The following is a 48,435-nucleotide window of genomic DNA, read 5'->3' on the forward strand; positions in this document are numbered from 1 at the left end:
GCGCATGGCCTACGGCTATCGGGACAGCGACTTCTTTTTCATGAAAATCAAAGCCGCCTTCCCCGGTAATCCGTGAAGAACCAAAAAAAAGGCCGGTGAGGACCGGCCTAAAAGTGACAAGCATCTGGGGGCCTAAACGGCGCGATTAGGCTTTCAGCTCGTCCATAACACTGAGGACTGCTTTCTGGGCGATGTCGATGATCTGATCGACTTCCTTCTCACTGGTAACCAGCGGCGGGGCAAAACCAAGAATGTCACCGTGCGGCATTGCGCGAGCAATGAGGTTGCGGTCCCGGGCCGCCTTGGACACGCGAGCACCGATTTTCAGCGCTGGATCGAAACGCTTCTTGGTAGCCGGGTCTGCAACGAACTCGATGGCGGCCATCAGACCCACACCGCGCACTTCGCCCACGATCGGCAGGCCAGCGAAGGTTTCTTGCATCGACTTCTGGAAGTAGTCACCAACTCGACTAACGTGGCCGGGGATGTCTTCCTGCTCGACGATATCGAGAACCGCATTGGCAGCTGCGACTCCGATGGGATGGCCCGAGTAGGTGTAGCCGTGGGAGAACGCCCCGACGCGATCCGCACCTTCTTCCATGACCTTGTAGACCTTCTCACCGACGATGGACGCGGAGAGTGGCGCATAAGCCGAGGTAAGGCCCTTGGCGACGGTAATCAGATCTGGCTCGATACCGTACTTCTCGCAACCGAACATGGAGCCCGTACGACCGAAGCCGGTGATGACCTCGTCGGCAATCAGCAGGATGTCGTACTTTTTCAGCACCGGCTGGATCGCAGCCCAGTAACCGGCCGGCGGCGGGGTAATGCCGCCGGTGCCCAGGACGGGTTCGGCGATGAAGGCGCCGATAGTGTCCGGACCTTCGCGCAGGATCAGTTCTTCCAGCTCCTGGGCACGCCGAGCGGAGAACTGCTCTTCGGTCTCTCCAGGCTCGGCACCCCAGTAGTGATGCGGAACACCGGTACGCAGAATGCCCGACACCGGAAGGTCCATGTAGTCGTGGTAGAAGCTCATGCCGGTCATGGAGCCGGACACAACGGAGCAGCCGTGGTAGCCACGATCACGGGCAATGATCTTCTTCTTCTTCGGCAGGCCACGCAGGTTGTTGTAGTACCAGACGATCTTGGCCTGAGTCTCGTTGGCGTCCGAACCGGACAGACCATAGAAGACCTTGCTCATCTTGCCGGGCGCCATGCGCACAAGGCGGTCGGACAGTCGAGCCAGTTCCTCAGTCGTGTGAGCGGCATAAGAGTGGTAGTAGGCAAGCTTGTGGGCCTGGCGAGATATCGCTTCGGCGACTTCAGTACGGCCATACCCCACGTTCATGCAGTACAGGCCGGCAAAGCCGTCGATGTACTCACGACCGGTGGCGTCGGTGATGCAGATACCTTTACCGGTTTCCACGATGGTCGGGTCGCCGAGCTTGCCGCTGGCGAAGTCCTTCAAGTGGGTGAAGGGGTGCAATACCGCGCCGCGGTCTTGAGCTGCGATCAGATCTTGAGTGTGCTTGTCCATGATGGGTCTCCTGAGATTAAAGGCCACCGGCGCAGACGTATTTGAGTTCCATGTATTCAGCCAAACCGTGCTTGGAGCCTTCCCGGCCGAGGCCGGATTGTTTCCAGCCGCCGAAGGGAATCGGCGCACCGGTGAATTTCGGGGTATTCAGCGCCACCATGCCGTACTCGAGGCGATCGGACATGCGCGCGGCACGGCGCAGATCGTTGGTGTACACGTAGGCGGCGAGGCCGAACTCCGTGTTGTTAGCGCGACGAATCACTTCCTCCTCGGTATCGAACGGCAACACGGCAGCAACCGGACCAAAGGTTTCCTCAAAGGCGATGTCCATTGCGTCGGTCACGTCGGCAAGCACTGTCGGGGTGACGAAGCTGCTGCCCAGGGCGCAGTCCATACCACCGGTCACGACACGCGCACCGAGAGAGATCGCGTTGCCGATGTGATCGCGGCATTTGTTGGCAACGGTCACACGAGTCATCGGGCCGATATCGACGTTTTCGGTCAGCCCATGGCCTACCTGTAGCTCGGCAGTAGCCTTGGCAAAAGCCGCGACAAAGGGTTCGTACAGCGAACGATGAACATAGATGCGGTTCGCTGCCAGGCAGTCCTGGCCCGAGGTTGCGAACTTGGCACCGATACAGCCCGCCACCGCCTCTTCTAGGGAAGCGTCATCGAAGACGATGAAGGGAGCATGGCCACCGAGCTCCAGGGACACCTTCTTCACCGTGTCGGCAGACTGGCGCAGCAGAATGCGGCCGACTTCGGTCGAGCCGGTGAAGCTGAAGGCACGAACTTCGGGACGCTGCAGCAGCCGCGCCGACAGCTTGGCAGCATCGCCGGTCACCACTTGGAACACGCCGGCGGGAATGCCGGCTTCGTCGGCCAGCCTGGCAAGGGCAAGAGCAGACAGCGGAGTTTCCGGAGCAGGCTTGACCACCATGGTGCAGCCCGCCGCCAGTGCAGCTCCTGCCTTGCGAGTGATCATTGCACTGGGGAAGTTCCAAGGAGTGATCGCGGCGGTCACACCAATCGGCTGCAGCTTGGTCATCAGCTGGCTGCCCGCCAGATGGCTGGGAATCGATTCGCCATAACTGCGCTCTGCTTCAGCAGCGAACCAGTCCAGGAAATTGGCACCATAAGCGATTTCGCCGAGGGACTCCTTGAAAGGTTTGCCTTGCTCGGCGGTCATAATGATCGCCAGGTCGTAGGAGTGCTCTCGCGTCAACGCTGCCCAACGACGCAACAGCGCGCCACGCTGAACCGGCGGCACATCACGCCAGGACTCGAAGGCCTGAGCGGCGGCGTCGACAGCCTTGTCGATCCAGGCTTCTTCACAATGGGCGACCTGGGCGATGACCTCATCGGTAGCGGGATCAGTCACCGCCAAACAGGCTTCGCCTTCAATCCACTGCCCATTTACATAGGCACGCTTTTCCAGGAGGTCAGAGCGGCGCAGCTTCTCGAGAGCTGCTCTAGCAAGGTTCTTCATTTTTGTTGGCCTCGGCGTCAAGGTGACGTGTTTCTATGGAGGCCATTCTAGGAATCAGCACGCGCCGCCATCCGGCGTTGTATTGGCGTTTTGGTCTGTATTCCTGAGATGTTTTCAGGATTACGCAGTGATCCTGCGCGCAGCGCTGACATAGCATGGAAGATCGTCAGCAGCGATTCGAAAGCGCTTGTGGAAATGCTTATCGACCAGAGGAGCATTGCTTGGGTTTGCGGTGCGCCTTGCATGCACAAGGTCAATCAACCAGTCTGGCTATACGGTATGCGAGTCACGCGTTAGGTAAGCGAATTCGCTTCCTGATGGGCTAGGTAGTTCTGCTCGACGCTGTGTTACGTTGGTTTTTGGGTTAATGGCTTCTCTTCGATGAGCCGACCTCTGCGCTGCACAGTAGCCTCCTGTTTTTTGTAAGCACCTAAAATTCATATTTGGCACCTTAGTAGAGTAATAGACGTGGATCTGGACCGAATTGATGCGAAGCTGCTGGATGAAATGCAGCGAAATAACCGTACCTCTAGCGAAGAACTGGGTGAGCGGGTAGGGCTTTCCAGTACCGGTGTGCAGCGTAGATTGAAGCGGCTCAGGTCGGAAGGTGTAATTCAGGCGGATGTGTCTGTAATCAATCCTAAGGCGGTTGGTCGGGATGTAATGATGCTCGTGCTGGTTTCACTGGAACGCGAGCGCGCCGACATTATCGATAAGTTCAAGCAGTCAATCCGAAGCACCCCAGAAATCATGAGTGGATACTATGTTACGGGTGACGCTGACTTTGTTCTACTCATAACAGCAAAGAGCATTGAGGACTATGAGCAGTTTACTAGGCAGTTCTTCTACAATAATTCAAATATCAAATGGTTTAAAACCATGGTGGTCATGGATCGCGTGAAGGCAGGGTTCACTATACCGATTCCTGGCGCAGTGGAAGTTAAGTAGTTTTCCCGCTTCGTCTCCATCTCAGGTGTCACAGACTTTATGCTGATATAGTCTGAAAACGCAGGTTTTCAGCTTGGTGCTCCCTATTGAGCGCTTGCAGCTGCGCATAGCGCGCCTGAAGGTCCGTAAGCTGGATGTCCAGGTCATCCGCCCGCTACCGGTGCGCCGGGCCGTACCAATAGTCGCTAAAGGGCATAGATCCCGTTCTCTGTACTGAATCGAATGGCTGTTCAGTTCTGAACGCCAACCTAGTAGCCGCGATAGCTGTCTGACGGTGTCGATAGCCAGAAACAAAAAACCCGGCTCGGTGGCCGGGGTGTGGGATGTCTGTGCCCGCTCCATAGGCAGCGGGTCACCATGTCCCCTCTAACACGTCAGCTTCGGGTCGATCTCTGCCTGTCGTGTATCTAGCGCGCGTTGTCAAATCGGATGCAAGTGGTGGTCAGTACCAATGCAATTGGCTGGTCAGATGAATGCAATGGCGCAGACACACCGATCCCGATAGAGGCGGTGCAAACGCACTACTCATTTTTGACCATGGAATCGGATGAAATTTGTTGGTGCATCAGTACGGTAAAGCTCCTGTAGTCGAAGGAGCACATCTGAATGCATACCGGAACACCGATCCAAATGCTCAGCCTTGCCGAGGTCTGCGCCCTCTTGTGCAAATCTCGCAGCGGCCTTTACAAGGTCATGGCCAGAGACCCCACGTTCCCCCGCCCCGTCAAGGATGGCGACGCGCGCTCCGCTCGGGTTTTGTTTGCTGCAACCGAATTTGCTGCGTGGCAACAATCCAAACTGGATAGTCGCAACCCCCACACCTCGAACCTCGTAACTCCGCCGCCAGGAGAACTGTAATGGCTCTCGACATCGCGGCAGCATTTGAAAACAAGCCGGACGAGTTGGACTTTATCTGGCCTGGCTTTTTGGCTGGAACAGTTGGTGCACTGGTAGCGCCCGGCGCAACGGGCAAAAGCTATTTAGCGCTTCAAGCAGCGATGGCCGTCTCGTGCTGCGTGGCTGGAGGTGACCTTGTACAACTCCAACCAGCCCAGACCGGCAGGGTGGTCTATCTGGCGTGCGAAGATCCAATCCCAATCCTGGTTCAACGTATCCACGCCATCGGCCAATACCTCTCCCCCATCGCCCGAATAGCAGTCGCCGAAAATCTAAAAATTGAGCCGATCATGGGTCAGCGTCTGAACATCATGGATGGCCAGCAGCTGGACCACGTGCTGAAGTTCTGCGCGGGCTCCCGACTAATCGTGTTGGACACACTCAGTCGGATTCACCGACTCGACGAAAACAGCAACAGCGATATGGCGCATTTGATCGCGACTCTGGAACACGTAGCGGCGACGACCGGCGCATCTGTTCTGTTTCTTCATCACGTAAGCAAAGGCAGCGCGCGCGAGGGTCAGATCGACCAGCAGCAAGCGGCGCGAGGCGCTTCCGCCCTAATCGACAATGTACGGTGGTGCGGCTATGTCACCAAGATGGCCGAGGATGAGGCCAAGCGTCTTTCAGACCTAGGCTACGACCGTGAGCCCATTACTGGCGACCGGCGCAGCCGTTTCGTGCGATTCGGCGTGAGCAAACAGAACTACGGCATAACCCTCCCGGACAGATGGTTCGAGCGCCGCGAGGGAGGTGTACTGGTGCCGGCGGAGTTGCTGGAGACGAGCGACCGCAGCTCGAAAAAATGGCGTAAGCGCGATGAAATTTGAGCTCACCCACGCCCGCCACGATGCGCTGCATTGCCTGGCCCCTGGACTCTTTCGCAGCCTTAAGCGAGGTGATCGGAAACGCGGCAAGCTCGATGTGGTCTATGACTATGGTGAAAGCACTCGCATCGAGTTCAGCGGCCCAGAGCCGCTAGGCGCTGACGATCTACGCATACTTCAGGGCCTCGTGGCGATGGCAGGCCTATCGGGGTCGGTGCTATCGCCAGAACCAAAGAGCGCCCCCGGACAGCAGCTCCGACAATCACTCGAACCAAGGTGGGAGGCCCTCGGGCACGACGCTATGGTGGTGAGAGGCAGCTATCGGGCGCTTAACCGCGAGGTTGGATACGGCAATATCGACGACACAAAGCAGATTCGTGAGTGTATTGAGCGGCTTTGGAAAGTGTCGATCATCGTGCAATCCGACGGTAAGCGGCAGGGCTTCCGCTTGCTCGCCGACTACGCCTCAGACGAGACCGTCGGCAAGCTATTCGTGGCACTAAACCCGCTGATTGCCCGCACGGTCATTGGCGGCCAGCACGTTCGAATCGACATGAACGAAGTGCGAGCATTGCAAACCGACCCCGCCCGACTAATACACCAGCGACTTTGCGGCTGGATCGATCCTGGACGGGCTAGGCAGGTCGGCCTCGACAAAATTTGCAGCTACGCGTGGCCGGACGACGCTACCAATGCCAACACCATCAAGACACGACAGCAGACAGCCCGGCGGGCATTGAGTGAACTCGAAGCACTCGGCTGGGGAGTCGAGGAGTATGCCGGGCGCAAGTTCAAGATATCCCGGCCACCCCCACGATAACTCCACCCAATGCCCACGATAACTTCACCCATTCCCCCCGGTAACTCCACCAACCAAGATCCGCGAAACACATGCAGGACGCGGCCTTCAGCCCCACTCGTAAATTCGATCCATGATCTTTCTAGATCATCCACATGCGCAGCACGTCGCGCCTGTTGCGCGACGGCCTGCGGTGAGTTGCAAAGGCTCGCACCAGACGCTTGATCCTTGCGCCAGAAAGTGAGTCTCGCTGGGGAAACCGCCATATGCAGGAAAAAAATACCCCCCGGACGAACGCGCCGACGCCTCTTTAAAGCCCTGGCTTGCAATGACTCACGGCTAACAACTTCGCAAGGACAAGAAAATGATTGAAATAGTATGAACTCCGATGTCTTCAACTCTTTAGCAACCCAGTTTTCATTGCACAATAAATAGCTTCAGCACGCGATGAAACATTTAATTTCCTTCGAATGCGAGAAAAATGAAAATTAATATTTGCCTCCGAACAACCCAAAATCTTCGATATCTCCCACGACGTCTTTCCTTGAGCCCCCCAGTGCAGAATCTCCAACTCTCGCTTTGTAAGGTGTATACGAGCGTCACATAAGCAGCACTCAAAAAATTTTAAAGCACCTCCCAATGCAAAATCACGCAGCATAGAAGCTGAGGAGAATGACTCCACCAAGTTTGATCGAGCCTTATCTAAAGAAAGGCAAAGCACTCCTACTTCTCCCCCGGCGCCATGCAGTGGAAGAACTATCCCCACTCTAAACCCACAACTTTTACCAGTTCAAAAAACTCGCGATCGTAACGAAGATATTCATTACGCCCCCACGAAGACATGGGAACACTCGAATCACATACCAACTCAATCAATGCATCTACGCACTTATCCTTATCCCCATTCAATCTTGACCACTCATCTTCGAAATTCACATAGATCTTATTTTTTCCCACACTCGACCTTGCAGACTTTATCTTAAATATAAATCTCAAAAATCCTAATTCTACGGATATCCGATTCATCCTGATAAGCCATTCAGATTCACTTTCCGAGTCGGAAAGCTTTTTAAAGTCATCCATTGACAACACAGGAACCTCCACTAAAGACGAAAACCGTTAGACGGCAAACTATCTACTGTCGAGTACTCAACACCTTAACACCCCTAGCAAAAACAACCTGAAGCGCCTATCAGAAGCTTCCTACTTAACCAAAAAAAATCACCTACAACGCTCAATGACAACAACTATCAAATCTAATAGTTATCGCCACCGAAGGGCAAAAAAGAGTTGAACACCCCCAAAAAAGAAAATAAAAAATACCCGTCGACCAAAATCGACATAACCAATAACTGAGGAAACAAAAATGATCAAAGCAACTTATGAAAGCAAGCAACTGGCCAATTGGACCGCCATCTCCACGCCTACCAAAGGCTAAGTAGTGGAATCTAGGAGGCCTTGCGCCTCCTAGATTCTCAAACACACCAAGAACGCACAATCATGAACATAAACCCAAACATCTTCATTTATTTCGATAATCAGAATATCGTTCTTTGGGACTACCTTAACCACAGGCAATTCCATATAGATAGGGCACATCTGGAAAAAATAATTGAGTATCTCACCACACAAATCGACTCGGATGACTCGATACAAACCAACAACCTCATCCAGAACGATGTAATTTCAAAAGAGCCATACATCAAAAACAAATGGTCGTGGGACGTTCTCGCCAGAATATTCCATACGGGGACAAGCAATTTAGAATTCGATATCACGCCAAAAAACAGAAAAGAATGGGCAGATGTATACCTCGAAAGTTGCAAGCTGACCTTATCAAAGCCCTCCCCAAAGCTTAGATTCGAAGAGGAAGACCTTTGCAATCCAATTCGCATCCCTTACCCATCGCAGAATAGCAGCGAACTACATGAAGTTTTCACTTCACGAAAAACTGTCAGAGAGTTTGAAGACAGAGCGCTGGAAAATTTTAAACTGGGAACAATCTTGTATTACGGACTTGGCTATCTCCGCGAGCGAGAGGTCTCCTTAGAAGAACACATACCGTCAAATATGCGATACAGAAGAAGTAGCCCGTCTGGAGGTGGACTAAACAGCATAGAAGGATACTTGTATATCGGAAATGTGGTCGGCATAGAGCCTGGAATCTATTACTACAACCCTCTCAAACATACACTACACAAACTGGATACTGCCCCTCCCAGCCTAGGAGACTTAATGTCAGGCCAACACTTCATAGACAACATTGCATTTGGAGTATTCCTAACATGTAGATTTGATCGCATGTGGTGGAAGTACTTTCACTCGAGAGCATACAGGGTTGCGCTGATGGAGGCGGGGCACATCTCCCAGTCCTTGCAATTGCTCGCCGCAAACGAGGGCCTCCAAACTTGGGTTTCTGGTGCATTTGCTGACGATCTTGTTTCCAAGGCAATAGATTTAAGAAATGAATTTGAAAATCCACTCCTTTTCGTAGGGGCTGGATATAGCCAAGGAAATACGTTTAGCAAAGAACTCGAAGAGCTACTAAACAACCATCAGGACAAAAAAAATGGACTTAACGAGCAAAACTGACACTCTTCAGATTGATAAATCAATTTCAGAGTCGCTTCTAAACTGGGATAAGGCCTCATCGGTACGAACCAAGCAAAACACTTACGACCTGAGCCGCCCCGAAACCTATCTCAACGAAGAAAAATTCTGGTTTATTCCAAATGCGCTCCCTTGCATCCATGACCCAGAATTCAAACTATTAGGAGAAAACGCAGCAAACACACTGCTGGCGCGATATTTAGTATTCTTCTTAGATTACACTTCCGCCCTTGAAACAGAGATTGTTAATAGATCAATTAAAACTATTAGCACCGACTCATTGAAACTCAACCTAAATTGCGACATCAAATTGACGGCACTGAGACTATATGCAGATGAAGCATACCACGCCGTAATATCCACTGATGTAGCCAATCAAGTCAGCAGCATCCATGGAATCCAGTCCAGAGCCGCCGCAAACGACAAAATACGTAAAGCGATAACTCCAACTAAAGACGTCTCTGAAAATCACAAAGAACTTGCATGGTTTCTAATTGGATTCGTATCTGAGACAGTAATCACAAAAGAATATTTGGAGTTTACAAAGAAAACAATTTATCAACCTGTATTCCAAATGATGCGCGATCACTTGGAAGACGAATTCAAGCATGTATCTTTCTTTTCTAGAATGTTCTCATTAGTCTGGAGCAAGGCTGACGAAGCAGATAGAAAATTCATACGGAACTTCACACCAAAAATCATAAAAGAGTTTTTCAAACCACATGACACCTGGCTTCACAAGAACCTCATAGATCTTGGAGTCAGCACCACTACAGCATCTCGGATTTCAGACGATCTCAACAGCGAGAGAACGCATATTGCTAGGGTAAAAGCAGGATGTACAACAACAATTCTTGCGATGCGAAAGGCTGGTTTTTTTAACGACCCTAGAAATTCCTTACACTTCATCAAGGAGGAAGTGATCGATGGATAACTCTAATCACCTCCCCTTGGCATACAGCTTCCAAAAATCAGTATCAGTGATTTTCCTTATCAGCATAGTTTTGCTTAGCGCATTCCCATTAGACGTAATACTTCCATCCTTCCCGTCGATATCGAAAAATTTCAATATCGCACCAGAAAAGGTCATAACTACCATTACGGCTTTTGCAGTAGGCTTCTCGTTATCTCAAATTTTCGCCGGACCTTTCTCTGACATCTACGGAAGAAGAATTGTACTTATTATAGGATTAGTAACCTCTTCAGCCTCCAGCATAGCTTGCACGCTCACTGAAAACTTCCACTTACTATTAATTTCAAGATTTATCCAGGGAATAGGCTGCGGCAGTTTCGTGCTTGCACAAGCTATAGTTCAAGACATATTTTCAGATTCAGAACGGCTAACCATAAGAACTTTACTGGTAACTGCAAGCGGGATTTTCATCTCTATCTCCCCCTTGGCCGGCATATTCATACAGGAGCATTTAGACTGGAAATGGAGCTTCTACATATTCTCGTGGATTGCAATTTCAGTTTCCGCCTGCTCCGCATTTATCCAAATGAAGGCAGAACCAAGAAAGATTCTTTACAACCCTGTAAAACATTTCGCCGCAGCCTATATAAGGATATTTTCAAACACAAAATTTACATTCTCCTGGTTAATTTCAGCACTTGCATTTTCCTGCCACTTTAGCTTCATAGCCCTCTCCCCAATAATTTTCAATGAAGTACTAACTGAAAACCCTATAAATTTTGGCTTCATACTCCTACTTTACGGACTCTCTTATTTAATCGCCGGAATTCTAGCCACGCGTATATTCAAAAGATCTTCCTTAGAAAGGCAGATTACATGTGGAATAACCTTGATTTCCCTTTCCGGGATAACAATGGCAATTTCCCATATCGCATTTCCGGCCATATCAATCACACTTCTCTGCATGATCACGTGCACCATAGGGACGACATTTGTCAGACCTGCAGCTGCATCTCGCGCAATGAACATTTTTCACGACCTTTCTGGAACCGCATCAGCCGCTGGGAGCACGTTAATGTTCATAACCGCTGGCCTGATAAGCTTCCTTGTCTCTCAGTCAAATTTTGACAAGGAATTCGCGCTGTCGACAGCAATCATTTTCGCCGCAATCTTTAGCACCTTGCTAAATATAAAAGCAAAGGAATAGAAATGATTTTGGAAATAGAGAGAATGACATCGTCAGTTTTTTCAACGTACAAAGATATCGCAATAAAAATGCACGCTATTGAGCAGTCAGAAGTGCAAGACCAGCCAATAGACTCATCAGAGGCCAGTGCAATGTCGACTTTCAATAGATTGTTGCCAGATGGAGAAAACACGAAAGACCACTTTCTCTACTCAATAAGAGCCCACACGACCAAATCAATCGCTGGTTATATATGGATACATCACCAAGAGACGACGATTGGCATGGAAGCCTATTTATACGACCTGTTAATACTAGATAAATACAGGAGAATGGGAATCGGAAAGAAATCCCTTGACCATATATTAGAGAGTCTCAAGCTTGCAGGATTTCGCAGGGTAGTACTTCATGCCTTCTCAAGAAACCAAGCTGCCATAAACCTCTATAGAAACCTTGGATTTAGGGAGTCCAGTATCTACATGGCTAAGAATCTAAAATAAACGCTAAATTATCGCGTACTCCTGAACTTCTATCTCAAAGGCGGCAGCGCCATGCGCAGGATGTCGATCCATGCGCCCAGCACCAGCGCGCCTCCGCCTATGGAGAGCAATCGCGTGGTAAGCGGGGTGCCGGTTTCGAAGCCGCTGCTGAGCAGTATCAGGCCCAGCAGTGAAGCCATGAGTCCCAGAAAAGGGGACATATTTATTTTCGTTACTCTGAACCCACCTCGCTCGCCGTTCTCTATACGCACAAGGCTAACTTGTATAAAAATGAATTCTTCCGTTCTCCTTATCACCTCACCAAATTCTTTACCACGACACCAACAAGACTTAAAGCACCCCACCACGCAAGAAAACTCATAAAAAAGCTAATTGAATATATTTTACCAGCCATCACTGGAATCAAAATATTGGGAAGAACACATATCGGAAGCAAGACCAGTTCAGGCCAAAACTCAAAACCAAGTATCGTAATAATCGCCGCGTAGACTGCTACAACCCCCATCACCAACCCATACACAAGAGTGACCGCCGCACAAATGTAGTGAGGTCTAACTTTATTTGGAGAGTGAAGAGAAAAATAAAAATGATAAACCAATGCAATGAACATTGCAGAAAAATAGAAAATTAGTGTAAAAATTTCCTCACCAAACGGCGAGCTACCAATATTTTGAATACCTCGTTTTATCTCTGAGTTATCAACCAAACTCAACAAAGCAAAGGCCAGCGCCGAATTGCCCAAAAATAACCAAAGCTATCCCTGAGCAAGTCAACTTCGCAGGACGCCACATCAATTACACCAGCCGGCCTATATAGCATTTTCACTGACACACTAAGGGCATTGAAGTAGCTTCCACAAACAACTTTCGCCATATCAGCAAGCATGCATATACCTCCTCAGCTTGCGTTTCAATTGCAGCCCACTTGTTTAGCAAAAGAGACCAGCACGGCCCTGGCGCTGCCAGGGACTACATCCGTGCTAGCCAACGCTCGTCGGATTGAGCACTTACAGCTTGAACGGGAACTAGCCGCGACTGCATACCATTTAGCAGCCTAGCCAGACCGCCCGGTAAACATGGTGCCGAAGAGGTACGCTGGTACTTCATTCTTTGTAACACCAATGAGTCAAACGGCCGCCCAGAGACATCAGGATCGACACTACGACGGCGTCGAAAATGTGTCGAAACCACAGACCAGCAATGCTCGCTAGTTACCAGATTGGAAAATTCGAAAGACCTGGATTGACCAGCTTTGACTAATAAAGGTCAGCAATGAATAGCATTTGAAAAGGAGTCGACTCCGTTCGCCCGCTCCAACTTCCTCAGATCAAGGCCCGCTCACTGGGATTTTTTCATTTCTGGGCTGCTGAAGCTGAACAGAAACCCCGCATCTACCTCTTATGCGCACGTCTCTGGCACTGCCGATTTCGGTACGGTCTCCAGACGAGGAATAGAGGACAGAAAGAATCTGTCCCCTCCTATCCCCTTTCGCTACACGACTCACTCCCCCGCAGAACGTTGAACGCCTTGTGCGAGCTCCGCTACGGGGATATGGCAGCGAATGAAGCCAGCCTCCGTCATCTGGGGGATTGGGCGACGCTCCGCGCAGATCGTGCCTACCTGCCGTGGACAGCGGCCCGCCCGCGGACAACCTTTGCCCGGAATGGGCTGTGAGTTGGGCATCGCCGCGGGTCGTGGGACGTAGTGATCCTTGCGCAGCCCCGGGGTCGCGCGCAGGAGCACAACCGATAAGCAAATTCCGCAGCTGGGTGCTGTCGCAGTATGTAATGATTCACTTCCGGAAAACCTGGACGCGCTGGCTCACCGCCGAAACGGTAGGAGCGCGCTTGCTCGCGAATAGACTGGCAGCAATGCTTCGCGAGCAAGCTCGCTCCTACAGACACACCGGCTATATCCTGCTGGCTCGACGCGGTTTTCCGATCTGCTCCGCAGGGTGCGGCAGGGGCTGGGAGGGGAGTTGTAGGTGCTGCTCTGGCGGGGCAAGGCGCCGCTGCCCTTGAAGGAGGGCTCGCGCCATTTACTTCCTTGAACGCGTTTCTATTCCGCTTTCCGCTGGGTGAGCAGGAGGGGGAGCTCCCCACGGGCGGCACTGATCTCGATCAGGATCTGATCGACCGTAACTTCCAGGACATCCCGCCCTATCAAGGACTGCATTGTGATCCCAGTAATGGCCATGCTTTCGCCGGAGGCAGGCCAATGTACTGTCAACGCCACGATGCCATCGGCGCCAATCTTGCAATTGATGACATGGCCGGGCAGCGATGCCTCCAGCCGCTTTTGCAATCGTTGTTCAAGCTTGGCTCTCATTGCTCTCCCCAGGGTCCTACGCACGATCTGAACAGAAGGTGTGGATGGGGTATAGCTCATGGAAAGGCAGCCAAGGGGGCCTGTGATCGACCGTTCGGCGGGAAGCGTCAAGGCCCTTGGGTAGGCTACGCAAAAAGGCCCTCTAGACCGCGCTCTGGACCTCCTGCCCCCAAGGAACACGCCGCCAAACGGCTCATTCAGCGTGCAACGAAATGAGGCAGGACCTCCCTGTCCCTCCACGTCGTATCGACGAAGTGCTACCACTCGACTATTGCGATTCACCCGCCAGGATGGCACTCGCCAGTTCCAGGTCACTGCGCTCGCTCAGGCTCGGATTCGCGCTGCGAATCCGTTGCAGCTCGGCCTCGAGATAGGGGCCGCGAATTGCACCATCGCTGGCGATGAAGCTGCTGGCATCGTCCTGCACCGGGCCTACGAGCTTATCGTCGCCGCCACTGGTGATGTAGCTGGAGGCGGTGGTAGCGCCGGTGGAGATCAGATTACGCAGCAGGTCGTCGTGATCGTCGTGATCGTCGTGGTCGTGTTTGGCCACGGCAGAGGCAAATGGAACAGCGATCAGTGCGAGGGCGGCAGCGGTGTTGCGGAAACGCATGGTGACTCCTTGGGTGTGTGCGTTCCCCTCAGATTGCGGCTGATGAAACGAGTTCCTGACTGCGCTGCAGAAGTCGCCACTTTAGAGAGTGCCGCCGTCTATCCGGTCGCCGGTTCGCCATGAAAAACCATTGATCCAGGTTAGGGGAATTGAAGTCTTCGCATGGAAAGATGCGTGCTACTCCCGCCGCTGCCATGTACCGGACGTCGGGCCACTACGAGGTGATCTGGGAAGCAAGCGGAGCTGTACTAGACTGCACCACCACTGTGCACACGTGGAGTTGCAGTCAGGGCTCCGGTTGTTCACAAACACGGATTTCATCTCACTGCATCGTGTTATTCGCAGGCCACGGAGGGCCGACATTTCGAAGGAAGAGAGCGTACCTATGTCGCACAGAAAACGTCTGATCGCCGCCGCACTGAGCGCAACCGGCGTCCTGACTGGCGCCCAGGCCGACGAATCGGCCATCCAGGCACATTGCCTGGAAAAGTGGAGCGGTGATGCCATGCGCAGTTATTGCGTAGAAGAGCAACGCCTCTCAGCCGCGGCCGTCGCCGGTTACAGCGGCTCGATTCGTAGCCAATGTGAATCGGAATGGGGCAGCGATTTCCATATGGTCCTCTTCTGCATCAGGGAAACGCAGCCGCTGCGACAAGCCGCCTCCCTGGAGCAGTCCACGAACAACGCAGCGAACTGAACTCCAAGAGAAAAGCCCCGCAAGCGGGGCTTTTCGTATTGGGCAGGACCTGGGTCCGCTAGCTACCGCCACTTCATTCCAGCAACCCGCCCGCGCCGTACAACTCAGGCCGACGATCCTCGTGCAGGTGATTGTGCTGGCTGATGCGTTTGTTGCGTGCTTCATCCAGATTCAGGGTGGCGATGAGAATCTGCTCCCCGCCCTCCTCCGCCGGCCCCGCCAATGGGTAGCCGTCCGGATCGACGATCACCGAGCCCTGCACCCAGTTCACCCCGCGCTCGCTGCCGTGGCGATCACAGGCAGCGATGAACAGGCGATTGACCGCCGCGTTCGCTTGCACACGCACCACTTCGGCCGGGCGCTCGATGGGTGGGCGCGGACCGTCCGGCCAATTGACCGGCGCGCACAGCAGGTCCGCGCCGGCCAATGCCGGCAGGCGCACCCACTCGGGGAACTCCAGGTCGTAGCAGATCATCACGCCGATCCGCCCGAAGGCGGTTTCCACCACCGGCGGTGGTTCGTTGCCGGTGGTGAAGATGGCGTTCTCGGCGTCCCACAGATGCGCCTTGCGGTACAGGGCACGCAGCCCCGTGGCGTCAACCAGCGCGGCACTGTTGGCAACGCGCTGGTCATCCAGTCGCTCACAGAAGCCGCCGACGATGACGATATCCAGCTCCCGAGCCAGCGCTTGCCAAAGCTGCAACGTCGGGCCATCCACGGCTTCAGCCGAAGCCTGCGCCTCGGCCAGGTCATGGAAGACGTAACCACTCTGCACCAGCTCCGGCAGCACCACGACTCGTGCGCCCTGCAGCGCAGCCGCGCGGATGGCCCGCTCGACAATGCGGTGGTTGTGGGCGAGGTCACCGATCTTCGGCGCCAGCTGGCAGCAGGCGACCTTGAGGTTTCGGGATGCGTTCACTGGGCAGTACTCCCTGTTGTCAGGTTCGTGGTTCCTGGCTTGCGCCGGCCCGGGTCATTTCGAGGATGTCGCGTTCGCTGATGGCGTCGATGATGCGACGTTCGCTTTCCAGGTCGAGCGAGCGACTGAGGATGAAGTAGGTCAGGCCGGATACCACCAGGCCCACCAGCCAGGCGATATCGACGCCGTCCAGCAGGCGCGCCATGGGTCCGACGAAGACCTCCTGGCCAGCCGCGGCATCGAAGATGAAGAAGAACGGGACCATGCAGACGAAGCCCACCACATAGGCGACGATGCCGCGCATTTGCCACGCCCCGTAGATGCCCTTCGGCGTGAAGAAATGGGGGATCGCATAGCGGCCTTTGCGCACGCAGAAGTAGTCCACCAGGTTCACCGCGGTCCAGGGCACGAGGAAGTAGAGCATCAGCACCAGGAAGGTGTTGAGGATGGAAATGCCGTTGCCACGGATCGACATCACACAGGCGAGCAGCACCAGGGTGATGACGAGGATCGACAGCACCCGCGCGCGCGGCGTCGGGTTGATGCGGCGAACCGAATCGATGCCGGTCAGCAGGGTGAGCATGGCGCTGTAAGTATTGAGCGCGATCACCGGCAGGAAGCCGACGACCGAAACCAGCACCAGCACATGACCCAGCCCCGGCAGCACGTCAGTGCCCACGCGATCCAGCGCCACCAGCGCATCGGACACTTGCAGCAGCTGCGCCAGCCAGGCACCGAGGCCGATCATCCAGGCACCGGAAAGCGACGCACCGAGGAACACCGCCGCGATCAGTTTCGTCCGACTGGTGTTCTTCGGCAGGTAGCGCGAATAGTCGGATACATAGGGCGCGTAGGAGATGTTGTAGCTGGCGGCGATGGCGAACTGGGTGACGAACGCTACCCAGCTGAAGCCCAGGCTGGCCGGCTCGGCGACCTCAGTCTGCCCGGCACCGAACATGAGTGCGACGGTCACCAGCGCGTAGAGCGGCAGGGTCAGCATCAACGCCCATTTGAAGGCCTTGTGCATCAGGTCATGGCCGTAGATCGACAGCAGCGCGCCGGTGGCGATCACCGCGCAGGCCACGGGAAGCGGCTCCAGCCCGAAGACGTTCTTCAGGCCATCGATGATCAGCGAGACGTTCACCACGTTGAAGCCGACGAACACGAACAGGGTCGCCATCAACGCGAGCACCACGCCGCGATAACCGAACTGCGCGCGGGACTGGATCATCTGCGGCAGGCCCATCTCCGGCCCCTGTGAACCATGGAAGGCCATGAACAAGGTGCCGAACATGATGCCCAGCGCACCGGCCAGGGTTGTCCACAGGGCGGACAGCTCAAGGCTCGGCCCGACGAAGCCGATGGAGATGGTGAAGAAATGGAAGTTGCCAAGGAACCAGAACGGCCCCTGGCTGCTGAGCCGGGCGTGGCGCTCGGACTCGGGGATGTAGTCGATCGAGTGGCCTTCGATGGCCAATCCGCCGCTGGCGTCAGCCGCGTGAACGGGCTGGGTGGACCCTGACATGGGATGCTCCTTCGCTCCTGGTCGAGCGAACTGTTGTTCTTGTGATGATGCAGTCGGCGGCCACGCAAGGCGCCAGCCATACATCGAGTTCATCTATGTTGGGTGAGATGGCGCCGCCCAAACCCTGTGGCGAACGTCCTCGGCGGCGCCCTATGATGACGCCTGGCGATCTGGCTGTTCCCGGCATCCTGGTGGGGATGGAGCCATCGCTGAAGCAGCAATCTAGGTGCCCTGCCGAACTCGTAAAATAGCGCGGGCCAACTGTTTACATAGATCGCCTTCTATGTAATGCACCCACGGAGGTCCCATGCTGGGCAACGTATCCGAACTGGATATCCGCCTGATCCGAGTGTTCCTGGCCGTTGTCGAGGCTGGCGGTATTTCCGCGGCACAGACTGCGTTGAACACCTCGCAGCCCACCATCAGCGCGCAGCTCGCATCACTGGAAACCCGCCTCGGCTTCCGCCTCTGCCAACGCGGCCGGGCCGGATTCGCCCTGACGGCGAAGGGCAGCCAGTTCGTCGACGCGGCGCGGCGCCTGCTGGCCGCAGCCGAGGGCTTTCGCCTGGAAGTGCAGCACATCAACCGCACCCTCTCCGGCACGCTGAACATCGGCCTGCTGGGGCAGATCGACCCCACGGCCAACAAGAAGATCGCCCTGGCCATCGCACGCCTACGCGCACGCAACCAGGGGCTGTACTTCCAGTTCACCGAACTGTCTTCGTCGTTCCTCGAAGAGAAGCTCATCAACGGCCACCTGGACCTGGCCATCGGCTATTTCTGGCGGCGCCTCGACAACCTCGACTACCTGGCCCTGTTCCGCGAAACCCAGGCAGCCTATTGCAGCGCGTCCCACCCCCTCTATCTCCACGCGGGTGCGCTACAGGATGCGGACGTGGCCGAGCACGAATGGGTCTGGCCCAGCCACCCGCTTCCGGAAATGCCGGCGCCTACCTCCATCGAACGCATGACCGCCCTCACCGACAGCATGGATGGCGCTGCACTGCTGATCCTTTCCGGCCAGCACCTGGGCTTCCTGCCCGAGCATTACGCGGCTCGCCATGTCGAACTGGACCAGCTCCGCGCCCTCAACCCGGAGCAGTTCCGCTATGAAGTGCAGTTCCATGCGGCGGTGCGCCATTCCACCCGGCAGAGCGAACTGGTGAGCACCTTTCTCGCGGAATTGGTGGACGCCTTCGAGCTGACCTGATGAACCTACGCCGCACTCAGAAGCCGTATTTCGCCTTCAACGCCTGTATCGCCACCTGCTCCCGCTGGAGAAAGGCATCGAAACGCTGGATGAGCTCCGGGTGGCGGATGCTGGAGAGGTGGTAGTAGCTGTCGCTGAGTGGCAGCAATAACGGCTCGATCACCAGGCCGCCCTCCCGCCCCAGCCGCTTGAGGTGAAAGTTCGCCACTTGCTGCGCCATGTTGGCGGCGTCGATGTAGCCGGCCATGGCCATGTGGATAAGTCCCTCGGGATTGGGCGCTTCCTTGATGACCACCCGCCCCGCAGCGATATCGTCCCGAAACTTCCACGGCGTAAAACCACGAACGAAACCGAGCCGACGGAAGCTCGCCCGCGTCTGGCCCTTGCGCTTCGGCAGCACCAGCATGACGTCCTGAAACTGCAGCACCGGTTGCGAGTAGGTGATTCCGGCCGGCTTGTGCGCCACTTCCCAGCGCGGATTGTCGGGGAAGACCAGGTCGAGTCGCCCGGTCCGGTAGGCGTGGAACAGTCGCCGCACCGGCAGCGCCACATAGGTGAAGCGCAGGTTCTCCCGGGCGGCGAAGAGGTCCAGCAGGTCGCGGGCATAGCCGCGGTACTCGTTGCCTGGCGGCACCGCGGAATAGATGGGGTAGTAGTCCACCTGCTCGACCCCGATGCGGTACTCAGCCGGTTGGCTGGCGTGGCCCAATAGCGGCCACACGCCAGCAATCAGCAGCGCGACGAACCACAACGCTCGGCAACGACTTGATACCTGCGTACTCGGCATGGATGGACAAGGGGCCTGACGAAAAATGCCGCTCAGTTTAGGCCGGCAGGAACCCGGGAGTCTCCCCCTTTTCAGTCCTTCATCGGCACCCAGATTTCCACTCAGCCGGTTCCGGCCATGGGATCGAAATCGGCACTGTAGAACTCGAACTCCGGCGCGTCGGCAGCCTGCAGTCCGGACTGCGGCAACCAGCGCTGGAAGATCGCCGCAAGGGTCTCGTGGATGCTGGAAATGTGCCCCTGATGACGGAACACCACATAGCGCCGCGCCGGAAGCCGCTGGTGGATGAAGCCCGCTGGCAGGTCGTCGGTGCGGCTGACCCGGACACCAGCCATGTACTCGAAACCACCCTCTTCGTCCGGGCTGTGGCACAGGCCATAGGTTTCGCATCCCTGCTGGCCGGCTATCTGGCCGATGTAGGGCACGAAGCGCTGCCAGAGTGCGGCGATGCCTTGTGACTTGTCGGCGGTGAAGCGCTCCCCGAGTCCGGCGATCAACAGTTCATCGCCCTGTTCGAAACGCGGTTCGGAAAGTGGATAAGTGCTGGTGGGGCGCATACGCATGGCCTCTCTCAATTCGATGCCGTCCAGATGGCCGCGCGCCCGCAGGGATTCCGGCGTCAGGCCGAAATGCTCGCGAAACGCACGAGTGAATGCCTCGTGGGAGCCATAGCCGGACTCCAGGGCCAGACCGAGGATGTCCCCTTCCCCGTCAGCCAGCCTGCGCGCCGCCCGGCTCAGCCGTCGTACCCGTGCGTAGCGCATCACCGGCCAACCGGTGGCAACGACGAACGCACGCGCCAGGCAGAAACGGGATACGCCACAGGCGTCGGCGATGGTCTGCAGATCGAAGTGGCCGTCCACATCGGTTTCGATCATCCAGAGGGCCTTGCCGATGGGGTCGTCCATGTTCGCTCCTTTCGAGACGCCAGCGAGTGTGCCGAGTTGAAGATGATGGCACTTGATCGTTCTTGCGCGGCAATTTCCTTCGCCGACAGCCGGAGGGGAATTGCGCAACCAATCCTCGCCGCCGCTGTCCATAATGGCGCGCTCCGTCAGCGCTTCCGGGAGGTTCCTTGCTCGCTGTATCCCTTCGCAGTTTCCTGCGTCAGACCATCCTCGCCCTGCCCTTCGTTTCCACCGCCGCCCTCGCCTGCCCCAGCGGGCAATCGCAGGTGTGTGTGGTGACCTGCTTCTGCGCGCCGGGCAACCAGGGAGACATGGCGCCTTTGCTGGAAGGCGTCAACCAGATGGCCGCTGCCAGCCTGCAACAGTGGATCGTGGAATCGCGCAACAACATGCCCGCCACCCTGCTGCATCCCATTCCACTGCACATCCGTGCACAGCTTGAGCCCTACTACGACCTGCAGGTGCTGGACACGGCGCGCTACAAGGTGGGGGTCGACACCGAGGCGAACGCCGCCAACACCCTGATGCAGAACCCTGATGTGGAGGCCGTGACGCTGGTAGACGTGATCGTCTTCCGCAATGAGGACGACGCAGAGAACAACGTCGCCCTCTGGGCCCACGAACTGCATCACGTGAAGCAGTACCTGGAATGGGGCGTGGCGGACTTCGCCAAGCGCTACACCCGTGACTACAACTCGGTGGAAGCGCCGGCTTACAAGATCCAGGGCGAAGTGGCGCGGGCGTTGAAGCCGACGGTGGCCAGCAGCGGCAGGAAACTCTGAACCGACCATCTGCCCAAAATCTTCCAGACGATTTGGAACCGGGCGCTTAGATGTCAGCTCGCCCCTCGCCTCCCCCTGGCGAGGATCAATCCAGATCGGAGGCCTGATGCCGCTCCGGGCACTGCTCCTCCGGCTCTCCCCAGGTGCGATTGACCCGCCGGCCGCGCTTCACTGCGGGCCGCTCGGCGATTTCCTCGGCCCAGCGCAGGACGTGGATGTACTCATGGGCAGAGAGGAATTCCGCTGCCGAATACAGGTTCCCCCGCGCTAGCTGGCCATACCACGGCCATACCGCCATATCGGCGATGGTGTAGGCATCACCCGCCAGGTAGCTGTGCTCGGCGAGCCGACGATCCAGGACATCCAACTGGCGCTTGGTCTCCATGGTGAACCGATCGATCGGGTATTCGAGCTTCTCCGGCGCGTAGGCATAGAAATGCCCGAAACCTCCGCCCAGATAGGGCGCCGACCCCATCTGCCAGAACAGCCAGTTCAGGGTTTCGGTACGGCCTGCCAGGTCCGTGGGCAGGAAGCGGCCGAACCTCTCCGCCAGGTACAGCAGGATCGAGCCCGACTCGAAGACACGGATCGGCACTTCCTGGCTGTAATCCACCAGGGCGGGAATCTTCGAGTTGGGATTGATCCCGACGAAGCCTGTGGAGAACTGCTCACCCTCCGTGATGCGGATGAGCCAGGCGTCGTACTCGGCATCGGCATGCCCCAGGGCCAGCAGCTCTTCCAGCAGGACCGTCACCTTCACGCCATTGGGCGTGCCCAGCGAATAGAGCTGCAACGGATGCTTGCCCACCGGCAGCACGCGTTCATGGGTTGGTCCCGCGACCGGCCGATTGATGTTGGCGAACTCGCCCCCGGACGGCGCAAGGTGCTGCCACACCCTGGGCGGAACATAGTGTGCGTCGGACATGTAAACCCCCTGATGCAGGACTGGTGGTCTTGAAAGGAATGCGGAGCATTGTAGGGCGACAGCAGCTTCCGGGGGTGGCCAGCAGGCGAAGGTGCGGCCATGCTCACTCGAGTTCCCGATCAGGCCCGATTGATGCCAGCGCCAGACGAGCCCCACCTTGCCCCACGCAGGGGATCACATGCTTCCTCCGTAGCCCTACGGATGGCCGCCATCGGCACGGACCAGGCATGATGCCCCGCGTGAACCCCCTGACCCATCTCCGCACATTCCTGATTTGGCTGGTGCTGTTCTGCCCGATTGCCGCGTGGATTGGCTGGCAGGACTATGCCGACCGCCATGAGCGCTTCTTCCAGGACACCAGCATCGCCCAGCGCATGCTTAGCCAGAAGACGGTGCAGCACGAAGCCGTGCTGGCCACCCTGGCGGCGTTGTCGCATCCGCCAATTCCCGAACGCCTGCTCCCCAGCCTGCAACCCTCCATGCCGCAACTGCTGGGCCTGGGTTTTCTGCGTGACGGAAACTGGGCGGCCAGCCTCGCCGCCCCGCCGAACTTCGCCGCTGCGGTCGAGCAGGCCCGCCAGTTGAAGCGCCCCGTCACGCTGCCGCTGGACGAGGCCCGCTACTGGCTGGTGGCGCCATCGAGCTGGAGCCTGTTGCTGGACGCGCGCCAACTCATCCCGGCCAGCGACTTTCCCCCTTCGCTGGCAATGCTGACGCTGGATGTGGGCGCCGGCCCGCTCACCCTGCTGGCACGCCAATCCGGCGCCGATTCACTGGGCTGGTTGATCGACCTGCAAAAACCCCTCGGCGCAGTCAGCCAACCCTTTCCCCTGCACAGCTGGCGCCGACTGACGCCCGCCGACTGGCCCTGGCTGGAATGGCTGGCCTGGGCGGTCGCCAGTGGCCTCCTGGTGGCCGGTTTCGCGGCCTGGCAGCGGTCGCGCGCCAATGCCAGGCGGCAACAGGAGGAAGCGCGTCTGGCCGCGATGACACGGCTGAGCACCTTGGGCGAGATGGCGGCGGGTATCGCCCACGAACTGAACCAGCCGCTGACCGCCATCCTTGCCCAGGTGCGGGCCGCCGAGCGCCTGCTGGATGACGAAGACGAACGTCCAGCAGTCCGCCAGGCCCTGCTCGCCAGCGCCGGGCAGGCACGTCGTGCGGCCGACATCATTCAGCGCATGCGCGAGCTGGTTCAGCCCAGTTCGCCTTCCCCGAGCACAGCGGTCGATCCGGACGAGCTGGCGGCTTCTCTGCTGTTCCTGCGCGAACAGGAGCTGGCGCGCCGCGGTATCCGCCTGACCTGGCGCAACACCTCGCCGGGTGCCCGCCCCAAAGGCGACCGGGTGGCCCTGGAGCAGATCCTGCACAACCTGGTGCAGAACGCCGCCGACGCACCGGGCACCCGCAACATCGTCCTCTGCGGCTGCGTTGAAGACGGCGGCTATGCATTCAGTGTCAGCGACGATGGTCCGGGTATTCCCGCCGATTCGCTGCCGCGCCTGTTCGAGCCCTTCTACACCACGCGGCCGCAAGGCATGGGGCTGGGCCTGACGCTGTGCGAAACCCTCGCCGGCGCCATGGACGGCCACATCAGTGTCCGCAACCTCGATCCACGGGGCGCCGGCTTCACGCTACGCATGCCCCTCGCTGGAGCCGATGCATGAGCCTTCCTGCACACTCGCCGCTGGTGTACCTGGTTGACGATGACGATGCCGTACGCGACGCCCTGGCGCTGTTGCTACGCAGCGTCGGCCTGCGCAGCGAAGGCTTCGGCGATCCCCAGGCCTTTCTCGACACGCTGTCGCCGCAGGCCATCGGCTGCGTGGTGCTGGATATCCGCATGCCGGGCATCGGCGGGCTGGACGTGTTGGCACGACTGGCAGAGGCCTCCGACCTGCCGGTGGTGATGCTCACCGGCCACGCCAACGTCGACCTCTGCCGCCGCGCCTTCAAGGGCGGTGCCATGGAATTCCTGCAGAAGCCGGCGGACGACGATGTTTTCCTCGATGCGGTGCAGGCCGCCGTGCGCACCCACATCGCCAGCCGCGAGCGCCAGGCCGTGACCCAGGCCGCGGTGGACCGACTGGCGCGCCTCTCAGGTCGCGAGCGTGATGTGCTGGAACGCATCGTCCAGGGCCTGAGCAACAAGGAGATCGCGCGCGAGTTCGAGCTGTCGCCGCGCACCGTGGAAACCTACCGGGCCAACGTCTTCACCAAGCTCGAAGCCGATTCCCTGGCGCAACTCATCCGCCAGTTCGCCAGCCTGCTCGACTCGCCGCCGCCGTAGGGCGAGCGATATGGCGGCGGCGAGCGCGATTCAAACAAGCGACTTGCGTCCCTTCCTCACCCCGCAGCAGAAACCGCTGCGCTGCGTGCCTTGCGGGTCATCAGGGTGAACCCGCTGATGGCCGCCACGGCGAACACGGCTTGCACGCCGACCATCGGCCAGGAGCTGCCATCCTGCAGCGCGCCCAGCAGCAGGCCACTCAAGGTCGCGCCGAGCATCTGGGAGAATCCCATCAAGCCGGCGGCCAGGCCAGCACGGTGGGCGTTGGGCATGACCACCCCGGCCACCGAAGCCGGAATCAGCATCCCGCCGCCCAGGGTCACCAGAACCTGTGGCAACGACAGGCCGAGCACCGACAGGCCCAGCGTGGCGTGTACCAGCAAGGTGGTCAGCGCACCGGCAGCCACCAGGCTTACGCCGATACCGACGATGCGTTGCGGCCCTAGTTGCATGATCTTGCGCTGGGTGAACAACGCGCCGGCGATCAGACCGGAAATCGTGGCGCCGAAGGCCAAGCCATATTCCGCAGCGCTCAGGCCCAGCAGGCCGATATAGACAGCCGATGAGCCGGCCACCACCGCGAACATTGCCCCGTAAGTGCCGGCCAGGGTGAACGCCAGAGCCCGGCTGGAACGCTGCTTGAGCAGGTCGAAGTAGTCGCGCGCCAGGGTCGCCGGGTGGCCGGCCTTGGGATCGAGGCTGGGGTTGGATTCCCGGTAGAAGACCAACACCGCCAGCAGCGCCACGCTGCCGATGGTCAGGGAAGCCAGGATGGGCGCGTGCCAGCCGCCCCACTGGGTGAGAAGCCCGCCCACCATGGGCGCCAGGGCGATGGCGCTGAGCATGCCGATCACCGTCAGCGCCAGGGCGGGAGCGGCCTGGGCCTTCCACACATCGCGCACGATGGCCCGCGCCAGCACCAGCGCCGCACAGGCGCCGAGCCCCTGGACCACGCGCCCGAGAATGAAGTCGGTCATGCTGTCGGCGAGGAACATCCAGGCGGTGGCGGCCAGGTAAAGGCTGAGCCCGCCGATCAGCACCGGGCGGCGGCCGACCCGGTCGGACAGCGGCCCCAGCAGCAATTGCCCGAGCCCGAACGCCGCAACGAAGGCGGACAGCGCCGCGAGGCTCGCGCCGTGGCCGGCACCCAGTCCCTGCTCCAGGGCACCGAGGGCGGGAATGATCAGTTGGGTGGAGATTTCGCCCATGGCGGTCAGCACCATGAGGATGGCCAGCAGCAGGCGCGACGGGTTCATGACAGGTCTCCTGCTGCTTCGGCTTCCAGCGCCAGCACCATCAGCTGCCACTCCAGGGCCTGCCAGTCGTCGTGGCTGACGGCGGACGGCGCAACGCAGGCCAGGCCGTTCTCTGCTGCTTGTTGTTCATTGCACATCGCATGCACCTCCGTTGGTCGCTTCGCCCTTGGGCTGACGAATTAGATGACGAGTGACATATATACACGAAATTAGATTATGCCTATCATATTTTCGACCTGCGGTGCTTCGCCCTGATGCCGCCCAATCCGAGGATCGCTCCATGAATCGCCCGCACCTTGCCCTACTCGCCCTGATCCCCGCTGCCCTGCTGGCGCTGAGCGGTTGCAACAGCCAGGCCGATACCTCGGTCAGCGCGCCCCAGCCACGGGCGGTTCTGGCGGCGGACGTACAAGCGGCCGCCCAGCAGAATGCGCTTTATACCGGCGTGGTAGCGGCCCGCACCGCCAGCGACCTGGGCTTTCGCGTCGGCGGCAAGGTGATTGCCCGCAAGGTGGACCCGGGCACCCGCGTGAAGCGCGGCGACGTACTGCTGGTGCTGGACAACACCGATTTCGAACTGGCCCTGCGCACCGCCCGTAACCGCGTCACCGCCGCCGAAGCGGAGCTGCGCCAGGCCCGCGACGACGAAGCCCGCTATCGCCGCCTGGCCGGCACCGGCGCGGTCTCCCGTCAGCTGTACGACCAGGCCGCCACGCGCCTGCGGGTTGCCCAGGCCGAACAGGCCGCCGCCACGTCCGAAGCGGCCCAGGTGGAGAATCGCCGCACCTACTCGACCTTGCAGGCCGACGGCGACGGCGTGATCACCGATGTGCGGGTGGATCGTGGACAGGTCGTCGCCGAGGGGCAAATCGTCGCCAGCCTCGCCCATGACGGTGCGCGGGAGGCGGTGATCGATATCCCGGAAACCCAGCGTTCCCTCGCCAATCACACAGCCCGCGCCTATCCCTACGGCGCCTCGGGCGACGCGGTGCCGGCCACCCTGCGCGAACTCTCCGCCGCGGCGGATACCACCACCCGCACCTTCCGCGCCCGCTACACCCTGGGCGGCGACTCCTCCGCCCTGGCCATCGGTTCCACCGTCACCCTGCAACTGGACGGCGCCGACCACCAGCAACTGGTTCGCGTGCCGCTGGGCGCCCTGCACGACAAGGGCCAGGGCACCGGCGTCTGGGTCATCAAGGCGGACGGCAAGGTGGAACTGCGCCCGGTGCGCGTGGTGCGCCTGGAACAGGAAGAAGCGGTACTGGAAGGCGGCATCCAGCCGGGTGAACGCATCGTCGCCCTCGGCGCCCACCTGCTGAACGCCGGTGACAGCGTGCGCGAACTGCCGGCGCCGTCGCTGGCCCTGGAGAACTGAGATGAGCCGCTTCAACCTTTCCGCATTCGCGGTACGCAATCGGGCGGTGACCCTCTTCCTGATCATCGCGACGCTGGTCGCCGGCGCCATCGCCTTCAACAAGCTCGGCCGCGCCGAAGACCCGTCCTTCACGGTCAAGACCATGACCATCACCGCCGCCTGGCCGGGCGCTACCGCGCGGGAGATGCAGGAACAGGTGGCGGACCGCCTGGAGAAGCGCCTGCAGGAACTGGACTTCTACGACCGGGTGGAAACCATCGCCCAGCCCGGCTTCGTCTCGATGAAGCTGCAGTACCAGGACTCCACCCGGCCGGGCGACATCCAGCAGCTCTTCTACCAGACCCGCAAGAAGCTCTCCGACGAAGCCAAACGCTTGCCGCAAGGCGTGGTCGGCCCCTTCTTCAACGATGAATACTCCGACGTCTACTTCGCCCTTTACGCGCTGGAGGCCGACCAACTGCCGCACCGCCAGTTGGTGCAGATGGCTGAGGACCTGCGCCAGAGCCTGCTCAACCTGCCTGGGGTGAAGAAGGTCAACATCCTCGGCGAACAGGCCCAGCGCATCTTCGTCGAGTTCTCCTACCAGCGCCTGGCCACCCTCGGCCTGAAACCCGAACAGATCTTCGAAGCCCTGGGCAAGCAGAACGGCGTGGCGCCGGCCGGCTTCGTCGAAACCAGCGGACCGCGCGCGTACATCCGCCTGGACGGTGCCTTCGACAGCCTGAAGCTGATCGAGAACGTGCCGATCAACGCCAATGGCAAGCTGCTGCGCATCGCCGACGTGGCCACGGTCAAGCGCGGCTACGAGGACCCGCCGAGCTACCGCATCCGCCACCAGGGCGAACCGGCGCTGATGCTTGGCGTGATCATGGAGCCGCATTTCAACGGCCTTGAACTGGACAAGTCCCTGCAGGCCGAAGAGGACCGCATCCACGCCGGCCTGCCTCTGGGCGTGACGTTCGACAAGGTCTCCGACCAGGCCGAGAAAATCCGCATCGCGGTGAACGAGTTCATGCTCAAGTTCTTCGTCGCCCTCGGCGTGGTGATGCTGATCAGCCTGCTGGCCCTGGGTTTCCGCGTCGGCCTGGTTGTGGCCGCCGCCGTGCCGCTAACCCTGTCCATCGTCTTCGTGATCATGCTGATGACCGGGCGCGAGTTCGACCGCATCACCCTCGGCGCCCTGATCCTTTCCCTCGGCCTGCTGGTGGACGACGCCATCATCGCCATCGAGATGATGGTGGTGAAGCTGGAGGAAGGCCTCGACCGCGTGCAGGCCGCCACCTTCGCCTGGACCTCCACCGCCGCACCCATGCTTACCGGCACGCTGGTGACTGTCATCGGCTTCCTGCCGGTGGGCTTCGCCAAGTCCGGCGCGGGGGAGTACGCCGGCAACATCTTCTGGATCGTCGGCTTCGCCCTGCTCGCCTCCTGGGTGGTGGCGGTATTCTTCACCCCCTACCTGGGAGTGAAGCTGCTGCCGAAGATCCAACCCGTCGCCGGTGGCCATGAAGCGCTCTACGCCACCCGTCTCTACCAGCGGCTGCGCGCCCTGGTCACCTGGTGCGTGAACCACCGCAAGACAGTCACTGCTCTGGTGGTAGCGGCCTTCATCGCCAGTGGCCTCGGCATGGGCATCGTGAAGAAGCAGTTCTTCCCCAACTCCGACCGTTCGGAACTGCTGGTGGAGGTCTACATGCCGCCGGGCAGCGCCTTCAAGGCCACCGAATCCGTGGTCACCCAGGTGGAAAAAGCGCTGCTGGAAGAGCCCCAGACCAAACTGGTCGACGCCTACGTGGGCGGCGGTGCACCGCGCTTCTTCCTGTCCCTGAACCCCGAGCTGCCGGACCCGGCCTTCGCCAAGATCATCGTGCAGACCGCCGACTCCAAGGCCCGCGATGCCCTCAAGGAACGCATGCAAGCGCGCATCGCCGCCGGCGAATTCCCCTCCGCTCGGGTGCGCGTCACCCAGCTGGTGTTCGGCCCGCCGGTACCGTTCCCGGTGGTGTTCCGCGTGTCCGGTCCCAATCTCGACCTGCTGCGGCAGATCAGCGAAGAGGTTCGTGCCGTCGTCGCCGCCAACGCCATGACCCGCGACACCTTCGTCGACTGGGGCGAGCGCAGCAGCTCCTATCGTCTGGTACTGGACCAGGACCGCCTGCGCCTGCTCGGCTTCACCCCCAATGAAGTGAAGAGCCAGCTCAACGCCCTGCTCACCGGCAACCCGGTGACCGAAGTGCGCGAGGGCACCCGCACCGTGGCGGTGACCGTGCGCGCGCAGAACTCTCAGCGGGAAAACCTCGGTGGCATCGAGGGCCTGACCATTACCAATGCCGCCGGCGTGTCGGTGCCGCTGGAGCAGGTGGGCCGCTTCCAGCCGCTGATGGAAGACCCCATCCTCAAGCGCCGCGACCGCGAACTGACCTTCGAAGTACGCGCCGACATCATCAAGGGCACCCAGCCGCCGGATGTGGAAAAGGCCGTGTACGCCGACCTGCAACCGCTGATCGCCAAGCTGCCGGCAGGCTACAAGGTGACCATCGGCGGCCCGGTGGAAGAAAGCGCCAAGGCCAACAAGGCGCTGGCCGTGCTGTTCCCGGTGATGATCCTGCTGACGCTGGTGGTGATCATGTTCCAGGTGCGCTCCTTCAGCCGGATGTTCATGGTCTTCGCCACCGCGCCCCTGGGCCTGATCGGCGCCATGCCGGCGCTGCTGCTGTTCAACCAGCCCTTCGGCTTCAATGCCATCCTGGCGCTGATCGGCATCGGCGGCATCCTGATGCGCAACACGCTGATTTTTACCGACCAGATCGATCAGGAACTGGCCCACGGCCGCCCTCTGCGCGAGGCCATCATCGAAGCCACCGTCCGCCGCGCCCGCCCGGTGCTGCTCACCGCCCTCGCCGCTGCGCTGGCCTTCATCCCGCTGACCTTCTCGGTGTTCTGGTCATCCCTGGCTTATGTGCTGATTGGCGGCGTGCTGGTGGGTACCGTGCTGACCCTGCTGTTCCTGCCAGCGCTGTGTGCATTGGTGTTGCGGCCTGTAGGGGCGAATTCATTCGCCAAGGGCAACGCAGTTGCCTCCTGGCACTCCCCAGAGCAGACCTTCGGCCTGCTTAGAGAATGAATTCGCCCCCACAAAAAAAACAGTGCCTCATTGGCCGAGCGAGGCGCTGGAAGTGACTCCCCTGTAGGGGCGAGTTCATTCGCCAAGGGCATCGCAGTTGCCCCCTGACACTCCCCAGGACAGACCTTCGGTCTGCTTGGCGAATTCATTCGCCCCTACAAAAAAGGCAGTGCCTCAATGGTCGAGCGCGGCGCTGGAGGTGATTCGCCCCCCCACAACACAAACGGTGCGCACAGCGCACCCTACGGCGGAGCGATTCGGATCGTAGGGTGCGCCGCGCGCACCAATAGCCAAGCGCGCCGCTGGAGTTGACTCCCCTGTAGGGGCGAATTCATTCGCCAAGGGCAACGCAGTTGCCCCTGACACTCAACAGCGCAGACCTTCGGTCTGCTTGGCGAATGAATTCACCCCTACAAGAGCTGCATCACTCCGCGCAGCAGCTATGCACCACCTTGGCCGGCTCATCCTCATAGCGGTCGTGGTAGGTCATCCAATCCATGATTTCCTGCTCGTCGCGGCCCTTGGGCAGCAGGTCGAGGAAGTTGTAGGCGCCCACCAGCAGGTCCAGGCCACGGGCATAGGTGGAATAGGTGTGGAAGATTTCCCCCGCTTCGTTGCGATAAAACACGCTGAGGCCCGGCATGTCCTCGCCTGGGTCCTTGCTGGTGCCGTAGTTGTAGCGCGCGGTGCCGGCGGCGATGTCTTCGGGCCTGGCGGCCACGCCGAAGTCCTGGTTGAAACTGCCGCCATGGGACGACACCCACTTGAACTTCCAGCCCATGCGCTTGCGGAAGGCCTGGAACTCCTGCAAGGGTGCCCGTGAAGCGCAGAGCAGGGTCACGTCGTGGTGCTTCAGGTGCTGGTTCGCCCCATCGATATGGTCAGCGAGGAAAGAGCAGCCCGGGCAGCCTTCCTTCCAACCGGGACCGAACATGAAGTGGTAGACCACCAACGTGCTGCGCCCGTCGAACAGGTCGGCCAGGGTTTCCCAGCCGTCCGGTCCCTCGAAGGCGTAGACCTGGTCGATACGGACCCAGGGCAGCGCCCGGCGCTCGGCACTGAGCTTGTCGCGCTCGCGGGTGAAGGCCTTTTCCTTGCGCAACAGCTCCTCGCGGGCGTGCAGCCATTCTTCGCGGGAAACCACAGGGTGTTTGTCGATTTTCATGTCGCACTCTCCTGAAGCAGACGGAAATGAGGGACTCGCCCCTGGTAGTCGTCTGATTTCAGGACCGTTCGACAATCACCTGTGTATTTCTCGACAGGCGGCAGTGCTTCAGAGGGAACGCCCGCGCCGCTCCTCCAGGCGCTGGATGGTCATGCTCGGGGTTTCGTCGAACAGCTTGCGGTACTCGCTGGCGAAGCGGCCGAGATGGTTGAAGCCCCAGCCCATGGCGATCACCGAGATATTCCGGGCACTGCGGTCTTCGAGCAGCTCCTGGCGCACGGCGGTCAGGCGGTGCTTCTTCAGGTAGGCCATGGGCGATTGGCCGAAATATCGCTTGAAGCCCTCGAACAGCTTGAAGCGCGAGACGCCGGCGGCCCGCTCGATGTCTTCCAGGCAGATTTCCTCGCGGGCATGGACAAGGATGAAGTCCCGCGCCCGCACCAGGTAATGGGGCAGCTTGATCTCCAGCCGTCCGCGCAGTTCTTCCGAATAATTGTTCGGCTGCGCCAGGATCAGCCCCTTGATTAGCGCGCTTTCCAGGTCGCGGGTGAAGAAGAGCTGGCCGTAGAGGTCACGGCTGCGCTCCAGCTCGTCGATCAGGTGCCGCGCCATGCGCCACCAGGACGCCGCGGCGCCCTCCACCGCGTTCATCTCCGCCTGGAAGCTCAACGGTGTGTCCACGCTGCGCTGCAGAAGGTCCTCCAAGGTCTGCTGCATGGCGGCGCGGGGAATGGCCACCTGCAACTTGTGGCAGTCACCGGCGATGGTGAGTTCCTGGAACTCGTGGGGCGACACGATCACCCCCCAGTCGCGATCCGAACGCAGGAGATGCCCGGACTTGAGCAGCTCCTGCTCACCGGCCAGCGGCAGGCTGAGGCTGTAGCAATTGAGGTTCATCTCGTCGCCGACGCCAATGGTGACGTCGGTGCCGTATTCGACGTAGCCCATCGTCGTCGACATCGAGGGCAGCACGTTGCCGCTGTGATGGAACTGGATCCGCTCGGGCTTTGCAGCCTTCAGGTGGTGAGGGCCGCAGATGTTCGACATCCAGGAGCGAGCCCCGGCGAGGTCGTAGCGGTCGGCGGAAATGTCTCGGAATTGATGGTTCTTCGTACTCATCACGCGGCACCCAAAACGGCTTCTGGAGATGCGCGCTCTGCGGCGCGTCAACATGGACAAGGCAAGCTCCGTGCCACGCCCCTGCGGTCCGTCGCGATTCGAAACAAAAGGATAGCATTGTCTAAGTTCGCGGATACCCGCCTCTGTCTGGAGGGCCCGTCAGGCCTGTTCCAGAGCGATTCGCCGCCCCAGTACGGAGCACCCCGCCACGCCATGGCGCAGCGTGGCAAAAACGCTTCGGATACCCCCTGGCAGGGTCCTGCCCCCGCCTCGCGAGCGAACCGATGCCCCTTTGGAATCACGGGTGTTACCGCCATTGACCGGACACCGCACCGAAGACGCCGAAGCTGAAGCCTGCGGACAGTCTTCGCCAACTTTCCGGATAGCGCGCCAGACACCCTTCTGCTAGCCGCGCGAAAAAGCGTTACCCCGCATCGCAGACCGTTACTGCGGCCTCGGACGGCACGGCGAGGGCGAATTTCAATCCTCTCCGGCATCGGTTGGCCATCCGCTTTTTCGGCGAAGACTATCCGCTTATTCAGGCTGCCCGAAAAACCGTTGAAAGCCCCGTCAACCGGGACGTTCAAACACTCGGCAAGCCGCCAAAATTTTCGGCGTTTCTTCGCCAACCAAGCGGATAGACCAGTCGGGCCGTGGCTCCTTCTAATGACCTCCACTGTTTCGCCCGATGTGGAAGGTGCCACCCATGAATACTTCGAATAAGAACATTGCGCAGTGGAGAGAGTACGTCAGCGGCTGCCTGGACTTCCGTCCGGAAGAAGGCGTGTACCGCATTGCCCGCGACATGTTCACCGAGCCGGAACTGTTCGACCTGGAGATGGAGCTGATCTTCGAGAAGAACTGGATCTACGCCTGCCACGAGAGCGAGATCCCCAATGCCCACGACTTCATGACCCTGCGCGCTGGCCGCCAGCCGATGATCATCACCCGTGACGGCAACGGCCAGCTGAACGCGCTGATCAACGCCTGCCAGCATCGCGGCGCCACCCTCACCCGCGTCGGCAAGGGCAACCAGTCCACCTTCACCTGCCCCTTCCACGCCTGGTGCTACAAGAGCGACGGCCGCCTGGTGAAGGTCAAGGCGCCAGGCGAGTACCCGGAAGGCTTCGACAAGGCCACCCGTGGCCTGAAGAAGGCACGCATCGAAAGCTACAAGGGCTTCGTCTTCATCAGCCTCGACGTTGCGGGCACCGACAGCCTCGAAGACTTCCTCGGCGACGCCAAGGTGTTCTTCGACATGATGGTCGCCCAGTCGCCCACCGGTGAGCTGGAAGTCCTGCCGGGCAAGTCCACCTACACCTTCGACGGCAACTGGAAACTGCAGAACGAGAACGGCCTGGACGGCTATCACGTCAGCACCGTGCACTACAACTACGTGGCCACCGTGCAGCACCGCCAGCAGGTCAACGCCAGCAAGGGCAGTGCCAGCAGCACCCTGGACTACAGCAAGCTGGGGGCCGGCGACGCCGAGACCGATGACGGCTGGTTCTCCTTCAACAACGGCCACAGCGTGCTGTTCAGCGACATGCCCAACCCCACCGTGCGCCCCGGCTACGCCACCGTGATGCCGCGCCTGGTCGAGGAGTTCGGTCAGGGCAAGGCGGAGTGGATGATGCACCGCCTGCGCAACCTGAACATTTACCCCAGCCTGTTCTTCATGGACCAGATCAGCTCGCAGCTACGCATCGTGCGTCCGCTGGCCTGGAACAAGACCGAGATCATCAGCCAGTGCATCGGCGTGAAAGGCGAATCCGACGCCGACCGCGAGAGCCGCATCCGCCAGTTCGAGGACTTCTTCAACGTTTCCGGCCTGGGCACTCCCGATGACCTGGTGGAATTCCGCGAACAGCAACGTGGCTTCCAGGGCCGCCTCGAGCGCTGGAGCGACATCTCCCGCGGCTACGGCAAGTGGGTCACCGGCGCTACGCCGAACAGCCAGACCCTGGGCATCGCCCCGGTGATGACTGGCACCGAGTTCACCCATGAAGGCCTGTACGTGAGCCAGCACACCAACTGGCAGCGTTTCCTGCTCAAGGGCCTGGACCAGAAAGCCCTGAAACTGCAGGAGGTGCAGGCATGAACCCGCAGCTGCAATACCAGATCGAACAGTTCCTCTACGCCAAGTCTGCCCTGTGCGACGCCCAGGACTGGGACGCCTACCTGGAGCTGTTCGACGAACAGTGCGAGTACCACCTGCCGCAGTGGGAATCCGAGCACCAGTACACCACTGACCCGAAACGCGGCATGTCGCTGATCTACTACAGCAACCGCTCGGGCCTGGAAGACCGGGTGTACCGCATCCGCACCGGCAAGGCTGCCTCGACCATCCCGATGCCGCGCACCCTGCACCAGATCAGCAACGTGCGCATCGCCGAGCGTGACGACGGCCAGCTGGACGTGAAGGCCAACTGGCACACCCTCTACTTCCGCCTGGGCCAGAGCGAGCAGTTCTTCGGCCATGCGACCTACCGCCTCAAGCCCAGCGGCGAGAGCTGGAAGATCACCCGCAAGCACATGGTCCTGCTCAACGACACCATCAACTCGGTGCTCGACTTCTACCACCTCTGATTGCCCGGATGTACGCGCCATGAACCACAAGGTCGCCTTCAGTTTTGCCGATGGCAAAACCCTGTTCTTCCCCGTGCAGGGCAACGAGATCCTCCTCGATGCCGCCCTGCGCAACGGCATCAACATTCCGCTGGACTGCCGCGAGGGCGTCTGCGGCACCTGCATGGGCCGCTGCGAGTCCGGCCGCTACTCCATGGACTACGTGGACGAGGAGGCCTTGTCGGCCAAGGACCTGGAACAGCGCAAGATGCTCACCTGCCAGACCCGCGTGCAGTCCGATGCCTCGTTCTACTTCGACTTCGCCTCGTCGCTCTGCAGCGCGGCGCGGCCGGTGGAAGAACGCGGCGTGGTCACCCACGTCGAGCAGGTGTCGCCAACCACCGCCATCCTCCACCTGGATGCCGGCATCGACGGCCAGCACCTGGACTTTCTGCCGGGCCAGTACGCCCGCCTGCAGGTACCGGGCACGGACTCGAAACGCTCCTACTCCTTCGCCAACCGGCCGAACGCGGAGAACAAGCTGCAGTTCCTCATCCGCCTGCTGCCGGATGGAGTGATGAGCAACTACATCCGCGAACGCTGCAAGGTGGGGGACGAAATCCGCTTCGAAGCTCCGCTGGGCGCCTTCTACATGCGCCATATCGAGAAGCCGCTGCTGCTGGTGGCCGGCGGCACCGGCCTCTCAGCCTTCCTCGGCATGCTCGACGACATCGCCGCGAACGGCGGCTGCGGTCAGCCGGTGCACCTGTTCTATGGCGTGCGCCAGGTAGCGGACCTCTGCGAGCTGGAGCGTATCCAGGGCTACGCCGCACGCATCCCGGGCTTCAGCTTCACCCCGGTGATCAGCGACGAGGGCCAGGACTGGAACGGCAAGCGCGGCTACGTACCCGACCACTTCGATGCAGCGGCCCTGCGCGAAGCCCCCTTCGACATGTACCTCTGCGGCCCGCCGCCGATGGTCGAGTCGGTGAAGACCTGGCTCACCGAAAACGGCATCGACAACGGCCACCTGTATTTAGAGAAGTTCACCGAGAGCAATACCTGAAAAGCCCGCTCCGGCCTCTTCGTAGGATGGCGTAGAGCGAAGCGAAACCCATCACCACATCGATGGGTTTCGCAGGCTCTACCCATCCTACGAGCCATAACCACAACAAACACGCTCCACCCGCTTCACCAACTGCCCACACAACAACTAAGCAGGCCGGGTCACGTCGGCACTGCGCAACCACGGCGGTAACCATGAAAAAGACCCTTGAACTTGCGATGCTCGGGGCCGCGCTGGCCTCTTCCCTCCCCGCCCTGGCACAGGACCCTGTGCGCATCGGCTTCATCACCACCCTTTCCACACCCGCCGGCTACCTCGGCGAGGACGCCCGCGACGCCTTCCGCCTGGCCATGGACCAGGAAGGCGGCAAGCTCGGCGGCGTGCCGGTGGAGCTGGTGGTCGAGGACGATGGCCTGCAACCCGCCAAGGGCAAGCAGATCATCGACCGCATGAGCCTCGACGGCATCTCCCTCTACACCGGCGTAATGTTCTCCAACGTACTGGCCGCCGTGGTCAACGGCGCGACCCAGGGCGACCGCTTCTACATCAGCACCAACGCCGCGCCGTCCAACCTCGCCGGCGCGCAGTGCAAGCCCAACTACTTCGCCGCCTCCTACCAGAACGACGTACCCCACGAGATGGCCGGCGTCGCCGCCAACGACCTGGGCTACAAGAAGATGGTCATCCTCGCCCCCAACTACCAGGCCGGCCGAGATGCCCTGGCCGGGTTCAAGCGCACCTTCAAGGGCGAAGTCACCGAGATCTACACCAAGCTCAACCAGCTGGACTTCTCCGTGGAACTGGCACGCATCCGCTCGCTGAATCCGGACGCCGTATTCCAGTTCCATCCCGGTGGTGCCGGTATCAACTTCGCCAAGCAGTACGGCAGCTCGGGTCTGGCCAAGAGCATCCCGATGGTGGTGCCGGTGTTCTCCATGGACGAGCGCATGCTCGCCGCCACCGGCAACGTGGCCGAGGGTGTCAACGTGGTCAGCGGCTGGAACCCGCAGTCCGACAACCCGGCCAACCAGGCCTTCATCAAGGCCTTCACCGAGAAGTACAACCGTGCGCCGACCATGTACGCCGCCCAGGGCTACGACACCGCGCGCCTGATCGGCTCGGCCCTCAAGGCCACCCATGGCGACATCAAGAACGCCGAAGCCTTCCGCAGCGCCCTGCGTGATGCCCGCTTCGACTCGGTGCGTGGCGACTTCCGCTTCGGCAGCAACCAGCATGCGGTGATCGACTGGCACCTGCTCAAGGTCCAGGCCGGTGCCGACGGCAAGCTCGCCGAGGTGCCGGTGAAGACCATCGCCAAGGCCCAGGTGGACAGCTACGCGACCCAGTGCGCGCTCTGATCCCGACCTGATCCGCCAGCCCGCCGGCCACGCCGGCGGGCCACCATCGCAGGACTTCGCCATGCTGTTGCTCGAACAACTTCTCAATGGCCTGCAGTACAGCGCCCTGCTGTTCCTGCTCGCCTCTGGCCTGACGCTGATCTTCGGCATCATGGGCGTCATCAACCTCGCCCACGGCGCCTTCTACATGGTCGGCGCGTTCTGCGCCGCCCACACCGCCATCGCCAGCGGCTCGTTCTGGCTCGGCGGCCTCGCCGCCCTGGCCGGTGCCGCGCTCTATGGCCTGGTGATCGAGACCGGGATCATCCGCCGCCTCTACAACCGCGACCATCTGGACCAGGTACTGGCGACGCTGGCCGTGGTGTTCTTCAGCAACGAGCTGATCACCCTGCTGTTCGGCCGCAGCCCGCCGGCCATGCCCACACCGGACTGGTACAACACCTTCGTCGAAGTGCTGCCCGGCCTGATGTATCCGGTCAGCCGCCTGCTGTTCATCGGCGCCGGCCTGCTGGTGGCGCTGGGCATGTGGCTGCTGATCAACCACACCCGCCTGGGCATGCTGATCCGCGCCGGCGCCGACGACCACGAGATGGTCGGTGCCCTGGGGGTCAACATCAGCCGCCTCTACACCCTGGTGTTCGTCTTCGGCTGCGTGCTCTGCGGCCTGGCCGGCTTCATGGCGGCGCCGCTGCTCTCGGTGGAGATCGGCATGGGCGAGAAGGTGCTGATCACCACCTTCGTGGTCATCGTCGTTGGTGGCGTGGGTTCGGTACGTGGCGCCCTGGTCGGTGCCCTGATGATCGGCATGGTCGACAGCCTGGGCCGTGCCTACATCCCGCAACTGCTGGACCAACTGCTGCCGGCCGAGGTCAGCGGTGCCCTGAGCGCCGGGCTGATTTCCGCCAGCGCCTACATCGTCATGGCCCTGGTGCTGCTGGTGCGTCCGCGCGGCCTGCTACCGGCCCGCGCCTGAGGAGAATCCCATGTCCCGTCGACTGATTATCGACCTGGCCTGCCTGGCCACCTTCGCGCTGATGCCCCTGGTGGCCGCGCTGTGCAACGAACCCTTCCTGGTCAGCCTGTTCACTCGCCTGGCCATCTACGGCATGGCCGCCGCCAGCCTGGACCTGCTGATCGGCTACGGCGCCATGGTCAGCTTCGGCCATGCCGCGTTCTTTGGCCTGGGCGGCTACGTGGTCGGCATCATCGCCTTCCACAGCTCGCAGGCGATGCCGCTGTGGGGCTGGGAAGGCAGCAACAGCGCGCTGGTGGTCTGGCCGCTGGCCCTGCTCTGCTGCGCCCTGCTTGGCCTGGTTATGGGCTACCTGTCGCTGCGCACCAGCGGCGTGCAGTTCATCATGATCACCCTCGCCTTCAGCCAGATGCTCTACTTCATCCTCGGCTCGCTGTCGCTCTACGGCGGTGACGACGGCATCCTGATGAACGAGCGCAACACACTGCCGGGCCTCGACCTGAACGACGCCAACCAGTTCTATTACCTCTGCGTCGGCCTGCTGGTGGTCTGGCTGCTGTTCTGCCGGCGCCTGGTGGGCTCGCGATTCGGCTTCGTCCTGCGCGGCCTCAAGCAGAGCGAACGGCGCACCGTCAGCCTGGGGCTGAAACCCCTGCGCTATCGCCTCACCACCTTCGTCATCGCCGGCCTCGGTGCCGGCCTGGCCGGTCTGCTCTGGGCCAACTACGCGCTGTTCGTCAGCCCGGACATGGGCGCCTGGCAGAAGTCCGGCGAGCTGATGGCGATGGTCATCCTCGGCGGCGTCGGCACCCTCCTCGGCCCGGTGCTGGGCGCTGCGGTCTACCTCGGTCTGGAACAGCTGCTGAGCCTGTGGACGGAACACTGGCTGCTGATCTTCGGCCCGCTCCTGCTGCTGGTGGTGTTGTTCGGCCGCCAGGGCATCTACGGCCTGCTGATGGCCCGTCAGCGACCGCGCAAGCCCTCCGCCCAGCCCGCCCCTGTCGCCACCACCCGCGAGGTGCACCCATGAGCGCGCAACTGTCCATCCGTGGCCTGGAAAAGGCCTTCGGTGCGGTGAAGGCCACCAATGGCGCCAACCTGGAACTGGCCGCTGGCGAGCTGCACGCGATCATCGGCCCCAACGGCGCCGGCAAATCGACGCTGATCTCGCAGATCGCCGGGGAAATCCGTCCGGACAAGGGGCAGATCCTCTTCGCCGGGCGGGACATCACTGACGTGCCGGCCCATGAGCGGCCACGCCTGGGCCTCGCCCGCTCCTTCCAGGTCAGCCAGCTCTACCCGGACTTCAGCCTGCTGGAGAACGTCGCGGTGGCCATCTCCGCCCGCGAAGGCAAGAGCTTCGGCATGTGGCGTCCGCTGTCCCGCGACCGCAGCCTGCTGGACCCGGCCCAGGGTTACCTGGAACAGGTCGGCCTCGGCCGCCGTGCCCAGGACCTGGTGAGCGAACTGTCCCACGGCGAACGCCGCCAGCTGGAACTGGCCCTGGCGCTGGCCCAGGAAGCCTCGGTGCTGCTGCTGGATGAACCCATGGCCGGCATGGGGGCGGAGGAATCCGCGCGCATGACCGAGTTGCTCCAGTCGCTCAAGGGGCGCTACGCCATCCTGCTGGTGGAGCACGACATGGACGCCGTGTTCGCCCTGGCCGACCGCATCACCGTGCTGGTCTACGGCCAGACCATCCTCACCGGCTCAGTGGAAGAAGTCCGCAGCAACGCGCAGGTCCGCGCCGCCTACCTGGGGGAAGAACATGCTTGAAGTCAGTGGATTGCAGGCCGGCTACGGCCTGAGCCAGGTGCTGTTCGACATGCACCTGACCATCGAACAGGGTCAGGTGGTCTCGCTGATCGGCCGCAATGGCATGGGCAAGACCACCACCGTGAAATCCATCATGGGCCTGCTCAAGCCGAGCGCCGGAAGCATCCGCATCCACGGCAAGGAGATGCGCGGCGCCACGCCCTACCGCATCGCCCAGGCGGGTCTCGGCCTGGTGCCGGAGGGCCGCCGCGCTTTTGGCAGCCTGAGCGTGAAGGAGAACCTGCTGGCCACCGCGAACAAGGGCGGCAAGTGGGACCTGGCACGCATCTACGCCCTGTTCCCGCGCCTGGAAGAGCGCCAGGAGCAGTTGTCGAAGACCCTCTCTGGTGGCGAGCAGCAGATGCTGGTGGTGGGCCGCGCGCTGATGACCAATCCGCAGTTGCTGATCCTCGACGAAGCCACCGAAGGCCTTGCCCCGGTGATCCGCGAGACCATCTGGAACTGCCTGGCCACCCTCAAGGCCGAGGGCGAGACCATCCTGGTCATCGACAAGAACCTCAAGGAGATGGCGCGGGTGGTCGATCGCCACCACATCATCGAGAAGGGCCGGCAAGTCTGGCAGGGAACGCCGGATCAACTCGCCGCGACTCCGGAGTTGTCGCACCGATACCTGGGCGTCTGACCAGCGCCCTACCTCCCGGTCCGTAGTCACGACGGGCCGGTAACCCCGACGCAATCCGCTCCCCGCCGGCTCAGCGAAAGCCGGCGGCGGACGGTTGCGCCCAGAAAACCAGAAGAAGAAGAGCCTTGCGATGATCTACAAGTCCCGTGCGTTCCCGATCCTCTTGAGCACCCTCCCGCTTTCCGCCCTGGCTGCAGAATCCGGCTTCATCGCGGATTCCACCGCCACCCTGCAACTGCGCAACTACTACTTCAGTCGCGACTTCTCCGACATCGTCGGCCCCAACCAGCAGTCCAAGGCCGAGGAATGGGCCCAGGGCTTCATCCTCAACTTCAAGTCCGGCTACACACAGGGCCCGGTGGGCTTCGGCCTCGACGCCATCGGCACCCTCGGCATCAAGCTCGACAGCAGCCCCGACCGGGTCAACACCGGCCTGCTGCCGGTGCAGGAAGATGGCGAAGCTGCCGACGACTACAGCCGCCTGGGCGTGGCCGGCAAGATGCGTGTCTCGAAGACCGAGCTGAAAGTCGGCGAGCTGCAACCCAACCTGCCGGTGCTGATGTTCAGTGATATCCGCCTGCTGCCGCCTAGCTACCAGGGTGTGAGCGTCTCCTCCAACGAAATCGCCGGGCTGACCCTGCAAGGTGGCCATCTGACCGGCACCAGCCTGCGCAACGAGGCGGGCGACGATGAGATCCAGGCCCAGATCGGCTACCAGCCGCAGCGCCAGGCCTCCAGCAACGCCTTCAACTACGCCGGCGCCGACTATGCCTTCAATGCCAACCACACCACGGTGGGTGCCTGGTACGCGCAGCTGGAAGACATCTACGACCAGCGCCTGATCAGCCTCAAGCACGCCGAACCGGTGGGCGACTGGGTGCTGGGTGCCAATATGGGCTTCTACGATTCCAGCGAAGACGGCAAGAAGCTGATCGGCGAGGTCGACAACCAGGCCTTCTACTCTCTCCTCTCGGCCAAGCGTGGCGGCCACACCTTCTTCATCGGCTATCAGGGCATGTATGGCGACCAGGGTTTCCCCAAGGTCTTCGCCAACATCACGCCGCTGGGCAACGAGGTCCCCACCTACGAGTTCGCCTCGGCGGATGAGCGCTCCTGGCAGGTGCGCCATGACTACGACTTCGCCGCCCTCGGCATCCCCGGCCTGACCACCACCCTGCGCTACATCAAGGGCGACAACGTCGACACCGGCAAGGGCTTCGAAGGCGAGGACTGGGAGCGCGACCTGGATATCGGCTACGTGATCCAGAGCGGCTCGCTCAAGGGCCTGGGCGTGCGCATCCGTAATGTCACCGCACGCTCCAACTACCGCACCGACATCGACGAGAACCGCCTGATCCTCAACTACACCCTGGCCCTGTTCTGAAATCGAGCGCCGTGGCCAGGAATGGGCACGGCCTGCTTTACCCGTAGGGGCGAATTCATTCGCCAAGCAGGCCGCAGGCCTGCCCTTACTCGGACCTGGGGGCAGCTTCGCCGCCCTTGGCGAATGAATTCGCCCCTACAGCGGACGTGCATTCCCGATAAGGAGTTCTTCTCCATGCCCCGAAAATCCCTGGCCGCCCTGCTGCTCTCTCTCGGCGGCCTTTTCATGCTCGCCGCCTGGCTGCTGGCCAGCCCTTGGCCGCTGGCCCTGGCCGGCACCTGCAGCTTCTGCGGTGGGTTGCTCTATCACCATTTGCCCGCCCAGGTAGTCGAAGTGCCGGTGCTCCAGCCGATTCCAGAACCGCCGCCCGCGCGGCTACTTCCTGTGGAAAACCCGGTGGTGCCCGTGCCCACCGTGCCGCTCGATCAACTGTTGGCCCGCCTGGCCGACCTTGGCCTGGCGATAGCCGAAAGCGAGGCCGACATGCAGCAGGCCAACAGCCTGGCCCGGCAGGCGGGCGAGAACCTGCAACTTTCCACTCTCAGCATCGAGGACTCGACAACCTCCATCGGCGAACTGGGTGAGTACATGGGCCATATCACCGAGGTGTTCAACGATCTCAGCGACCAGTCGCAACGCATCGGTTCCATCGTCGGCAGCATCCAGGAGATCGCCAAGCAGACCAACCTGCTGGCCCTCAACGCCGCCATCGAAGCGGCACGCGCCGGCGAGCAGGGTCGTGGATTCGCGGTGGTGGCGGAAGAAGTGCGCAACCTCGCCCGCCGCGCAAACGAAGCCAGCGAGCAGATCAGGGAGATTGTCGGCGGCTTGCAGCACGCCTCGGAGAACGCGCGCACCGGCCTGGCACAGGTGGATGGTTCGACACGCTCCGGCCTGGAGAAATCCGCCATCGCCCTGCAGGCCCTGGCACAGATGAAGAGCGTTGCCACGACGCGCTACGAAATCGTCCAGCGCATCATGCAGCGCCTGGAGGAGAAGCAGCGGATCACCGGGCAGTTGAGGGAGTTGCTGGGCTGAGGCTAACGGCTTCCTGTGGGGATGCTTTTCCTGTGGGGGCGAATTCATTCGCGATGCAGACCGCAGGTCTGCCTTTGGGGGCACTGCGTGCCCCTCAGCGATTGAAATCGCCCCCACATCCCGTCCACCACAACCCCATCAATTCGCACATCGCCCGGTACAACGGCGTCCCCGGCTGGCCCAGCTCCAGCACCACATCGAAATGGTTGCGGCCGGACGCTTCGACGAAGCGCCCCGGCAGCCCGCCCCGGCGCCAGGCCTCGAGGAAGTCATGGGACTGGCGAGCGAACTCCGCCGTTTCCAGCGCCCCGTAGCTGATCACCAGTTCGGCACCTCGCGTCGGCAGATGGAAGGCCGGGCTGTTGCGGCGCGCCGCCGCCTCGTCCATCCCCATCCAGCCGTTGATATGGGTCTCCAGCAGCGGCCGCAGGTCGAACAGCCCACTGATGGGAAGCGCACCGCACAGCACGTTTCCCGGCACGCCGTAGCGCCCGTGCCAGCCGCCGGCCAGGAGCATTCCCGTGAGATGCCCGCCGGCAGAGCTGCCACTGGCATACAGCCGCTGCGGGTCACCGCCGAACTCGGCGATATGGCGATGCAGCCAGGCCAGCGCGCGGCGGGTCTGGTCGACGATGTGATCGAGGCTCACGGCCGGGGCCAGGTCGTAATCCATTACCACCACGCACGCACCGGCGGCGGTCAGAGCCGGCGCCATGAACGCCGAATCGGCCTTGGACAGCGCACGCCAATAGCCGCCGTGAATGAACAGCAGTACCGGGGCATCCGGTTGAACGGCCGGGAAGATATCCAGCCGCTCGGCGGCTCCTGGCCCGTAGGGCACATCCTTGAAGCACTTCAGACGCGCATGGGCTGCGTCGCTCAGTGCTCGGTACTGGCGCGGGTACTGGTCGAAGTCCTTGACGCTGGCGCGGGCGTTGTATTGCACGTCGTAGTACGCGGCCAGTTCGGCCGGATCACTGGGGCGGGTCATGGGCACCTCCGAGGGTTGTCCGTCGATTAGGCGGCATCCCGAGGTAGGGCGAAATCCGGATAGTCGGGGATGGTTATCCGGGGAGTTGGGTGGGTAAGGACAGCAACCTTGTAGGGGCGAATTCATTCGCCAAGCAGGCCGAAGGTCTGCCTGGGGAACATCAGGGGCAACTGCGTTGCCCTTGGCGAATGAATTCGCCCCTACAGGAGTTACATCCCAGCGCCTCCGAAAATAAAAAAGCCGGCCAAACGGCCGGCTCAAACAGCGGGGGAACCAGCCTCCCCCGCCGATTCGGTGACTCAGGCTTCGGCGCGAACGCGGTCGCGGATGGCTTCCTGCTCTGGGTTCGGTGCCGACTGCAGCTGGAAGTCGAAGTCGATTTCGGCGAAACGGTCCACGGCGCCACGGGCGGCGGCAGCGGCTGCGTCTTCGGTGAAGCGGATCTCGCCCACCAGGCCGTCACGGGTGGCGTAGGCGAAGTCGTCCCACAGGTATTCGTCGCCCGACAGGTTGATCTGGGTAGTCAGGTGACGGTAGCCCGGTGCGGAGATGAAGAAGTGGATGTGCGCCGGACGATTGCCGTGGCGGCCCAGGTGGTTCAGCACTTCCTGGGTGGTGCCATCCGGCGGGCAGCCGTAGCCGGACGGCACGATGCTGCGGGCGCGGTAGCGGCCTTCGGCGTCGGTGACGATGCGGCGACGCAGGTTGTAGTCCGACTGGGTGGTGTCGAAGTAGGAGTAGGTGCCCTTGGTGTTGGCGTGCCACAGGTCGACCACAGCACCGGCAATCGGCTTGCCATCGGCGTCTTTGACCTGGCCCTGGAGGAACATCACGGTGCCTTCATCGGTGCCGTCGTCCATGCGGGTTTCGCCTTCGGACAGCGGCGCGCCGGCCACGTACAGCGGGCCTTCGATGGTGCGCGGGGTGCCGCCGGACAGACCGGCCTGCTCGTCCTGGGCATCCAGCAGCAGGTCCAGGTAATGCTCCAGGCCGAGGCCGGCAACCAGCAGGCCAGCTTCGCCACGGGCGCCCATGCGGTTGAAGTAGTCCACCGCTTTCCAGAACTCTTCGGTGGTGACTTCCAGGTCTTCGATGATCTTGATGGAGTCGACCAGGATGCGGTTCACCAGCTTCTTCATGCGCTGGCTGCCCTGGTCGTTGTTGAATCCGCTGACTTCCTGGAAGAACTTCTGGACGCTTTCGTTGCTGGACAGTTTGATAGTCATGGCTATTTCCTCATCTTGTTGTTATCGGGCGCGAATCGATCAGCGATCGTCTTCGTGAATCGATGACGGGTGGCGGCAGAGACCGTCCACCTCAATCTCCATGTAGGGGAAGAGCGGCAGCTGCATCAGGGTGTCGTGCAGTTCTTCGACACTGGCGAGGTCGAAGACGCTGTAGTTGGCGTAGTGGCCGGCGATGCGCCACAGGTGACGCCACTTGCCCTCGCGCTGCAGGCGCTGGGCCAGTTCTTTCTCGTCGGCCTTCAGCTTGGCAGCCTTGGCCGGGTCCATGTCGACCGGGAGCTTCACGGTCATCTTCACGTGGAACAGCATGGAAAGGTCTCCTGTTTACTTGCGGCGGAAGAACGCCAGGCGCTCTTCGTCCAGGGCCAGGCCAAGGCCCGGAGTACGCGGCACGTGCAGCTGGAAGTCGCGGTAGACCGGCGCTTCGCTGACGATTTCCTCGGTCAGCAGCAGCGGCCCGAACAGCTCGGTGTGCCAGGTCAGTTGCTTCAGGGTGACGAAGGCATGGGCCGACGCCAGGGTACCGATGGAGCCTTCGAGCATGGTGCCGCCGTACAGGGCGATACCGGCCGCTTCGGCGATCTGCGCGGTGCGCAGCACGGCACGCGGGCCACCGTTCTTGGCGATCTTCAGGGCGAAGATGCTGGCGGCGCCGTCGGCGGCGAGGCTGAAGGCGTCTTCGACGCTTTCGATGGATTCGTCGGCCATGATCGGCGCCGGGCTGCGCTGGTTCAGGCGTACCTGGCCGGAACGGTTGATGCGCGAGATGGGCTGCTCGATCAGGTCGATGCCATTGTCACCGAGGATGCGGCAGGCACGCAGGGCAACAGACTCATCCCAGGCCTGGTTCACATCGACACGCACACTGGCGTTGTCGCCCAGGGCTTGCTTGATGGCGATCACGTGCTTGAGGTCGCGGTTCACTTCGCCCGCGCCGATCTTCAGCTTGAAGATGCGGTGACGGCGGATTTCCAGCATGTGCTCGGCTTCGGCGATGTCCTTGGCGGTGTCGCCGCTGGCCAGGGTCCAGGCCACTTCCAGGCCGTCACGCACGCGGCCGCCGAGCAGCTCGCTCACCGGTAGGCCGAGGCGTTTGCCCTGGGCATCCAGCAGCGCGCTTTCCAGTCCGGACTTGGCGAAGGTGTTGCCCTTCGCGGCCTTGTCCAGGCGCTGCATGGCGGCGTTGATGTTGTTGGCGTCCTGGCCGATCAGCAGCGGAGCGAGGTGGCTGTCGATGTTCTGCTTGATGCTTTCCGGGCTCTCGTTGCCATAGGCCAGGCCACCGATGGTGGTGGACTCGCCGAGGCCTTCGATGCCATCGGAGCAGCGCAGGCGAATCACCACCAGCGTCTGGTTCTGCATGGTGTGCATGGCCAGCTTGTGCGGGCGGATGGTCGGCAGGTCGACGATGATCGCCTCGACGCTTTCGATCAGGACTTGGCTCACTTCAATACCCATCAGGTTCGTTTCATCTGGTCCCGATAGTGGCCGCGACAAATCGCGGGGTCCAATATAGAGTTTGTCTAGCACGATACCCGCAAGGTATCGACTACCACACACAACCACCGCCCCGGAGTCACCATGGAGCTTCGTCATCTGCGCTACTTCCAGGCGCTTGCCGAAACACTCAATTTCACCCGCGCCGCCGAGCGTCTGCACATTGCTCAACCTCCACTGAGCCGCCAGATCCAGCAGCTCGAGGAGGAACTCGGGGTGGCCTTGCTGGACCGTGGCAGACCCCTGCGCCTGACCGAAGCCGGACGCTTCTTCCACGAGCATTCCCGCACCCTGCTCGAGCAACTGGGCAAGGTTTGTGACAATACCCGCCGCATTGGGTCGGGGGAAAAAGCCTGGCTCGGCATCGGCTTCGCACCCTCCACCCTCTACGGTGTTCTACCCGACCTGATCCGCCGCCTGCGCAGCGATGCCGGCCTGGAGCTGGGGCTTTCCGAGATGACCACCCTGCAACAGGTGGAAGCCCTCAAGGCCGGCCGCATCGACGTCGGCTTCGGCCGCATCCACATCAACGATCCGGCCATCCAGCAAGAGGTGCTGACCCTCGACCCGCTTGTAGCCGCCCTCCCCGCCGGACATCCGCTGCTGCCCGGCCCGGTGAGCCTTACCGATCTCGCCCAGGAGCCTTTCGTGCTCTATCCGGGCAACCCACGGCCGAGCTACGCCGACCATGTGCTGTCACTGTTCGCCGCCTATGGCCTGCAGATCGAAGTCGCGCAATGGACCAACGAACTGCAGACCGCCATCGGCCTGGTGGCCGCCGGCATCGGCATCACCCTGGTGCCGGCCTCGGTGCAGGTGCTGCACCGGGTCGACATCGGCTACGCCAAGCTCCAGGAAGCCCAGGCCACCTCCCCCATCATCATCAGCCGCCGCGTGGGCGACGCCTCTCCAGCGCTGACCCATTGCCTGGCGCTTATCGAAGAGCTGGCCGAAGGGCATATCGGCTGAACAGCGGACACCTTGTGGGGGCGTACCTGCTCTTCCGTAGGGTGGATCACGCTTCATCGATCCACCGTCCGCGGCTCACCCGGACTCCATTGGTGGATGTAAAAAGCGACATCCACCCTTGTATCTCGACTGTCGCCCTGCCAAGGGGTGATAGT

General features: G+C 60.9%; 46 protein-coding genes. 26 read left to right on the forward strand and 20 right to left on the reverse strand.

Annotated elements, in window-relative coordinates:
- Positions 1-145 precede the first annotated feature (145 nt).
- The gene (locus MnOB_RS13825) at positions 146-1,537 is read right to left on the reverse strand and encodes an aspartate aminotransferase family protein (RefSeq protein WP_077524805.1); all 1,392 of its coding nucleotides are present in this window, start codon (positions 1,535-1,537) and stop codon (positions 146-148) included.
- A gap of 16 nt (positions 1,538-1,553) precedes the next feature.
- Complete coding sequence (locus tag MnOB_RS13830; RefSeq protein ID WP_077524806.1) at positions 1,554-3,026, reverse strand: NAD-dependent succinate-semialdehyde dehydrogenase; 1,473 nt, start codon at positions 3,024-3,026, stop codon at positions 1,554-1,556.
- A gap of 468 nt (positions 3,027-3,494) precedes the next feature.
- Here MnOB_RS13830 and MnOB_RS13835 point away from each other — a divergent pair, with 468 nt between their 5' ends.
- From MnOB_RS13835 to repC, 4 genes are all read left to right on the forward strand, one after another.
- Entirely contained in the window at positions 3,495-3,974 is a 480-nt protein-coding gene (locus MnOB_RS13835) for an Lrp/AsnC family transcriptional regulator (RefSeq protein WP_077524807.1), read from the forward strand.
- Between the two features lie 630 nt (positions 3,975-4,604).
- A complete protein-coding gene (locus MnOB_RS29620) occupies positions 4,605-4,832 on the forward strand; it encodes a helix-turn-helix transcriptional regulator (protein ID WP_371579586.1) in 228 nt (75 codons plus the stop codon).
- Positions 4,832-5,701, forward strand: coding sequence for a helicase RepA family protein (locus MnOB_RS13845; protein ID WP_077524809.1), 870 nt, complete (start codon positions 4,832-4,834; stop codon positions 5,699-5,701). Before MnOB_RS29620 ends, MnOB_RS13845 begins: the two co-directional genes overlap by 1 nt.
- Positions 5,691-6,518: a replication protein C, IncQ-type gene (repC, locus tag MnOB_RS13850; RefSeq protein ID WP_077524810.1), complete on the forward strand. Its 828-nt coding sequence runs from the start codon at positions 5,691-5,693 to the stop codon at positions 6,516-6,518. The genes MnOB_RS13845 and repC overlap by 11 nt, the downstream gene beginning before the upstream one ends.
- Before the next feature lie 373 nt (positions 6,519-6,891).
- Here the strand turns inward: repC and MnOB_RS13855 are convergent, their stop codons facing one another.
- Entirely contained in the window at positions 6,892-7,155 is a 264-nt protein-coding gene (locus MnOB_RS13855; RefSeq protein ID WP_077524811.1) for a response regulator transcription factor, read from the reverse strand.
- Positions 7,156-7,997: 842 nt separating this feature from the next.
- On the opposite strand from MnOB_RS13855, the gene MnOB_RS13860 reads away from it, so the two are divergent.
- From MnOB_RS13860 to MnOB_RS13875, 4 genes are read left to right on the forward strand one after another with little or no spacing between them, the layout of a single operon-like run.
- Positions 7,998-9,089 carry a SagB/ThcOx family dehydrogenase gene (locus MnOB_RS13860; RefSeq protein ID WP_077524812.1) on the forward strand — a complete coding sequence of 364 codons (1,092 nt, stop codon included), beginning with the start codon at positions 7,998-8,000 and terminating at the stop codon, positions 9,087-9,089.
- Positions 9,067-10,041 carry a diiron oxygenase gene (locus MnOB_RS13865; RefSeq protein ID WP_077524813.1) on the forward strand — a complete coding sequence of 325 codons (975 nt, stop codon included), beginning with the start codon at positions 9,067-9,069 and terminating at the stop codon, positions 10,039-10,041. The genes MnOB_RS13860 and MnOB_RS13865 overlap by 23 nt, the downstream gene beginning before the upstream one ends.
- On the forward strand, positions 10,034-11,227 hold the full coding sequence (locus MnOB_RS13870; RefSeq protein WP_077524814.1) for an MFS transporter: 1,194 nt from the start codon (positions 10,034-10,036) through the stop codon (positions 11,225-11,227). Before MnOB_RS13865 ends, MnOB_RS13870 begins: the two co-directional genes overlap by 8 nt.
- 2 nt (positions 11,228-11,229) lie before the next feature.
- Positions 11,230-11,706, forward strand: a complete 477-nt coding sequence (locus tag MnOB_RS13875) for a GNAT family N-acetyltransferase (protein WP_077524815.1) — start codon at positions 11,230-11,232, stop codon at positions 11,704-11,706.
- A gap of 29 nt (positions 11,707-11,735) precedes the next feature.
- Here MnOB_RS13875 and MnOB_RS28855 read toward each other — a convergent pair whose 3' ends face one another.
- The 4 genes from MnOB_RS28855 to MnOB_RS13885 all read right to left on the reverse strand — a co-directional run bounded on the left by MnOB_RS28855 (position 11,736) and on the right by MnOB_RS13885 (position 14,646).
- A complete protein-coding gene (locus tag MnOB_RS28855) occupies positions 11,736-11,906 on the reverse strand; it encodes a hypothetical protein (protein ID WP_158713818.1) in 171 nt (56 codons plus the stop codon).
- Positions 11,907-11,998: 92 nt separating this feature from the next.
- Positions 11,999-12,448, reverse strand: a complete 450-nt coding sequence (locus tag MnOB_RS28860) for a hypothetical protein (RefSeq protein WP_158713819.1) — start codon at positions 12,446-12,448, stop codon at positions 11,999-12,001.
- 1,315 nt (positions 12,449-13,763) lie between these two features.
- On the reverse strand, positions 13,764-14,033 hold the full coding sequence (locus tag MnOB_RS13880; protein ID WP_077524816.1) for a hypothetical protein: 270 nt from the start codon (positions 14,031-14,033) through the stop codon (positions 13,764-13,766).
- Positions 14,034-14,301: 268 nt separating this feature from the next.
- A complete protein-coding gene (locus MnOB_RS13885; RefSeq protein ID WP_077524817.1) occupies positions 14,302-14,646 on the reverse strand; it encodes a DUF2388 domain-containing protein in 345 nt (114 codons plus the stop codon).
- Positions 14,647-15,031: 385 nt separating this feature from the next.
- On the opposite strand from MnOB_RS13885, the gene MnOB_RS13890 reads away from it, so the two are divergent.
- Entirely contained in the window at positions 15,032-15,343 is a 312-nt protein-coding gene (locus MnOB_RS13890) for a hypothetical protein (protein WP_077524818.1), read from the forward strand.
- Between the two features lie 73 nt (positions 15,344-15,416).
- Here MnOB_RS13890 and MnOB_RS13895 read toward each other — a convergent pair whose 3' ends face one another.
- Complete coding sequence (locus MnOB_RS13895; RefSeq protein ID WP_077524819.1) at positions 15,417-16,262, reverse strand: nitrilase family protein; 846 nt, start codon at positions 16,260-16,262, stop codon at positions 15,417-15,419.
- Positions 16,263-16,281: 19 nt separating this feature from the next.
- Positions 16,282-17,787, reverse strand: a complete 1,506-nt coding sequence (locus MnOB_RS13900; protein ID WP_077524820.1) for a purine-cytosine permease family protein — start codon at positions 17,785-17,787, stop codon at positions 16,282-16,284.
- Between the two features lie 307 nt (positions 17,788-18,094).
- Here MnOB_RS13900 and MnOB_RS13905 point away from each other — a divergent pair, with 307 nt between their 5' ends.
- The gene (locus tag MnOB_RS13905) at positions 18,095-18,997 is read left to right on the forward strand and encodes a LysR family transcriptional regulator (RefSeq protein ID WP_077524821.1); all 903 of its coding nucleotides are present in this window, start codon (positions 18,095-18,097) and stop codon (positions 18,995-18,997) included.
- Positions 18,998-19,013: 16 nt separating this feature from the next.
- Here MnOB_RS13905 and MnOB_RS13910 read toward each other — a convergent pair whose 3' ends face one another.
- Complete coding sequence (locus MnOB_RS13910; RefSeq protein WP_158713820.1) at positions 19,014-19,718, reverse strand: substrate-binding periplasmic protein; 705 nt, start codon at positions 19,716-19,718, stop codon at positions 19,014-19,016.
- A gap of 167 nt (positions 19,719-19,885) precedes the next feature.
- On the reverse strand, positions 19,886-20,692 hold the full coding sequence (locus MnOB_RS13915; protein ID WP_077524823.1) for an AraC family transcriptional regulator: 807 nt from the start codon (positions 20,690-20,692) through the stop codon (positions 19,886-19,888).
- Between the two features lie 167 nt (positions 20,693-20,859).
- Here MnOB_RS13915 and MnOB_RS13920 point away from each other — a divergent pair, with 167 nt between their 5' ends.
- Complete coding sequence (locus MnOB_RS13920) at positions 20,860-21,474, forward strand: eCIS core domain-containing protein (protein WP_077524824.1); 615 nt, start codon at positions 20,860-20,862, stop codon at positions 21,472-21,474.
- Positions 21,475-21,559: 85 nt separating this feature from the next.
- Here the strand turns inward: MnOB_RS13920 and yghU are convergent, their stop codons facing one another.
- Positions 21,560-22,399, reverse strand: a complete 840-nt coding sequence (gene yghU, locus MnOB_RS13925) for a glutathione-dependent disulfide-bond oxidoreductase (RefSeq protein WP_077524825.1) — start codon at positions 22,397-22,399, stop codon at positions 21,560-21,562.
- Positions 22,400-22,626: 227 nt separating this feature from the next.
- Between yghU and MnOB_RS13930 the strand changes: the two genes are divergently transcribed.
- Both MnOB_RS13930 and MnOB_RS13935 read left to right on the forward strand, forming a co-directional pair.
- A complete protein-coding gene (locus MnOB_RS13930; RefSeq protein WP_234358258.1) occupies positions 22,627-24,066 on the forward strand; it encodes a sensor histidine kinase in 1,440 nt (479 codons plus the stop codon).
- Positions 24,063-24,689, forward strand: a complete 627-nt coding sequence (locus tag MnOB_RS13935) for a response regulator transcription factor (protein ID WP_077524826.1) — start codon at positions 24,063-24,065, stop codon at positions 24,687-24,689. The genes MnOB_RS13930 and MnOB_RS13935 overlap by 4 nt, the downstream gene beginning before the upstream one ends.
- Positions 24,690-24,745: 56 nt before the next feature.
- On the opposite strand, the gene MnOB_RS13940 is transcribed toward MnOB_RS13935, so the two are convergent.
- Together MnOB_RS13940 and MnOB_RS29045 are read right to left on the reverse strand one after the other, a co-directional pair.
- Complete coding sequence (locus tag MnOB_RS13940; RefSeq protein ID WP_077524827.1) at positions 24,746-25,945, reverse strand: MFS transporter; 1,200 nt, start codon at positions 25,943-25,945, stop codon at positions 24,746-24,748.
- Entirely contained in the window at positions 25,942-26,082 is a 141-nt protein-coding gene (locus MnOB_RS29045) for a hypothetical protein (RefSeq protein ID WP_179059293.1), read from the reverse strand. The genes MnOB_RS13940 and MnOB_RS29045 overlap by 4 nt, the downstream gene beginning before the upstream one ends.
- Before the next feature lie 143 nt (positions 26,083-26,225).
- Between MnOB_RS29045 and MnOB_RS13945 the strand changes: the two genes are divergently transcribed.
- Both MnOB_RS13945 and MnOB_RS13950 read left to right on the forward strand, forming a co-directional pair.
- Positions 26,226-27,323, forward strand: coding sequence for an efflux RND transporter periplasmic adaptor subunit (locus MnOB_RS13945; protein ID WP_077524828.1), 1,098 nt, complete (start codon positions 26,226-26,228; stop codon positions 27,321-27,323).
- A gap of 1 nt (position 27,324) precedes the next feature.
- Positions 27,325-30,447, forward strand: a complete 3,123-nt coding sequence (locus MnOB_RS13950; RefSeq protein ID WP_234358259.1) for an efflux RND transporter permease subunit — start codon at positions 27,325-27,327, stop codon at positions 30,445-30,447.
- A gap of 424 nt (positions 30,448-30,871) precedes the next feature.
- Here MnOB_RS13950 and MnOB_RS13955 read toward each other — a convergent pair whose 3' ends face one another.
- Together MnOB_RS13955 and MnOB_RS13960 are read right to left on the reverse strand one after the other, a co-directional pair.
- Entirely contained in the window at positions 30,872-31,612 is a 741-nt protein-coding gene (locus MnOB_RS13955; RefSeq protein ID WP_077524829.1) for a DUF899 domain-containing protein, read from the reverse strand.
- 108 nt (positions 31,613-31,720) lie between these two features.
- Positions 31,721-32,731, reverse strand: coding sequence for an AraC family transcriptional regulator (locus tag MnOB_RS13960; protein WP_199824535.1), 1,011 nt, complete (start codon positions 32,729-32,731; stop codon positions 31,721-31,723).
- A gap of 706 nt (positions 32,732-33,437) precedes the next feature.
- On the opposite strand from MnOB_RS13960, the gene antA reads away from it, so the two are divergent.
- The 10 genes from antA (at position 33,438) to MnOB_RS29820 (ending at position 43,576) form a co-directional block, all read left to right on the forward strand.
- Positions 33,438-34,832, forward strand: a complete 1,395-nt coding sequence (gene antA / locus MnOB_RS13965) for an anthranilate 1,2-dioxygenase large subunit (RefSeq protein ID WP_077524831.1) — start codon at positions 33,438-33,440, stop codon at positions 34,830-34,832.
- Positions 34,829-35,320 (forward strand): anthranilate 1,2-dioxygenase small subunit, encoded by a 492-nt coding sequence (antB, locus tag MnOB_RS13970; RefSeq protein ID WP_077524832.1) that lies wholly within the window; start codon positions 34,829-34,831, stop codon positions 35,318-35,320. The genes antA and antB overlap by 4 nt, the downstream gene beginning before the upstream one ends.
- 19 nt (positions 35,321-35,339) lie before the next feature.
- Positions 35,340-36,365, forward strand: coding sequence for an anthranilate 1,2-dioxygenase electron transfer component AntC (gene antC, locus MnOB_RS13975; RefSeq protein WP_077524833.1), 1,026 nt, complete (start codon positions 35,340-35,342; stop codon positions 36,363-36,365).
- A gap of 194 nt (positions 36,366-36,559) precedes the next feature.
- Positions 36,560-37,723, forward strand: coding sequence for an ABC transporter substrate-binding protein (locus MnOB_RS13980; RefSeq protein ID WP_077524834.1), 1,164 nt, complete (start codon positions 36,560-36,562; stop codon positions 37,721-37,723).
- 61 nt (positions 37,724-37,784) lie between these two features.
- The gene (locus MnOB_RS13985) at positions 37,785-38,696 is read left to right on the forward strand and encodes a branched-chain amino acid ABC transporter permease (protein ID WP_077524835.1); all 912 of its coding nucleotides are present in this window, start codon (positions 37,785-37,787) and stop codon (positions 38,694-38,696) included.
- 10 nt (positions 38,697-38,706) lie between these two features.
- A complete protein-coding gene (locus MnOB_RS13990) occupies positions 38,707-39,726 on the forward strand; it encodes a branched-chain amino acid ABC transporter permease (RefSeq protein ID WP_077524836.1) in 1,020 nt (339 codons plus the stop codon).
- A complete protein-coding gene (locus tag MnOB_RS13995; RefSeq protein WP_077524837.1) occupies positions 39,723-40,472 on the forward strand; it encodes an ABC transporter ATP-binding protein in 750 nt (249 codons plus the stop codon). Before MnOB_RS13990 ends, MnOB_RS13995 begins: the two co-directional genes overlap by 4 nt.
- Entirely contained in the window at positions 40,465-41,154 is a 690-nt protein-coding gene (locus MnOB_RS14000; protein WP_077524838.1) for an ABC transporter ATP-binding protein, read from the forward strand. Before MnOB_RS13995 ends, MnOB_RS14000 begins: the two co-directional genes overlap by 8 nt.
- A 130-nt stretch (positions 41,155-41,284) precedes the next feature.
- Positions 41,285-42,538, forward strand: coding sequence for an OprD family porin (locus MnOB_RS14005; protein WP_077524839.1), 1,254 nt, complete (start codon positions 41,285-41,287; stop codon positions 42,536-42,538).
- A gap of 174 nt (positions 42,539-42,712) precedes the next feature.
- Complete coding sequence (locus tag MnOB_RS29820; RefSeq protein WP_077524840.1) at positions 42,713-43,576, forward strand: methyl-accepting chemotaxis protein; 864 nt, start codon at positions 42,713-42,715, stop codon at positions 43,574-43,576.
- A gap of 94 nt (positions 43,577-43,670) precedes the next feature.
- On the opposite strand, the gene MnOB_RS14015 is transcribed toward MnOB_RS29820, so the two are convergent.
- The 4 genes from MnOB_RS14015 to MnOB_RS14030 form a co-directional block, all read right to left on the reverse strand.
- Positions 43,671-44,567, reverse strand: a complete 897-nt coding sequence (locus tag MnOB_RS14015; RefSeq protein ID WP_107504080.1) for an alpha/beta hydrolase — start codon at positions 44,565-44,567, stop codon at positions 43,671-43,673.
- 299 nt (positions 44,568-44,866) lie between these two features.
- Positions 44,867-45,793, reverse strand: a complete 927-nt coding sequence (gene catA / locus MnOB_RS14020; RefSeq protein WP_077524842.1) for a catechol 1,2-dioxygenase — start codon at positions 45,791-45,793, stop codon at positions 44,867-44,869.
- A 39-nt stretch (positions 45,794-45,832) separates the two neighbouring features.
- Positions 45,833-46,123, reverse strand: a complete 291-nt coding sequence (gene catC / locus MnOB_RS14025) for a muconolactone Delta-isomerase (RefSeq protein ID WP_028628792.1) — start codon at positions 46,121-46,123, stop codon at positions 45,833-45,835.
- Positions 46,124-46,138: 15 nt separating this feature from the next.
- A complete protein-coding gene (locus MnOB_RS14030; protein WP_077524845.1) occupies positions 46,139-47,260 on the reverse strand; it encodes a muconate cycloisomerase family protein in 1,122 nt (373 codons plus the stop codon).
- A gap of 135 nt (positions 47,261-47,395) precedes the next feature.
- Here MnOB_RS14030 and MnOB_RS14035 point away from each other — a divergent pair, with 135 nt between their 5' ends.
- Positions 47,396-48,280 carry a LysR family transcriptional regulator gene (locus MnOB_RS14035; RefSeq protein WP_077524843.1) on the forward strand — a complete coding sequence of 295 codons (885 nt, stop codon included), beginning with the start codon at positions 47,396-47,398 and terminating at the stop codon, positions 48,278-48,280.
- The last annotated feature ends 155 nt before the right edge of the window (positions 48,281-48,435 follow it).

This window comes from Metapseudomonas resinovorans (assembly GCF_002003485.1).
Classification (GTDB): domain Bacteria; phylum Pseudomonadota; class Gammaproteobacteria; order Pseudomonadales; family Pseudomonadaceae; genus Metapseudomonas; species Metapseudomonas resinovorans_D.

Coding starts and splice junctions, on each gene's coding strand:
- MnOB_RS13825 (WP_077524805.1), bottom strand. CDS start 1,537: ATGGACAAGCACACTCAAGATCTGATCGCAGCTCAAGACCGCGGCGCG.
- MnOB_RS13830 (WP_077524806.1), bottom strand. CDS start 3,026: ATGAAGAACCTTGCTAGAGCAGCTCTCGAGAAGCTGCGCCGCTCTGAC.
- MnOB_RS29620 (WP_371579586.1), top strand. CDS start 4,605: ATGCTCAGCCTTGCCGAGGTCTGCGCCCTCTTGTGCAAATCTCGCAGC.
- MnOB_RS13845 (WP_077524809.1), top strand. CDS start 4,832: ATGGCTCTCGACATCGCGGCAGCATTTGAAAACAAGCCGGACGAGTTG.
- repC (WP_077524810.1), top strand. CDS start 5,691: ATGAAATTTGAGCTCACCCACGCCCGCCACGATGCGCTGCATTGCCTG.
- MnOB_RS13855 (WP_077524811.1), bottom strand. CDS start 7,155: ATGCTGCGTGATTTTGCATTGGGAGGTGCTTTAAAATTTTTTGAGTGC.
- MnOB_RS13860 (WP_077524812.1), top strand. CDS start 7,998: ATGAACATAAACCCAAACATCTTCATTTATTTCGATAATCAGAATATC.
- MnOB_RS13865 (WP_077524813.1), top strand. CDS start 9,067: ATGGACTTAACGAGCAAAACTGACACTCTTCAGATTGATAAATCAATT.
- MnOB_RS13870 (WP_077524814.1), top strand. CDS start 10,034: ATGGATAACTCTAATCACCTCCCCTTGGCATACAGCTTCCAAAAATCA.
- MnOB_RS13875 (WP_077524815.1), top strand. CDS start 11,230: ATGATTTTGGAAATAGAGAGAATGACATCGTCAGTTTTTTCAACGTAC.
- MnOB_RS28855 (WP_158713818.1), bottom strand. CDS start 11,906: ATGTCCCCTTTTCTGGGACTCATGGCTTCACTGCTGGGCCTGATACTG.
- MnOB_RS13880 (WP_077524816.1), bottom strand. CDS start 14,033: ATGAGAGCCAAGCTTGAACAACGATTGCAAAAGCGGCTGGAGGCATCG.
- MnOB_RS13885 (WP_077524817.1), bottom strand. CDS start 14,646: ATGCGTTTCCGCAACACCGCTGCCGCCCTCGCACTGATCGCTGTTCCA.
- MnOB_RS13890 (WP_077524818.1), top strand. CDS start 15,032: ATGTCGCACAGAAAACGTCTGATCGCCGCCGCACTGAGCGCAACCGGC.
- MnOB_RS13900 (WP_077524820.1), bottom strand. CDS start 17,787: ATGTCAGGGTCCACCCAGCCCGTTCACGCGGCTGACGCCAGCGGCGGA.
- MnOB_RS13905 (WP_077524821.1), top strand. CDS start 18,095: ATGCTGGGCAACGTATCCGAACTGGATATCCGCCTGATCCGAGTGTTC.
- MnOB_RS13915 (WP_077524823.1), bottom strand. CDS start 20,692: ATGGACGACCCCATCGGCAAGGCCCTCTGGATGATCGAAACCGATGTG.
- yghU (WP_077524825.1), bottom strand. CDS start 22,399: ATGTCCGACGCACACTATGTTCCGCCCAGGGTGTGGCAGCACCTTGCG.
- MnOB_RS13930 (WP_234358258.1), top strand. CDS start 22,627: ATGATGCCCCGCGTGAACCCCCTGACCCATCTCCGCACATTCCTGATT.
- MnOB_RS13935 (WP_077524826.1), top strand. CDS start 24,063: ATGAGCCTTCCTGCACACTCGCCGCTGGTGTACCTGGTTGACGATGAC.
- MnOB_RS13940 (WP_077524827.1), bottom strand. CDS start 25,945: ATGAACCCGTCGCGCCTGCTGCTGGCCATCCTCATGGTGCTGACCGCC.
- MnOB_RS29045 (WP_179059293.1), bottom strand. CDS start 26,082: ATGTGCAATGAACAACAAGCAGCAGAGAACGGCCTGGCCTGCGTTGCG.
- MnOB_RS13945 (WP_077524828.1), top strand. CDS start 26,226: ATGAATCGCCCGCACCTTGCCCTACTCGCCCTGATCCCCGCTGCCCTG.
- MnOB_RS13950 (WP_234358259.1), top strand. CDS start 27,325: ATGAGCCGCTTCAACCTTTCCGCATTCGCGGTACGCAATCGGGCGGTG.
- MnOB_RS13955 (WP_077524829.1), bottom strand. CDS start 31,612: ATGAAAATCGACAAACACCCTGTGGTTTCCCGCGAAGAATGGCTGCAC.
- MnOB_RS13960 (WP_199824535.1), bottom strand. CDS start 32,731: ATGAGTACGAAGAACCATCAATTCCGAGACATTTCCGCCGACCGCTAC.
- antA (WP_077524831.1), top strand. CDS start 33,438: ATGAATACTTCGAATAAGAACATTGCGCAGTGGAGAGAGTACGTCAGC.
- antB (WP_077524832.1), top strand. CDS start 34,829: ATGAACCCGCAGCTGCAATACCAGATCGAACAGTTCCTCTACGCCAAG.
- antC (WP_077524833.1), top strand. CDS start 35,340: ATGAACCACAAGGTCGCCTTCAGTTTTGCCGATGGCAAAACCCTGTTC.
- MnOB_RS13980 (WP_077524834.1), top strand. CDS start 36,560: ATGAAAAAGACCCTTGAACTTGCGATGCTCGGGGCCGCGCTGGCCTCT.
- MnOB_RS13985 (WP_077524835.1), top strand. CDS start 37,785: ATGCTGTTGCTCGAACAACTTCTCAATGGCCTGCAGTACAGCGCCCTG.
- MnOB_RS13990 (WP_077524836.1), top strand. CDS start 38,707: ATGTCCCGTCGACTGATTATCGACCTGGCCTGCCTGGCCACCTTCGCG.
- MnOB_RS13995 (WP_077524837.1), top strand. CDS start 39,723: ATGAGCGCGCAACTGTCCATCCGTGGCCTGGAAAAGGCCTTCGGTGCG.
- MnOB_RS14000 (WP_077524838.1), top strand. CDS start 40,465: ATGCTTGAAGTCAGTGGATTGCAGGCCGGCTACGGCCTGAGCCAGGTG.
- MnOB_RS14005 (WP_077524839.1), top strand. CDS start 41,285: ATGATCTACAAGTCCCGTGCGTTCCCGATCCTCTTGAGCACCCTCCCG.
- MnOB_RS29820 (WP_077524840.1), top strand. CDS start 42,713: ATGCCCCGAAAATCCCTGGCCGCCCTGCTGCTCTCTCTCGGCGGCCTT.
- MnOB_RS14015 (WP_107504080.1), bottom strand. CDS start 44,567: ATGACCCGCCCCAGTGATCCGGCCGAACTGGCCGCGTACTACGACGTG.
- catA (WP_077524842.1), bottom strand. CDS start 45,793: ATGACTATCAAACTGTCCAGCAACGAAAGCGTCCAGAAGTTCTTCCAG.
- catC (WP_028628792.1), bottom strand. CDS start 46,123: ATGCTGTTCCACGTGAAGATGACCGTGAAGCTCCCGGTCGACATGGAC.
- MnOB_RS14035 (WP_077524843.1), top strand. CDS start 47,396: ATGGAGCTTCGTCATCTGCGCTACTTCCAGGCGCTTGCCGAAACACTC.